General features: G+C 38.4%; 56 protein-coding genes and 1 other annotated feature (1 of these 57 running past the window's edge). Of the genes, 35 read left to right on the forward strand and 21 right to left on the reverse strand.

Annotated features, from left to right (window positions below; genetic code table 11):
* Positions 1-169: 169 nt before the first annotated feature.
* From SFC47_RS12290 to SFC47_RS12300, 3 genes are all read left to right on the forward strand, one after another.
* Positions 170-502, forward strand: a complete 333-nt coding sequence (locus SFC47_RS12290; protein WP_411254584.1) for a hypothetical protein — start codon at positions 170-172, stop codon at positions 500-502.
* 197 nt (positions 503-699) lie between these two features.
* A complete protein-coding gene (locus SFC47_RS12295; RefSeq protein ID WP_411254585.1) occupies positions 700-2,172 on the forward strand; it encodes a sensor domain-containing diguanylate cyclase in 1,473 nt (490 codons plus the stop codon).
* Between the two features lie 97 nt (positions 2,173-2,269).
* Positions 2,270-3,394, forward strand: coding sequence for an NADH-dependent flavin oxidoreductase (locus tag SFC47_RS12300; RefSeq protein ID WP_411254586.1), 1,125 nt, complete (start codon positions 2,270-2,272; stop codon positions 3,392-3,394).
* Between the two features lie 37 nt (positions 3,395-3,431).
* On the opposite strand, the gene SFC47_RS12305 is transcribed toward SFC47_RS12300, so the two are convergent.
* Positions 3,432-3,809, reverse strand: a complete 378-nt coding sequence (locus SFC47_RS12305; RefSeq protein WP_411254587.1) for a hypothetical protein — start codon at positions 3,807-3,809, stop codon at positions 3,432-3,434.
* A gap of 141 nt (positions 3,810-3,950) precedes the next feature.
* Between SFC47_RS12305 and SFC47_RS12310 the strand changes: the two genes are divergently transcribed.
* Complete coding sequence (locus SFC47_RS12310) at positions 3,951-5,279, forward strand: MDR family MFS transporter (RefSeq protein WP_411254588.1); 1,329 nt, start codon at positions 3,951-3,953, stop codon at positions 5,277-5,279.
* A gap of 452 nt (positions 5,280-5,731) precedes the next feature.
* Here the strand turns inward: SFC47_RS12310 and SFC47_RS12315 are convergent, their stop codons facing one another.
* Positions 5,732-6,244, reverse strand: a complete 513-nt coding sequence (locus SFC47_RS12315; protein WP_411254589.1) for a gamma carbonic anhydrase family protein — start codon at positions 6,242-6,244, stop codon at positions 5,732-5,734.
* A gap of 463 nt (positions 6,245-6,707) precedes the next feature.
* Between SFC47_RS12315 and SFC47_RS12320 the strand changes: the two genes are divergently transcribed.
* A complete protein-coding gene (locus SFC47_RS12320; protein WP_411254590.1) occupies positions 6,708-10,997 on the forward strand; it encodes a S8 family serine peptidase in 4,290 nt (1,429 codons plus the stop codon).
* A 155-nt stretch (positions 10,998-11,152) separates the two neighbouring features.
* Positions 11,153-11,405 (forward strand) — a binding site (T-box leader).
* 84 nt (positions 11,406-11,489) lie between these two features.
* Positions 11,490-12,761 carry a threonine ammonia-lyase IlvA gene (ilvA, locus tag SFC47_RS12325; protein WP_411254591.1) on the forward strand — a complete coding sequence of 424 codons (1,272 nt, stop codon included), beginning with the start codon at positions 11,490-11,492 and terminating at the stop codon, positions 12,759-12,761.
* A 30-nt stretch (positions 12,762-12,791) separates the two neighbouring features.
* On the opposite strand, the gene SFC47_RS12330 is transcribed toward ilvA, so the two are convergent.
* Positions 12,792-13,514 carry a toast rack family protein gene (locus tag SFC47_RS12330; protein ID WP_411254592.1) on the reverse strand — a complete coding sequence of 241 codons (723 nt, stop codon included), beginning with the start codon at positions 13,512-13,514 and terminating at the stop codon, positions 12,792-12,794.
* Positions 13,515-13,915: 401 nt separating this feature from the next.
* Between SFC47_RS12330 and SFC47_RS12335 the strand changes: the two genes are divergently transcribed.
* Positions 13,916-15,505 carry an amidohydrolase gene (locus tag SFC47_RS12335; protein ID WP_411254593.1) on the forward strand — a complete coding sequence of 530 codons (1,590 nt, stop codon included), beginning with the start codon at positions 13,916-13,918 and terminating at the stop codon, positions 15,503-15,505.
* A gap of 40 nt (positions 15,506-15,545) precedes the next feature.
* On the opposite strand, the gene yyaC is transcribed toward SFC47_RS12335, so the two are convergent.
* Together yyaC and SFC47_RS12345 are read right to left on the reverse strand one after the other, a co-directional pair.
* Positions 15,546-16,148 (reverse strand): spore protease YyaC, encoded by a 603-nt coding sequence (yyaC, locus tag SFC47_RS12340; protein WP_411254594.1) that lies wholly within the window; start codon positions 16,146-16,148, stop codon positions 15,546-15,548.
* Between the two features lie 75 nt (positions 16,149-16,223).
* Positions 16,224-17,876, reverse strand: a complete 1,653-nt coding sequence (locus tag SFC47_RS12345; RefSeq protein ID WP_411254595.1) for an FAD-binding dehydrogenase — start codon at positions 17,874-17,876, stop codon at positions 16,224-16,226.
* 141 nt (positions 17,877-18,017) lie between these two features.
* Here SFC47_RS12345 and SFC47_RS12350 point away from each other — a divergent pair, with 141 nt between their 5' ends.
* The 3 genes from SFC47_RS12350 to SFC47_RS12360 all read left to right on the forward strand — a co-directional run bounded on the left by SFC47_RS12350 (position 18,018) and on the right by SFC47_RS12360 (position 19,294).
* Positions 18,018-18,389: a DnaJ family domain-containing protein gene (locus tag SFC47_RS12350; protein ID WP_411254596.1), complete on the forward strand. Its 372-nt coding sequence runs from the start codon at positions 18,018-18,020 to the stop codon at positions 18,387-18,389.
* A gap of 126 nt (positions 18,390-18,515) precedes the next feature.
* Complete coding sequence (locus tag SFC47_RS12355) at positions 18,516-18,977, forward strand: flavin reductase family protein (RefSeq protein WP_411254597.1); 462 nt, start codon at positions 18,516-18,518, stop codon at positions 18,975-18,977.
* 86 nt (positions 18,978-19,063) lie between these two features.
* Positions 19,064-19,294, forward strand: a complete 231-nt coding sequence (locus tag SFC47_RS12360; protein WP_411254598.1) for a hypothetical protein — start codon at positions 19,064-19,066, stop codon at positions 19,292-19,294.
* 26 nt (positions 19,295-19,320) lie between these two features.
* On the opposite strand, the gene SFC47_RS12365 is transcribed toward SFC47_RS12360, so the two are convergent.
* A complete protein-coding gene (locus SFC47_RS12365; RefSeq protein WP_411254599.1) occupies positions 19,321-19,863 on the reverse strand; it encodes a GbsR/MarR family transcriptional regulator in 543 nt (180 codons plus the stop codon).
* A gap of 271 nt (positions 19,864-20,134) precedes the next feature.
* On the opposite strand from SFC47_RS12365, the gene SFC47_RS12370 reads away from it, so the two are divergent.
* From SFC47_RS12370 to SFC47_RS12385, 4 genes are all read left to right on the forward strand, one after another.
* Positions 20,135-21,424, forward strand: a complete 1,290-nt coding sequence (locus SFC47_RS12370; protein WP_411254600.1) for a quaternary amine ABC transporter ATP-binding protein — start codon at positions 20,135-20,137, stop codon at positions 21,422-21,424.
* A complete protein-coding gene (locus SFC47_RS12375; protein WP_411254601.1) occupies positions 21,394-22,245 on the forward strand; it encodes an ABC transporter permease in 852 nt (283 codons plus the stop codon). Before SFC47_RS12370 ends, SFC47_RS12375 begins: the two co-directional genes overlap by 31 nt.
* A gap of 1 nt (position 22,246) precedes the next feature.
* Positions 22,247-23,131, forward strand: coding sequence for a glycine betaine ABC transporter substrate-binding protein (locus SFC47_RS12380; protein WP_411254602.1), 885 nt, complete (start codon positions 22,247-22,249; stop codon positions 23,129-23,131).
* A 203-nt stretch (positions 23,132-23,334) separates the two neighbouring features.
* Entirely contained in the window at positions 23,335-24,603 is a 1,269-nt protein-coding gene (locus SFC47_RS12385) for a S8 family peptidase (RefSeq protein WP_411254603.1), read from the forward strand.
* Positions 24,604-24,700: 97 nt separating this feature from the next.
* Here SFC47_RS12385 and SFC47_RS12390 read toward each other — a convergent pair whose 3' ends face one another.
* On the reverse strand, positions 24,701-25,105 hold the full coding sequence (locus SFC47_RS12390) for a hypothetical protein (RefSeq protein ID WP_411254604.1): 405 nt from the start codon (positions 25,103-25,105) through the stop codon (positions 24,701-24,703).
* Positions 25,106-25,384: 279 nt separating this feature from the next.
* On the opposite strand from SFC47_RS12390, the gene SFC47_RS12395 reads away from it, so the two are divergent.
* The 3 genes from SFC47_RS12395 (at position 25,385) to SFC47_RS12405 (ending at position 26,740) form a co-directional block, all read left to right on the forward strand.
* Entirely contained in the window at positions 25,385-25,510 is a 126-nt protein-coding gene (locus SFC47_RS12395) for a hypothetical protein (protein WP_411254605.1), read from the forward strand.
* A gap of 149 nt (positions 25,511-25,659) precedes the next feature.
* Positions 25,660-26,061: a hypothetical protein gene (locus SFC47_RS12400; RefSeq protein ID WP_411254606.1), complete on the forward strand. Its 402-nt coding sequence runs from the start codon at positions 25,660-25,662 to the stop codon at positions 26,059-26,061.
* Positions 26,062-26,353: 292 nt separating this feature from the next.
* The gene (locus tag SFC47_RS12405) at positions 26,354-26,740 is read left to right on the forward strand and encodes a c-type cytochrome (RefSeq protein ID WP_411254607.1); all 387 of its coding nucleotides are present in this window, start codon (positions 26,354-26,356) and stop codon (positions 26,738-26,740) included.
* Between the two features lie 239 nt (positions 26,741-26,979).
* Here SFC47_RS12405 and SFC47_RS12410 read toward each other — a convergent pair whose 3' ends face one another.
* The 3 genes from SFC47_RS12410 to SFC47_RS12420 form a co-directional block, all read right to left on the reverse strand.
* On the reverse strand, positions 26,980-27,597 hold the full coding sequence (locus SFC47_RS12410) for an RraA family protein (protein ID WP_411254608.1): 618 nt from the start codon (positions 27,595-27,597) through the stop codon (positions 26,980-26,982).
* An 85-nt stretch (positions 27,598-27,682) separates the two neighbouring features.
* On the reverse strand, positions 27,683-28,954 hold the full coding sequence (locus SFC47_RS12415; protein WP_411254609.1) for an S-adenosylmethionine decarboxylase related protein: 1,272 nt from the start codon (positions 28,952-28,954) through the stop codon (positions 27,683-27,685).
* A gap of 115 nt (positions 28,955-29,069) precedes the next feature.
* Positions 29,070-29,255, reverse strand: coding sequence for an aspartyl-phosphate phosphatase Spo0E family protein (locus SFC47_RS12420; protein ID WP_411254610.1), 186 nt, complete (start codon positions 29,253-29,255; stop codon positions 29,070-29,072).
* 194 nt (positions 29,256-29,449) lie between these two features.
* Between SFC47_RS12420 and SFC47_RS12425 the strand changes: the two genes are divergently transcribed.
* Positions 29,450-30,043 carry a class I SAM-dependent methyltransferase gene (locus SFC47_RS12425; RefSeq protein WP_411254611.1) on the forward strand — a complete coding sequence of 198 codons (594 nt, stop codon included), beginning with the start codon at positions 29,450-29,452 and terminating at the stop codon, positions 30,041-30,043.
* 27 nt (positions 30,044-30,070) lie between these two features.
* On the opposite strand, the gene treR is transcribed toward SFC47_RS12425, so the two are convergent.
* The 3 genes from treR to treP all read right to left on the reverse strand — a co-directional run bounded on the left by treR (position 30,071) and on the right by treP (position 33,968).
* Positions 30,071-30,787 carry a trehalose operon repressor gene (gene treR / locus SFC47_RS12430; RefSeq protein ID WP_411254612.1) on the reverse strand — a complete coding sequence of 239 codons (717 nt, stop codon included), beginning with the start codon at positions 30,785-30,787 and terminating at the stop codon, positions 30,071-30,073.
* A 12-nt stretch (positions 30,788-30,799) separates the two neighbouring features.
* Positions 30,800-32,467, reverse strand: a complete 1,668-nt coding sequence (gene treC / locus SFC47_RS12435; protein ID WP_411254613.1) for an alpha,alpha-phosphotrehalase — start codon at positions 32,465-32,467, stop codon at positions 30,800-30,802.
* Between the two features lie 76 nt (positions 32,468-32,543).
* Complete coding sequence (treP, locus tag SFC47_RS12440) at positions 32,544-33,968, reverse strand: PTS system trehalose-specific EIIBC component (protein ID WP_411254614.1); 1,425 nt, start codon at positions 33,966-33,968, stop codon at positions 32,544-32,546.
* A gap of 477 nt (positions 33,969-34,445) precedes the next feature.
* Between treP and SFC47_RS12445 the strand changes: the two genes are divergently transcribed.
* Positions 34,446-34,856 carry a VOC family protein gene (locus SFC47_RS12445; protein ID WP_411254615.1) on the forward strand — a complete coding sequence of 137 codons (411 nt, stop codon included), beginning with the start codon at positions 34,446-34,448 and terminating at the stop codon, positions 34,854-34,856.
* Between the two features lie 161 nt (positions 34,857-35,017).
* Here the strand turns inward: SFC47_RS12445 and SFC47_RS12450 are convergent, their stop codons facing one another.
* From SFC47_RS12450 to SFC47_RS12480, 7 genes are all read right to left on the reverse strand, one after another.
* A complete protein-coding gene (locus SFC47_RS12450; protein ID WP_411254616.1) occupies positions 35,018-35,410 on the reverse strand; it encodes a thiol-disulfide oxidoreductase DCC family protein in 393 nt (130 codons plus the stop codon).
* A 236-nt stretch (positions 35,411-35,646) separates the two neighbouring features.
* Complete coding sequence (locus tag SFC47_RS12455) at positions 35,647-36,741, reverse strand: DUF4236 domain-containing protein (protein WP_411254617.1); 1,095 nt, start codon at positions 36,739-36,741, stop codon at positions 35,647-35,649.
* A 583-nt stretch (positions 36,742-37,324) separates the two neighbouring features.
* A complete protein-coding gene (locus SFC47_RS12460) occupies positions 37,325-38,515 on the reverse strand; it encodes a M14 family metallopeptidase (protein WP_411254618.1) in 1,191 nt (396 codons plus the stop codon).
* Between the two features lie 153 nt (positions 38,516-38,668).
* Positions 38,669-39,340: a DUF2642 domain-containing protein gene (locus SFC47_RS12465; protein WP_411254619.1), complete on the reverse strand. Its 672-nt coding sequence runs from the start codon at positions 39,338-39,340 to the stop codon at positions 38,669-38,671.
* A gap of 176 nt (positions 39,341-39,516) precedes the next feature.
* The gene (locus SFC47_RS12470; RefSeq protein ID WP_411254620.1) at positions 39,517-40,725 is read right to left on the reverse strand and encodes a hypothetical protein; all 1,209 of its coding nucleotides are present in this window, start codon (positions 40,723-40,725) and stop codon (positions 39,517-39,519) included.
* Positions 40,726-40,789: 64 nt separating this feature from the next.
* The gene (locus SFC47_RS12475) at positions 40,790-41,335 is read right to left on the reverse strand and encodes a hypothetical protein (RefSeq protein WP_411254621.1); all 546 of its coding nucleotides are present in this window, start codon (positions 41,333-41,335) and stop codon (positions 40,790-40,792) included.
* Positions 41,336-41,488: 153 nt separating this feature from the next.
* Positions 41,489-42,556: a CotH kinase family protein gene (locus tag SFC47_RS12480; protein WP_411254622.1), complete on the reverse strand. Its 1,068-nt coding sequence runs from the start codon at positions 42,554-42,556 to the stop codon at positions 41,489-41,491.
* A 218-nt stretch (positions 42,557-42,774) separates the two neighbouring features.
* On the opposite strand from SFC47_RS12480, the gene SFC47_RS12485 reads away from it, so the two are divergent.
* The 4 genes from SFC47_RS12485 (at position 42,775) to SFC47_RS12500 (ending at position 47,991) form a co-directional block, all read left to right on the forward strand.
* Positions 42,775-44,103, forward strand: coding sequence for a hypothetical protein (locus tag SFC47_RS12485; RefSeq protein WP_411254623.1), 1,329 nt, complete (start codon positions 42,775-42,777; stop codon positions 44,101-44,103).
* Positions 44,104-44,399: 296 nt separating this feature from the next.
* On the forward strand, positions 44,400-45,755 hold the full coding sequence (locus SFC47_RS12490; RefSeq protein ID WP_411254624.1) for an arsenic transporter: 1,356 nt from the start codon (positions 44,400-44,402) through the stop codon (positions 45,753-45,755).
* Positions 45,756-45,914: 159 nt separating this feature from the next.
* Positions 45,915-46,781, forward strand: coding sequence for an ABC transporter ATP-binding protein (locus SFC47_RS12495; RefSeq protein ID WP_411254625.1), 867 nt, complete (start codon positions 45,915-45,917; stop codon positions 46,779-46,781).
* Position 46,782: 1 nt separating this feature from the next.
* Complete coding sequence (locus SFC47_RS12500; RefSeq protein ID WP_411254626.1) at positions 46,783-47,991, forward strand: ABC transporter permease; 1,209 nt, start codon at positions 46,783-46,785, stop codon at positions 47,989-47,991.
* A gap of 46 nt (positions 47,992-48,037) precedes the next feature.
* Here SFC47_RS12500 and SFC47_RS12505 read toward each other — a convergent pair whose 3' ends face one another.
* The gene (locus SFC47_RS12505) at positions 48,038-48,628 is read right to left on the reverse strand and encodes a VanZ family protein (protein WP_411254627.1); all 591 of its coding nucleotides are present in this window, start codon (positions 48,626-48,628) and stop codon (positions 48,038-48,040) included.
* A gap of 115 nt (positions 48,629-48,743) precedes the next feature.
* Between SFC47_RS12505 and SFC47_RS12510 the strand changes: the two genes are divergently transcribed.
* From SFC47_RS12510 to SFC47_RS12565, 12 genes are all read left to right on the forward strand, one after another.
* Complete coding sequence (locus SFC47_RS12510) at positions 48,744-49,370, forward strand: DUF421 domain-containing protein (protein ID WP_411254628.1); 627 nt, start codon at positions 48,744-48,746, stop codon at positions 49,368-49,370.
* A 91-nt stretch (positions 49,371-49,461) separates the two neighbouring features.
* On the forward strand, positions 49,462-49,773 hold the full coding sequence (locus tag SFC47_RS12515; protein ID WP_411254629.1) for a cobalt transporter: 312 nt from the start codon (positions 49,462-49,464) through the stop codon (positions 49,771-49,773).
* 133 nt (positions 49,774-49,906) lie between these two features.
* Positions 49,907-50,593 (forward strand): helix-turn-helix transcriptional regulator, encoded by a 687-nt coding sequence (locus SFC47_RS12520; protein ID WP_411254630.1) that lies wholly within the window; start codon positions 49,907-49,909, stop codon positions 50,591-50,593.
* 18 nt (positions 50,594-50,611) lie between these two features.
* Positions 50,612-51,259 carry a GTP cyclohydrolase I FolE gene (folE, locus tag SFC47_RS12525; RefSeq protein WP_411254631.1) on the forward strand — a complete coding sequence of 216 codons (648 nt, stop codon included), beginning with the start codon at positions 50,612-50,614 and terminating at the stop codon, positions 51,257-51,259.
* 6 nt (positions 51,260-51,265) lie between these two features.
* The gene (locus SFC47_RS12530; protein WP_411254632.1) at positions 51,266-51,466 is read left to right on the forward strand and encodes a CDGSH iron-sulfur domain-containing protein; all 201 of its coding nucleotides are present in this window, start codon (positions 51,266-51,268) and stop codon (positions 51,464-51,466) included.
* 167 nt (positions 51,467-51,633) lie between these two features.
* Complete coding sequence (locus tag SFC47_RS12535; protein WP_411254633.1) at positions 51,634-52,434, forward strand: hypothetical protein; 801 nt, start codon at positions 51,634-51,636, stop codon at positions 52,432-52,434.
* Between the two features lie 191 nt (positions 52,435-52,625).
* Entirely contained in the window at positions 52,626-53,345 is a 720-nt protein-coding gene (locus SFC47_RS12540; RefSeq protein ID WP_411254634.1) for a YebC/PmpR family DNA-binding transcriptional regulator, read from the forward strand.
* Positions 53,346-53,413: 68 nt separating this feature from the next.
* On the forward strand, positions 53,414-54,049 hold the full coding sequence (locus tag SFC47_RS12545; protein WP_411254635.1) for a pentapeptide repeat-containing protein: 636 nt from the start codon (positions 53,414-53,416) through the stop codon (positions 54,047-54,049).
* Positions 54,050-54,179: 130 nt separating this feature from the next.
* On the forward strand, positions 54,180-54,935 hold the full coding sequence (locus SFC47_RS12550) for a GTP cyclohydrolase II (RefSeq protein WP_411254636.1): 756 nt from the start codon (positions 54,180-54,182) through the stop codon (positions 54,933-54,935).
* Positions 54,928-56,031, forward strand: a complete 1,104-nt coding sequence (gene ribD, locus SFC47_RS12555) for a bifunctional diaminohydroxyphosphoribosylaminopyrimidine deaminase/5-amino-6-(5-phosphoribosylamino)uracil reductase RibD (RefSeq protein ID WP_411254637.1) — start codon at positions 54,928-54,930, stop codon at positions 56,029-56,031. The genes SFC47_RS12550 and ribD overlap by 8 nt, the downstream gene beginning before the upstream one ends.
* Before the next feature lies 1 nt (position 56,032).
* Positions 56,033-56,602 (forward strand): 5' nucleotidase, NT5C type, encoded by a 570-nt coding sequence (locus SFC47_RS12560; RefSeq protein WP_411254638.1) that lies wholly within the window; start codon positions 56,033-56,035, stop codon positions 56,600-56,602.
* A gap of 223 nt (positions 56,603-56,825) precedes the next feature.
* Positions 56,826-57,671 carry the 5' portion of a SulP family inorganic anion transporter gene (locus SFC47_RS12565; RefSeq protein WP_411254639.1) on the forward strand. The gene runs 633 nt beyond the window's last position, so the window shows 846 of its 1,479 coding nt (coding positions 1-846); the start codon lies at positions 56,826-56,828; its stop codon lies beyond the right edge, outside the window.

Raw genomic sequence — 57,671 nt, forward strand, 5'->3', positions numbered from 1 at the left:
AACGAAAGTTCCTGTGAGAGTAGGACATTGCCAGGCAATACGAAGAACAACCTATTGCAGGTTGTTCTTTTTTGCCACTAGAACACATTTTAAAGCATAAATATTTTATGGCCGGAACGAATATAATTCATCGAATACTTATTTTACAATTGAAAGTAGGTATAGATAGATGAAAAGTAAAATACACCGGTGTAATTGCAGAAAAGTATGGTCTATCCAAAACCGAAAAACAAAAATAACGGCAAATTCAATTCTTTTGACAGGTGAATGGTTCACAGAATTAAAACCAGAAAGAAAATGTGACCCGAAGGGGTTTGTAACCACAAAGAAAAGCCAAGAGATCTTCTTCAATCCACCTCAACAGTATTTAGATAAATTTATTAAAGTAGAAAAACTTATTTATGATAAACATCATGTAAATTTCAACATAGATAAGGGTAAATATTTATTATTTGCAGAGGATGGATCTTGTTACATTCTTAAAAAAGCAACTTTATTATAAACGATTACTATCATCCTCACTACTTTTAAAAGAGTCAAAATAATTTCGAATTTACCGCATTTTATGACGCAGACATTATGATACATTATTAAAAAGAAACCAACTTATTACTAGTGTAAAAGTTATAAACTTAAACATAAATCATCAATCTTTATAGTTAATTGATTCTAGGGCAAATATTACGACTGAGGTGCACAATGAAATACACCGGTAGAATTACTTTGTTAATTATTTCTGCAATGGTTTCTTTTATTGAATCTTTTTCTGAAAAAACAAATTTATGGTCCATTCTAGAGGCATGTGCATTTGCAGCGATTGCCTTCCTGCTTGGATGGATTTATGATAAAGCCATTTACTACAAGAATAAGGCTGAATTAAGTGAAACTAAATTATGGGATTTCCTAGAGTATTCTCCAGAACCAATAATTGTCTATCAAGAAGAAAGGATTGTATTTGCAAATAAGAAGTTTGAAGATCTTGTACAAGCCTCATCTTCTGAAATTATAGGGAAATCCATCTTCCATTATGTCCTGCCCGAATTTCATCCTATTGTCAACAAACGATTACAGGAGTTAATACTAGGAAAAAGGAATCTTGGTCGAGTTGAATTAAAGATACACACCCCCGAAAATCATGTATTGGATGTTGAAATTGCTTCTTCATCTATTGTATATAACAATAAGCCAGCAGTTGAGGTGTTTATTAGAGATGTAACAAACAGGAATAGGCTGGAAGAAGAGCTCAGGAAAAATGAAGAATTATATAGATTTATTACAGAAAACACAACTGATCTTATCTCTTATCTAAATCCCGATGGTACTTACAAATATTTATCACCATCGAGTTTAGAATTATTAGGCTATCATCATGAGGATTTGGTTGGTCGCAATCTATACGAATATTTATATCCAGAAGAAATGGAAAAAGTCACTTCCTTAGTATTGAAAGCAGATTGTGATTTAGACTTTGCTTCATTTTCCCATCGGGTTAGAAAAAAGGACGGAAGCTTTATCTGGGTAGAAACGAATGCCAGAACGATTCGAAATACCACACGAAAACTGGAGGGAATTGTTGCCGTATCGAGAGATATTTCGGAGCGGATAGAAAAAGAAAAGAAACTTCAAGAAACCAATATGATGTTAAAGTTTATTTCAAATACGGATGGATTAACTGGTATTCCTAATCGAAGATATTTTGATGAGAGGCTGCAGGAAGAATGGAAGCGAACAAAACGTAACAAGATACCATTCTCTGTCATCATGATTGATATTGATTATTTCAAAAAATACAATGATTTTAACGGCCACCAGGCTGGTGACGATTGTTTAAGACGTGTTGCTGCAACATTAAAGGATACTCTAAAGAGACCAGGTGATTTTGCAGCAAGATATGGCGGGGAAGAGTTTGTGATCTTACTTCCAGATACCGACGAACCAGGGGCAGCACATGTGGCTGCAAGGCTTCAAGAAAATGTACGAATTCTTAACATGCCATATATACCCACAGAACAAGAACCAACTGTCAGCATCAGCATAGGATTTGCAACAATCATCCCAAATGAGAAGGTCAAGCCAGAAGATTTAATCAAGCTTGCTGACGATAAATTATATCATGCAAAGGAAAGCAGAATGAACCAATTTCCTTTCAATCAACTTTTTCACCTTGCCTAAGTGCAGGGTGATTTTTTTAAAAATGAATGGTTATTTTCGATCATGTAACTGAAAAATAAGAGTGGGGAAAATGGTAATCCAATGGGGGAATGAATAGGTGAACTCTAAATATACACCATTATTACAGTCATTTACCTTTAAAAATGGCGTTCAACTAAAAAATCGAATCGTAATGGCACCCATGACAAATTGGTCATCTAATCCTGATGGAAGTGTTACGGATGCAGAAGTCAGCTATTATGCTAGACGCTCTGGTGGTGCAGGCATGGTGATTACCGCATGTACATATGTTACTGCGAATGGTAAAGGATTCCATGGTGAATTTGGCGGAGACAAAGATGAATTAATTCCCAGCTTACATAAGCTGGCGAATGGGATTAAAGAGCAGGGAGCCAAGGCCATTTTGCAAATTTTTCATGGAGGCAGACAGGTACCTCCAGAATTAATCCCAAATGGTGATGTTGTCAGCGCCAGCAGCGTTCCCGCAGAAGGAATGGGAAAGCCTGTACCTAGAGAATTATCTGATCAAGAAATAGAGTCGATTATACATGATTTCGGTCATACAGCGCGAAGGGCAATCGAGGCTGGTTACGATGGAGTGGAAATTCATGGTGCAAATGGGTATTTAATTCAACAATTTTTCTCACCGCATTCTAATCGTCGAGAAGACCGCTGGGGAGGAAGTCTCAAGAAACGCTTAACCTTTCCATTAGCTGTTGTCGATGAAGTCAAGAAAGTGGCAGCTGAGCATGCGGATAGCTCGTTTATTGTTGGTTATCGCTTTTCACCAGAAGAGCCCGAAACGCCAGGAATAACAATGGCTGATACCCTTGTTTTAATTGAGGAACTCGCAAAAAAGGACCTTGATTACCTTCATGTTTCTTTACATGATTTCTGGTCAACACCAAAGAGAGGTGTTGATGATACCCGCTCGAGGATGGAAATCATACAAGAACGAGTAGGTGATCGAGTCCCAGTAATTGGGGTAGGGTCGATTTATACCCCGGATGATGCCTTGAAGGCTTCTCAAACCGGGGTACCACTAATTGCTCTCGGCCGTGAGCTTATTATGGACCCAGATTGGGTGCAAAAGATCGCTGAAGGAAAAGAGAACGAAATTCATACTGAAATCAACAAAGATAGCCAACAACAGTTAGTGATACCAGATCCACTGTGGCAAGCTATCATTCATACACCTGGCTGGTTTCCAGGAGTTAATTAGCAGAAAGAGTTCATCCCTATTTTTGGGGATGAACTCTTCACTGTTTATATTCGGCATTATAGGAATTTTTCCCGCAATGAACAGATAATAGTGTGTCAGCATAACCCACCAGCCGATTGACAACTTCGTCACCAAGGGCATAAACAAGTTGATGCTGATTGCTATTATGAAGGGCAGGATCATCAAAGATAATCGTGGTATTAATAAAAATTTCTTTTGTGTCATAAAGGTTATAATGAATTATCGTTTTTCCTGCAGCACCTCCGGTAACCGGATCAGAAAAACTTGGGAGAAAAATATACCATTCCTCTGCTGATGGGGATCGAAAATTTTTCGTAAATTTCAAGCCGTTAATTTCGGATTTAATTTGTTCTTTCAAATCCTCATCTAACAATTCAACTATGTTATCATCCATTCTGATATCCTTCTTTTGAACATGTTTTTTCTCCTCCTATCATACCCCTTTTAGAGGGAAAATTATCCTGCATTTGCTGGCATTTTGATAGAATATACATGAGAACGTAACCTTAGCTATTCTACATACCAGGAGGAACGAATGAAAAAAAATAACTATGTTTTTATGGGGCTCGTCATAACCACACTTATTTCAGCCCTTGACACAAATATTATGCAGACCGCAAGTCCAACCATTGTTAATCAGCTTGGCGGCCTAGAATTATTTTCTTGGATTTTTGTTGTCTATATGCTGGCCAGCACCATAACCGTTCCTCTTTATGGGAAATTATCAGATATGTATGGTCGAAAAAAGCTCTTAATTTTTGCTGTTACGTTGTTTACAGCAGGTTCAATTCTCTGTGGACTGGCGAATTCGATGGTGACCCTTATAATATATCGGGGTATTCAAGGATTAGGAGCGGGAGGAATGATTCCACTCTCAATGATTATTGTAGGGGATTTGTTCACCATTGAAAAACGAGGGAAGATCCAAGCGGTCTTTAGTGGTATTTGGGCAATATCTTCTATCATCGGACCTGTATTAGGATCTTTTTTTGTAGAAGCTTTGACTTGGAGATGGATATTCTTTATTAATATTCCTATTGGTATTGCAACAGTTATTTGTTTGTTACCCTACAAGGAAACAACTGAATTTAGAAAGACTTATATCGATTATAAAGGTTTCTTCTTATTTGGGATCTCAATCACTCTATTATTATTATCAACGAGCTTAAGTAAGCCATACTGGTCCATCACCGGTGCTGTACTCGGATTTATTCTATTTATTCTGGTGGAAAGAAAAGAGAAACATCCATTCCTTCCAGTTGCCTTATTTAAGAACAAAGGGTTACTATCAACGAATTCTTTCATGTTGATTTACTGTCTCTCTTTCTATGGTACATCGAACTTTATACCTTTATTTTTGCAGGAAAGCAGTAAAATGAACATATACAAAAGCGGCTTAATCCTATTAAGTATTGCGCTTGGGTGGATGTTTGGCAGTACACCGGCTGGTAAGTGGATTATTCGTTTTGGTTATAAGAAATTGTTTGTAATTGGCAGTATCATCACTACTGTTTCAGGCTTGCCACTCTATTTATTTATTAATGATTTATCTTATTTTGGATTATTTTTAATTTTGACGATACAGGGATTTTGCTTTGGTTTATTATTTGCACTTGGAACGATTGCCTCCCAAGAATTTGCTGAATCTACAATTAAGGGGATGTCAACGTCACTTCAGATGTTTTTGAGAAATATTGGGACCTCCGTTGGTGTAGCCATCATGGGATTGATTATAAACCATGCTGCCTCACTTGCAATCGGAATGAAGAATGTTTTTCTTTATGCTCTGGTCATAAGTTTTATAACCATTTTTCTTAGTTTCCGAATTCCAGAGAGAACCGAGGCAGCAGTGAGCCAAGGATAAATGTGTAAAGGAATCATGATGCCAGGATAACTGATATATGACGAATAAAATAGTACTGCAGGAAAACAATAGGATTAGTGTTACTCTAATAACACTAATCTTCAATGTGGAGGGATATACTTTGAATATACTCTTTAGCATACTTAGATCTTTCATGCTTATCGGTATTCGATTTACCTATTTGCTTAATTATGTTCAATCTAAGTTGAACTATATGTTAAGGAAGCCAGTCAAGCTGAGCACAGTGTATTCATAAAGTATGGACTGATTCGCATTGTCGAAAAGAAAGGTGAGCATAGCCCTATGCTTGCCTTTTTTATTTGAAAGGCTGTGTTAAACTAGGCTGTTGATTTACGCTCCAATCAACAGGTTCCAAAAGTAACAGTATTTTTTAACACAGCCAAATAAAAAGTCCATTTGGCCATGGACTTTGTCTGTTGGAGAATCTGGTCCTATTTTAGTATCTCTCTATACGCTTTCCCTTTTTGAACATAGTTTTCACTGGAGTATTGGAGCATTTGCAAATCTTTTTCATTTAACTCACGGACAACCTTGCCTGGAGAGCCGAGAACGAGAGACCGCGGGGGGATTTTGATTCCGCCGGCTAACAGCGTATTTGCGCCGATAATACATTCTTCACCCACTTCGACATTGTCTAATAATGTAGAACCCATTCCAATAATAGAACTTCTTCCAATCTTTGCGCCATGCAGGATAACATTATGACCGATTGTAACATCATCTCCAATGACAACAGGATAACCTTCATAAAGATGAATGGTCGAATTATCTTGGATACTGCATCTTTTCCCAACTATAATTGGGCCATCATCTCCACGCAGTACGGCATTAAACCAAACTGTTGATTCTTCACCAATCGTAACATCACCAATTAGATAGGCACCTGGAGCTACAAATACACTTTGATGGATCGCAGGGGATATACCATTATATGGAATATGCATGACTAAAAAACTCTCCTTTATATTCAGAATTGTTTTACAGTTTAGCTAGATTATACCATCATAAAGGTAGGAAAAGAAAAATCTTTACCTATGAAGATACAAATTAACAACTGCTATAGGAAACATGATACTGACTTAAGGTATCGATACTACTAGGAAAAAGGATTCATTTTTTAAAAATAGAGATAATTACCCCAATAAAAAGAATGACAAAATAGAATAAAAGGTATTATTCGCCACAGTAGCTAAGCTACGTCGACCTCAATTTGGACTAATTTTCCATATTTCCCAATGACTACTAAACTCTCAATTTCTGCCAGAGGCTATTTTTTAGACGAAATTCGACACAAACCCCACTCGCTAAAAGGTATTTTTAAATTAGCACCAATGTATTTTACATAAAGTGTGCGATAGGAAGGAGGGCAGGAGACCGGTCAATTTAAAATACTTAGGGGGTAATGCGATGAGGAAAAAGAAGCGTCGTTTTCTATCGGTGATGTGCACCGCAATGTTAGTTTTACCAATGCTCATACAGCCTCAAGTGAGTTCAGCTGCGACAAAAGGAGTCAGTGTTTCAGCAAAAGATAGTTTAACATCTCCCGCACAAAAGATTTCAAACCGACTAGATAAACAATTTGATGAGAAAGAAAAAGTGACCTTCTTGATTAAAATGAAAGAACAGGTCGATACGGCTAGTGTAGCAAAAGAGGCGGAGAAAAAAGCAAGCCTTAATAAAGCAACACCGGCTAAAAGTAAATCATTAAAACGTTCTTCTATTGTTTCCGAGTTAAAAGCCACAGCGCAGGAAACACAATTTGAACTATTAGAGTACCTGCAAAAGCAAGTAGAGGCAGGAGCTGCCGAAGATCTTCATTCTTACTATGTCGTGAACGGGATTGCCGTTACAGCTACAAAAGAGGTAATGGAAAAGGTTGCTTCATTCCAAGAAGTAGAGAAAATTCTGCCAAATGAAACAAGACAATTGTTCGTTCCTGAAAAATCTGCTGAAGCAGTACTAGAACCTACAGCCGAAACGAATGCCATTGAATGGAATATTGATCGTGTCGGTGCCCCTGCTGTTTGGGAAATGGGGATTGATGGAAGTGGAATTACAGTCGCATCCATTGATACTGGAGTTCAGTGGAATCACCCAGCATTAGAGTCAAAATACCGTGGATTTGATGCAGCTACAGGTCAAGCATCACATGCAGACAACTGGTTTGACGCCGTTGCAGGTCAATCTGTACCTTATGATGATCAAGGTCATGGGACGCATGTTACCGGGACAATGGTGGGATCTGAGCCAGATGGTTCTAATGCCATTGGTGTTGCACCTGGAGCAAAATGGATTGCTGTTAAGGCATTCACAGCAGCAGGTGGAACCGATGCTGATTTACTACAAGCAGGTGAATGGATATTAGCACCGAATGGTAATCCTGATTTGGCGCCAGATGTCGTCAATAACTCATGGGGTGGAGGAGCTGGTTTAGATGAGTGGTATCGCCCTATGGTTCAAGCATGGAGAGCAGCAGAAATCTTCCCAGAATTCTCAGCTGGTAATACAACTTTAACCAACCCTGGCGGTCCTGGTTCCGTTGCAAACCCTGCTAACTACCCTGAATCAGTCGCTACAGGTGCTACAGATATTAATAACTTACTAGGAAGTTTTTCACTATTAGGACCATCTCCATATGAAGAGATTAAGCCAGAGCTTTCAGCACCAGGAGTTAACATTCGTTCCTCTGTACCTGGAAGCAGCTATGAAGGTGGATGGAATGGAACATCAATGGCTGGTCCGCACGTAGCAGCAGCGATTGCCTTATTGCTTCAGGCAAATTCTAGTTTAACAGTAGATGAATTAGAAGAAATCCTATTAACAACAGCTGTACCTTTAACAGACAATACTTACCCAGAATCTCCAAATAATGGGTATGGAGCGGGTCTATTAAATGTATATGATGCTGTATCCTCTGTCATTTCGGGATTAGGTAAGTTGAAAGGACAGGTAACAAAAGAAGGAAACGACAGTGAAGCTCCAGTGTTAGAACATTCCCAACCTGCCACGGTTTTTGCAGGAATGCCGCTAACGTTACAAGCTTCAGCTGCCGACAATATCAGTGTAACAAATGTTGAAGTGGTATATCAATTAGAAGATGGCACTACAAATACAATTTCCGCAGATCGAATCAGCGGTGATTATAAGAATGGTATCTACCAAGCGGCTATCCCTGGAGAGGATATTGCAGGAGAATCATTTAACTATACTATTAAAGTAACAGATTTTGGTGGAAATGAAACAGCCTCTGAGTTTTCTGTAACAGTACTTCCAGGAATCACAGTAGGATATTCACAGGATTTTGAAAGCAATCCAGATGGATGGACTACTTATGGTGCAGCTAATACATGGGAATGGGGCACTCCGACAAGCGGGCCAGGTGCAGCATTCTCAGGTGAAAAGGTTTATGGAACAAACTTAGACGGTACGTATGATAGCAGGGCAAATATGTCGCTGCAAATGCCGCCAATCGATCTGCCAGAAGGCAGCAGTTACTTACAATTTAAACAATGGTACAATCTCGAAAGAAACTATGATTACGGTCACGTTTATGTCTCTACAGATAACGTAAACTGGGTTCAAAAGCTTCGGGTAAATAATCTATCCAATGGATGGGTAGATGGTGAAGTAGACCTCAGTGAATATGCTGGGCAGAGAATCTATGTTGCTTTTAATGTAACGACTGATGGCAGTGTGGTTCGAGATGGCTGGTATATTGATGATGTTTCTCTATCTGATACGGCCCTCACCGCAACACAACAACTTGGTGTCGTTAGTGAGAAAGAAGGTACTTCTGAGAAGGCTGAATTGAAAGAAAAAGTCGATCCAAATAAAATTACTCTAAAAATGCCTGAAGTTTCTAAAGAAGCTGCCACTAACAAGGCTGCACCGGCTGCCTTACCGATGCAGGCTCAAGTAACAGTCTTAGAATCAGGCAGATCAGTTAAAACAAATCCTGCAAACGGAAGCTTTGAAATGACACATGCTGCTGGTGAGTTTACGGTTGTAGCTGAAAGCTATGGCTACCATTCAGAAACACAAACCGTGAACATTGAGCAGGACGGTGAAGTGACTGCTAACTTTACATTAGAAGAACTTCCGCAAGGTACAGTAACAGGAACTGTCATCAATCAAGCAACTGGTGAACCTGTAGCAGGAGCAACACTCTACTTAATCGAAGATGCGAATATCGCACCTGTTGCAACAGATGGAAACGGAAACTATTCAGTAACTGGCTATGAAGGGGAATATACCTTAAAAATCATCGCACCTCATTTTTATAGTCAAGAAGTGTCTGTTTCTCTACAAGGAAATATTTCACAAAACTTTGAATTGAAGCCATTCATTGGATACCCAAGTGAAATTGGCTATGATGACGGCACTGCTGAAAATGCGAGAGCATTTTATGACGCAGGTAACGGCTGGGCTGTGAAAATGTCTTTAGCACCAGGAAATGAAAAGGCACTTGTTTCCGGAGGATTATTCCGATTCTGGGATACAGAATGGCCAGTTCCTGGCGGTACCGATTTCAAAGTGGCTGTTTATGATGCCAGCGGCCCAGATGGAGCACCAGGTAAGAAACTGGCAGGTCCAATTGATGCCACAGCATTAAGAAATGGTCAGTGGACACATGTAGACCTTAGCAGTCACGGTATTGTCGTTGAAGGAGATTTCTACCTTGTTTACATCCAAGCTGGAGTCAACACGGCATCACCTGGACTTGCAACAGATGAAGATGGTGAAAATGCATTAAGAAGCTGGCAATTAGTTGGCGGCGCTTGGTCACCATCACCTGAAGAAGAAGGAAACTATATGATTCGTGCAGTCGTGGATTATGAAGTAACAGCTCCGTCCATCACATCGCCTGTGGATGGTTCCTTCACGAACGTTGGCACAGTAACGGTCGAAGGGAAAGCTGCACCGACTACAACTGTTCACATCTACAATCATGGAGAAGAAATAGCAACTGGTGAAGCCACAGATGCTGGTACGTATTCCATTGAGGTATCACTTCAAGATGGAGAAAATAGTCTAACAGCAAAAGCTTCAACTGTACAAGGAATAACAGATGCGTCAGCACCTGTTGGGGTAGTCTATGACCAGCATGCTCCACAGTTAGCGATTACAAGCCCAACAGATGGCGGGAAAATCAATAAGGAAACTGTTACGGTTACGGGTACAGTTGTCGATGATTATCTGAAGTCTGTTAGTGTTAATGGTACAAAAGCGAAAGTGGATAATGGCACCTACTCAGCTAGAATTCTGTTAGATGAAGGAACCAATACGATTACAGTGACAGCAGATGACCAAGCTGGCAACCGTACAGAACAAACACTTCAAGTGAATGTAGATTTTACAGCACCAGAGATTTCAAATGTAAAACCTGCTGAGGATAAGACATTGAAAAAAGGTGAAAGTGTAAAAATAGAATTCACAAGTGAGCCTGGATTAAAATCCTCATTTGTCATTCATATGCCTTTAACAAATCTTATCTCAGTACAAAATGCAACAGAACTGCCAATGATGGAGATTTCACCAGGAAATTATGTAGGATACTACACTGCGACAAAGGACATGGTAGCCGATGGTGCGATGATTGAAGTCAAGGCATCAGATGCATTTGGTAACACCTCTAGAGAATTAGCAGCCGGAAAATTGTTTATCAATGTAAAGAATAAAGGTAAGGGAAAAAAATAAGCTAAGTGAGCGGAGAAAGCAGCCAATATGTTTGGCGCTTCCTCCTCTTTTTTATTCTAATACTATGAAAGCGCTTTAAAATAAACAAAATAATTAAAATAGTCAAATAATATTGACTCTGCCGCTTTACAGTGATAATCTTATAAATAATTTAAAACGAATTGATGACGAGAATAGTAAGATTTGCTCCTTGTCCCAAAGAGAGTCGACATTTGCTGGGAGTCGATGGCGGGGCTTATCCGAAGATCATCTCTGAGATGTGTAGCTGAAAACTGAAAGTAAGCTATACCGGTATAGTCCACCGTTACATGGAACACGTATGTCATAATACGTTGTATCGAGAGCCGCAGTTTGGATATTTTTCGCTGCGGAAGTAGGGTGGTATCGCGAGTTAAACTCGTCCCTATACTAGGGGCGGGTTTTTTGTTGTTTAAAAAAATATGAATGCCTATGAAACTGGCAAATTTTATAACGAAAGAGGAGGAAAGTGAAATGAGTCAACAAGTTGATCAAAAGGAAAAAGCCTTTCAAGTAGAGGATATTATTATTGCAAGCCACACCATTAAGGATGTGATTTCGCCAACTCCCTTGCAGTATAATCATCTATTATCAGAGCGATATGGCTGTCATATTTATCTAAAGCGAGAAGACATGCAGAGTGTCCGCTCATTTAAAATCCGCGGTGCTTATAACCGCATCAAAAAGTTAACAGACGAAGAGTTAGAAAATGGGATTATTTGTGCCAGTGCTGGAAACCACGCACAGGGTGTTGCCTATTCTTGCAATCATTTAAAAATTAACGGAAAAGTCTTTATGCCAAGTACCACTCCAAAACAAAAGGTTAATCAAGTAAAGTTTTGGGGTAAAGAACATGTAGAAATTGTTCTAGTAGGAGATACTTTCGATGATGCTTATGAAAAAGCAATGGAATGCAGTCAACTAGAAAATAGAACGTTTATCCACCCATTCGATGACCCAGACGTTATTGCCGGACAAGGGACTGTGGCGGTTGAATTGTTGAATGATTGTCATGAAAAGATTGATTACCTATTCGGAGCAATTGGTGGAGGCGGACTTCTCTCTGGGGTTGGTACGTATATGAAACACTTTTCACCAGAGACTCAGCTCATTGGAGTTGAACCCCAAGGTGCAGCAGGGATGAAGGAATCTATTTTTCATGGTGAGGTGACTTCCCTGAAAGAAATTGATCCATTTGTAGATGGCGCAGCTGTTAAGACCGTCGGTTCCATGACGTTTGAGATTTGTAAAGAAGTGGTTGATGATATTGTTGTCGTACCTGAGGGAAAGGTCTGCACTACACTGTTATCACTCTATAACGAAAATGCCATTGTGGTTGAACCTACTGGTGCACTATCTATTGCGGCATTAGATCAGTTTACTGAGGAAATTAAGGGGAAAACGGTTGTTTGTATTGTCAGCGGCGGGAATAATGATATTGGCAGGATGCAGGAAATTAAAGAGCGTTCTAAGCTTTACGAAGGACTGCAGCATTACTTTATCGTCCAATTCCCACAACGCCCAGGTGCTTTACGTGAGTTTTTAGATGATGTTTTAGGGCCTAATGATGATATCAGCCATTTTGAATACACCAAAAAGAATAATCGTGAAACCGGTCCAGCTTTAGTAGGAATTGAGTTGAAGTGTAAGAATGATTATTTCCCATTGATGGAGCGAATTAAGGCAAAAGGATTTGATTTTAGAGAGATCAATAAAGACAGCACCTTGTTCCAAATGCTGGTATAAAAAGAAAGAGCCCGTATCAGGGCTCTTTTCCTATTCTAGTTTAAAAACTACTTCTCCCACACCTAAATCTGTTTTAAGATCAATGATTACATCCGCATCTTCATATGCTTCGTTAACATAAATACCATTCCCTTTGGAAATAAAACCAACAAAGTCAGAAGTTCCAATTCCTTTTGATGATTCAATTTTCACACCTACATCTTCTGGCAGAATAATGGTAGATTGCCCAACACCTAATGCTAAGGCTGCTTCAAAGCTATTTTCCCACTCACCGCTTAGGTCAATGGTAATATCGCCAACACCAGCATTTACGTCTAAATCTTTTAGATTAAGACCCTTTAAATCTAAATTTGTATCGGAAGCTCCAGAATTCACCACTAAACTTAATGGAATCTCATCTGTTAGAGTTAAATTCCATTCGTTCTTCAGGTCGCCAATCTTAATCTTATCAAGGATACCTGTATTCTCTTGTTGTATTACTCCAATTCCTTTATCTCCTTTACGTTTATAGGAGACTTTAGGTTTTAGTTTTTCTTCATTGTATTCAATAGACCCGCTAACCCATTCATTTGCACCTTTTTCAACATTAAGCTCACCTGCTCCAAGGTTCAGTTCAAGCTGCAATTCTTTTGCCTTATCTTTTTCAATGGTGACATTTCCATGATCTGCGTTCCCATTTGAAAAAACTCCACAGCCTGTTACAGCTGTCATTAATGCTAAACTCAATACACCAGCATAAAATACTTTTTCCATTACTTTTTCCTCCCCGTCTTTAACTACCATTATTGTACGAAATCCAATTATGATGAGAAAACGGCTCTAGATGGAATCTTTTGTCAGACCTAAGGCTTAGCAGTATATAAGAATCGTTCATCTATTACTATTTTACTACTTTAATAGTCTGTATTCTATTTCTATCTGGGTAGAGAGAACCGATTTTACCCCAAATCGTTGTTACAATAGAAAATGGGTCACAATTCAATCCTAATTGTGACCGTAACTTGGTTGAGGCAGGATATTGGGTCAAAACAACAGTATAATTTAACCCGTAACTAGTCTGAGGTAAGGATTTGGGTAACATTCCTATCACTTTAATTGAATTTTCATTTATAATAATTTCAAGATTACAATAAAGTACAAGGTGGGGGCTATGTGTGTCGAAGACAATTTTTACAAATGGGCTAATCTATACACTTGATTCAAACCAGCCGGTCGTCGAGTCAATCGTAGTAGAAAATGGCCGGATTATAGATTTAGGATCACATCATGAAATGAGCTTACAATGGGGAAGACAAGGAGCAAGTATGGTCGATCTGCAGGGGAAAATGGTTACTCCAGGTCTGATAGACAGTCATTTACATATGTCAGGTGTGGCATTTAACTTTTTAGACTTAGATTTAACAGGTGTCAAATCAAAATCAGAAATGCTTGAAAAAATTAAGCAAAAAGCGGATACTGTTGCTCCTGGGAAATGGTTAATCGGTATGGGCTGGGATGAGAATCTTTTTACAGAAGGTTCGATTCCTACTATTGAAGAACTAGATTATGCGGCACCACATTGTCCAATTTATTTAAAAAGAATCTGCTATCATGCCTTTTTGGTAAATAGTAAAGCACTTGAAATGAGTCAGTATCATCCTTCTATTGATGTACCGAAGGGCGGACGTGTGGTAGTAGACCCACTTACAAAAAAGCCTACAGGAATGTTGTTGGAATCTGCTTCCCAGATTATTACCAAACATATCCCAGACAAAACCTACGATGAATTAAAGAACGGATTAGCTCTTGCGATGAAATTTGCCATCAAAAAAGGTCTGACCAGCGTACATACCAACGATCCGGCCTACTTAGGCGGTTTAGAGCAAACCTATCGCATGTATAATGAATTAATCAATCATGAACAAAAAGGGCTGCGCTGTAATCTCTTGATTGATTATCCTTATCTGCCAACACTAAAGGAAAATGGAATGGGTGCTGGGTATGGAAATGAAAAATTGCAAATTGGCGCAATTAAAATTTTTGCGGATGGGGCATTTGGGCGAAGAACTGCGCTGCTCTCTGTGCCTTATAGCGACGATCCAGGTCAATTTGGAGAAGCTATGCAAACTCAGGAAGTTCTTTATCATATTGTAAAAGAGGCAAGGCAGCAATCTATGCCAATTGCTGTTCATACGATTGGAGATCAAGCATTAGAAGATGTTCTCGATATACTAGATCAATTTCCAAAGGTGAATTATCGTGATCGAATTATCCATACGTCTTTAGTTAGAGAAGATTTGATTTCAAGGTTAGCGGACCCAAGTATCGTTGCAGATATTCAGCCGCGATTTGTCGTGGGAGATTATCCATGGGTAATAGAACGGATTGGGAAGGAGCGGGAGGCTTATTTATATGCATGGAAATCGCTGCTATCAAAAGGAGTAATCTGTGCTGGCGGATCTGATGCACCCGTTGAACCTGTTGATCCATTGCTTGGTATTCATGCTGCAGTTACCCGAAAAACACCTGGTAAGCCTCACATTTGGAATGAGGAACAGAAACTTTCAATGCTTGAAGCAATAAAGTTATTCACTATCGGCGGAGCTTATGCGACAAACGAAGAAGATATAAAAGGCACTCTCTCTAGAGGTAAGTTAGCAGATATGACGGTGTATTCTAAGAATCTCTTTACATTAGAAGACCCTGACGAACTTTTAAAAACAAATATTGAAATGACCATTATAGATGGGGAAGTTCATACATAAAAAGAGAAAGAGCATCGAATCAGATGCTCTTTTCATTATTTCACTTGAAAGTGAGAATCGGTTGGTCAGACGGATATTTGAAATATTGCCGAATTGTTAGTGATATTCCCTTTGCAATCGAAGTAGCCATGGTATAAATAACATTTAGGTCTGTACATAGAAGTGATTCTTTCAATGCAGGGTCATTCTCGAGGACAACGCCTGTTATGCTGGAATCTCCGATGGGAGGAATGCTATTACCTAATCCTATACCAGGAAGTATCGGGCCATTATTGACCACGATCGAGTTCACCATGCTTTCACTGCCAAAAACACTATCAATAGCAAGAACGAAACTATTTTTTCGAAATTGGCAGTTGGATATCTCTGGAACGAGTGTTGTTGCATCTAACGGGGACTGCAGGTTCCCTAAAACCGTTAAATGATCAGGATAGCTGTTCTTTAGCAGTGTTCCTGCAAAAGGACCTAAGCTGTCGCCGTTAATTCGATTAGAGCCAATCCCAATTACATAAATATGCTGTGTTCCCTCTGGTATAAGGTCATAAAGTGCTTGCCGGATGAAAAGAGGTGCTAACTTATGATTATATGGAATAACAAAATTGTCTCTAGAACGAATACTGTTACTAACACTGCTGCCACCCATATGTTAACACCTCACTAACGTTTATAGATTCAAATTCTTCATTAATATTAAATAATCCTTCTTTATTTTTTAAATCTATAATTCTTTCGCAATAGCACGCCCCGCCTGTCTTCCTGTAAAGAGGCATCCGCCAAGAAAGGTTCCTTCCAGCGCGCGATAACCGTGCAAACCGCCGCCTCCAAAGCCCGAAACCTCTCCAGCTGCATATAAGCCAGGAACAGGATTACCAGCAGTATCGAGGACGCGGCCGGATAAATCGGTTTGCAGTCCGCCAAGCGTTTTTCGGCTGACAATATTTAATCGAACCGCAATCAATGGTCCATTCTTAGAATCTAGGAATTTGTGAGGGGAGGCGACTCGTATCAGTTTATCACCAAGGTAGTTCCGTGCCCCGCGAATGGCAGTTACCTGCAGGTCCTTAGTAAACTTATTGTCCATTTCACGGTCCCTGGCAGCGATTTGCCGTTCAATTTCCGTATAGGTAATGAGATTATCACCAGTAAGTTTATTCATGCCCTCGACAAGTTTCTCCAGATTATCCGCAATCACAAAATCCTCGCCTTTATCCATGAATGCCTTTACTGGAGCTGTCGGACCAGGAAGAATGCGGGACAGAACTTTTTTTATACTTTTTCCCGTAAGGTCAGGATTCTGCTCAGAGCCGGATAAAGCAAACTCTTTTTCTATTATTTTCTGCGTTAAAATAAACCACGAATAATCATAGCCTGTCTTTTGGATAGCGTCGAGCGTCCCTAATGTATCAAACCCAGGGAAATTGGGTGCTTGAAATCGTTTACCCGTTGCATCGAGCCAGATAGAAGATGGTCCGGGTAAAATACGAATTCCGTGATTACTCCAAATCGGGTTCCAGTTTTTAATGCCTTCGGTATAGTGCCACATTCGATCACGGTTCACAATCCTGCCGCCAGCATTTTCCGTTATTTCGAGCATTCTGCCGTCAACATGATCCGGTACACCTGAGATCATATTTTTCGGTGCTGTCCCTAGTCGTTCTGGCCAATTTTTCCGAATTAATTCGTGGTTGCCGCCGATACCGCCGCTTGTTACAATGACAGCCTGAGCAGTAACCTCAAAATCTCCAATGACCTCCCGTGAACTTGCTTCTCCTCTCTGTGCAGAGCTCGGAACGAGTACAGATCCAGCCACTCCCATAACAGCACCATTTTTTGTTAGTAATTCATCTACGCGGTGTCGAGGACGATACTCCACAACTCCATCGTTGATGGCTTTACGGACTCTTTTCTCAAAGGGTTCTACAATGCCAGGACCAGTACCCCATACTATGTGGAATCGGGGTACAGAATTCCCATGTCCTTCAGCCAAATATCCTCCACGCTCAGCCCAGCCTACAACAGGAAAGAAGCGAACTCCCATCTGATACAGCCATTCACGTTTTTCACCTGAGGCAAAGTCGACATAAGCCTCAGCCCATTTTTTGCCCCAGAAATCTTCATCTTTCTCTCGATCAAAGCCTGCCGCACCTAACCAGTCTTGCCAAGCGAGTTCACGAGAATCTTTAATTCCCATTCTCCGTTGTTCGGGTGAATCAACAAGAAACAATCCGCCAAAGGACCACCAGGCTTGACCGCCAATGGAAGCCTCCGGTTCTTGATCTACTAGCAGTACTTTCTTACCAGCCTCTGCAAGCTCCGCGGTTGCGACTAAACCAGCAAGTCCCGCACCGACTACAATGACATCAAACTTCATATATTACCCCCTGATTATCTTATATTCCGATAGTATTTTAAATTTTCTAAAAAGTCAAACTGTGATTTTGCAAAAGGATTTTCTATGGGAGTAATAGAATAAAAGGGAGTAAGGACTTTCAGTAGGGAGGCTAATGTAGTCATGACGACCAATAATGGAAAATATGATCCTAATAAACTTAACCAAGAGTTAGAGGAAGCAAAAAAGCTGCCTGGTTTTGGTAAGCCTCTGCCAAAGAATTTGTCTTCTGGCGACATTTATGATAATTTTCTTAAAGCTGCTAAAGAAGCAGGTTACCTGCCGCCATTTGTCGCACTGCAAAAAGAAATTAGACAGCAGATGGATAAGCTCCTTAACATGATAGAAACAGAATCAAAAGAGGAGGATATCAATCGTTTAATTGATGAAATGAATAATAAGATTAAAAAGTATAATATGGAATGCCCAAAAAGTATGCAAAAGATGTTAATTAACCTTGAAGATATTGAATGGCATGCCAAAATATGGAAGTAGAAACAGATAAAAAATCATAATATTAGACACCAGATTCCAAAGATAATAAGATGAAGAAAGAATGTTGGTTTTCTAAGTTACCAGCTTAGTAGATGTACAATCAGAGATTCGAAGGGGTGTAGAGAAATGGATGATCGTTTTTTTCGTAATGCAATGGGGAAATTTGCAACGGGGATTACCGTTGTTTCAACTGAAGTGGATGGTACAGCACATGGGATGACAGCGAATGCTTTCGTATCTGTCTCGTTGACTCCGAAACTAATACTTGTATCCATCGATAAAAGAGCAAGAATACTTCCACTTATCCAACAATCCAAGAAATTTGGTGTTAGCTTCTTATCTGCTGAACAACAAACAGAATCTATGCGTTTTGCAGGACAAATAAAAGAGGAAACTCCTTATCCTTTTGAACAATTTGGAGGTTTGCCTGTTATTCAAGGGGCACTTGCGAATATGACTTGTAACCTTTATAACGAAGTTGAGGCTGGCGATCACGTTCTATTTATTGGTGAGGTTACGGATCTGAAGGTCAATGAAGGAGATCCGTTGTTATATTTCGGTGGCCAATATCGCAAATTATCAGAATAACAACGAGGTAAGAGCTGTCACATGGCAGCTTTTTCTTATTGTGCTTCTAGTACAGTATTGTACAATAAGAATAGGAGGGATAGACCTTGTATAAAAAGTTAAGACTTGTTTTAGGGATTGTTGTTTTATTATTAGCTGGATTTGGATTATTGACAAAAAACTTCGTGGCACAGCCTCTCATGATGCTGGGATTAAGTGCCTTTATTTTGGTCGGCGGGTTAGACGAGCTGAAAAATGGACAAAAACGACGCGGCTATATAAGCATTTTTCTATCTGTATTTGTTCTAGCCATCTTAGTTCAATCATTCACATCATAAAATGATAGTAAAAAAACGGGGGAATCTTAAGATTTCTCCGTTTTTTTGGGTATATATTCAAAAATCTCCTTGGATTCAAAACTATCCACTAACCTGTTTAGCCAATCATAATATTCAATTGCGGAATTTAGTTTTTCTATATCTATATTTGCTTGTTTTTTTACATCTATGTCTACAGAATCATCATCTACGAGGGATTGAATTTCACTTAGCGACTTCTGCATAGCGCTTATATTCAGGGAAATCCCTGCACGCCATTTAATGGTAAAGAAATCAATAAAGGTTTGATACCAATCCGGCTCGGCCTGATAAAGATCTTTCCTAACCCCTTTTTTCCAAACCTTTCCCACCATCTTTAACTCCAATAAGCTCCGGACAGACGTGCTCATACTCGTCTTACTCATTCCCAGCTCTTCCTTCATTTCATCAAGTGTCAACGGACCTTCTTGAAAATACAAAGCCCCATATAAGCGGCCGATCGATTCCGTAACTCCATATAAATTCATATTTTTAGAAATCGCATCAATTACCCGTTCACGGGCAAGTTCTAGTTCTTTTTCACCGTTCATCCTGTCATCACACCTATCTTTATACGTGTCCTTTTATTAGCCTATCATGTTTCGATAAAAAGTAAAGAACTCACATCAGGAGGATATGGAAGCATTTTAGAGGAATATTAAGGAATTCATGTGTGCAGTACGTACAGTTTTTTCTGTACGTACTTTACGAGCAAATATGGCTAATTAACAACTTTGTTTTAAATATGGAATTGGCACTATAATAGATAGGTAAGACCAAAAGTGGCGGTCAATAGCTAAATAGATAGATAGGGGTGAACAAATGACTAGTAATCCAATAAAAATTAGGGTTCAAAATGTCACAAAAGTTTTTGGAAAGTCAAAAAAAGCGATTCAACTCTTAAATGAAGGTGAATCAAAAGCATCAATTCTAAAGAAAACCGGATCAACGGTTGGAGTGAGTAAGGCAAGCTTTCAGGTGGAAGAAGGCGAAATTTTCGTCATTATGGGTTTATCCGGAAGTGGTAAATCAACGCTTGTCAGGATGCTTAATCGACTCATTGATCCCACCATCGGGGAAGTATATATTGACGGTGAGGATATTGTAAAAATGAACAAAGAACAATTAAGAGAGGTTCGCCGAAAGAAAATTAGTATGGTATTTCAAAAGTTTGCACTCCTTCCTCATCGAACAATACTTGAAAATGTAGAGTATGGTTTAGAGGTACAGGGAATACAGAAAGAAATGTGCACAAAACAAGCGATAAATGCATTGAAACTGGTTGGGCTTGAAGGGTATGAAAATCAATTTCCTAAACAATTAAGCGGGGGAATGCAGCAAAGGGTTGGATTAGCGAGAGCCTTAGCAAATGACTCGGACATTTTATTAATGGATGAGGCATTTAGTGCACTTGATCCATTAATCCGGAAAGATATGCAGGATGAACTTCTTGACCTTCAGTCAACGATGAAAAAAACCATTGTATTCATCACGCACGATCTAGATGAAGCACTTAGAATTGGTGACCGTATTGCTTTGATGAAGGATGGTGTCATTGTCCAAATTGGAACACCTGAAGAGATTTTAATGAACCCATCAAACGACTATGTTGAGAGATTCGTAGAAGATGTCGACTTGTCTAAAGTCTTGACTGCTGGTCATGTCATGAAGCGGGCTGAAACGGTTTCGATTGAAAAAGGGCCGCGGGTTGCGCTGCAAATTATGAAAGACCTAGGGATTTCAAGTATTTATGTCGTTGATAAGAAAAAAACATTACTTGGAGCGATAACTGCCTCCGAAGCGAATAAAGCAATCGAACAGAGACAGGATTTAACCACAATTATAAAAGAAGACGTAACAACTGTTTCACCGGATACATTACTAACTGATTTATTCGATAAGGTCTCTACAGCCTCCATACCTGTTGCAGTCGTAGATGAAAATAACAGACTAAAAGGAATACTTGTAAGAGGAGCCGTCATTGGTGCCCTGGCTGGGAACAATGATGACCTAAACCTTATACATACAGCAAAATCTGAAGCTGCCGCCGCTGTTAAGGAAGTTAAGGAGGTGAAAATAACATGGAACAATGGTTCCCGAAACTCCCAATAGCTGTTTGGGTCGATAATTTCGTTAATTGGCTGACAACCAACTTAGAAGTTGCCTTTGATGGAGTCACCGCCATTTTAGAGTCGGTTGTAGAAGGAATGGTAACTGGGTTTGAATTTATACCATCCTATATATTTATCATTCTGCTAACCCTCATTGCCTGGAAGGTGGCGAATAAAGGGATTGGGCTATTTACATTGATTGGTTTATTTTTAGTAGATAACCTTGGTTACTGGGAGCCAATGCTTGAGACACTGGCACTTGTGCTAACAGCTGTAATTATCTCTATATTATTAGGAATCCCTATGGGAATATGGGCTTCACAAAAACAAATGGTACGAAACATTGTAGTACCCGTTCTTGACTTTATGCAGACTATGCCTGCTTTTGTATACTTAATTCCTGCTATTTTCTTTTTTAATATCGGTGTCGTTCCAGGAGTCGTAGCATCCGTCATTTTCGCAATGCCGCCAACGATTCGTTTAACTATATTAGGTATCAAGCAAGTACCTGCAGATATTATTGAAGCTACAGAAGCTTTTGGTTCAACTGCCAGCCAAAGATTAATAAAGGTTCAATTACCGCTTGCTATGCCGACGATTATGGCGGGAATTAATCAAAGCATTATGCTTGCGTTATCAATGGTGGTGATCGCTTCCATGGTCGGGGCACCAGGTCTAGGTGCCGATGTATACCGTGCAGTAACACAAATTCAGATTGGCCGAGGGTTTGAGGCGGGCCTTTCCATAGTGGTCATTGCAATTATTCTCGACCGAATTACTCAAAATATTGGAAAAAGTAAAAAACAAGGGGGAAGTGTTTAATATGAAGAAAAAATGGATGGTAACAGTATCGGCAGCATTATTAACATTGGGTCTAGCAGCTTGCGGCTCAGATAAAACAGGTAAAGAGGCAGGCTCCATAGGTGAACAGCTAGATTATGAGATTATTGGAATTGATCCAGGTGCAGGACTCATGAAGGCGTCTGCAAAAGTTCTGGAGGAATATGACTTAAAGGATTGGACTCTTGTAGAAGGATCTAGTGCCGCCATGACAGCAGCATTAAAAAAGGCATATGAAAAAGAAGAGCCAATCATTGTCACTGGCTGGACACCACATTGGAAATTTGCTTCATACGATTTAAAATACTTAGAAGATCCAAAAGGTGTTTTTGGCGAAGATGAAAACATTCATAGTATTGCTAGAAATGGATTAAAGGACGATCTCCCTGGAGCCTATCAAGTTCTGGATCAATTTACTTGGACACCTGATGATATGAATATTGTTATGAATAATATCACTAATGGTGAAGACCCTGAGGCGGCAGCAGCGAAGTGGGTAGAGGAAAATGCTGATAAAGTTTCAGCATGGACTGAAGGTGTAGAGAAGGTCTCTGGAGAAAAAATCAAGCTTGGATACGTAGCCTGGGATAGTGAAATTGCAAGTACAAATGTCATTGGTAAAGTCCTATCAGATTTAGGTTATGATGTTACACTTACTCAAGTAGAAGCAGGACCGATGTGGACAGGAGTCGCAGATGGAAGCTTAGACGCCCACGTTGCAGGCTGGCTGCCATCAACACATGCAGATTACTATGATAAGTATGACGGGAAATTTGAGGATTTAGGGGAAAACCTTAAAGGTACAAAACTAGGTTTAGTCGTTCCAGCATATATGGATATTGATTCCATTGAGGACCTAAAGGAATAGAAACTATAAATGAGAAAAGACCTTCAATACATTGGAGGTCTTTTTTTCAGCCCTTAAAGGGACTAAAGTATGACCGCTTACCCCAAATTATTTCCCAACTCTCCACAAGCAACAAAATATTGATTAATACAAAGATTCTAAATAAACTCAATATTACAGCCATATGAAAGCTGTACATAAAAAAATGGAAAAGGGGAAATAAAATGCGAAAGAAAAAGAAGATTGTCTCAGCCTTACTAGCATTAACAATGGGAGCTTCACTGTTTGCCTCAGCGGCATATGGTGAAGTAACAGACTCGAAGGAGACATACCGGGTTATCATTAAAGGACCAAGTTCTGAGAAGGCAAAAGCAAAAGCAAATACAGGGGTACGCTGGGATTTTGGTGATGAAGGATATTCCACAAGTGTGAATGCTAAGCAGTACCAAGCACTATTAAAGAATAAGAATTTAACCATTGAAAGGGTGCCAGAGGTTCAATTAGATCGAATTGAAAGCGCTTCAAAAGAAAAAATCGGGACAACTGCAATTACATCCCTGCCAAGTGACCGGACACCATGGGGGATGCAGGCCATTTACAATGATCCAAATATAACAAGTACATCTGGCGGTGCGGGCATAAAGATAGCAGTGTTAGATACGGGTGTATATATTAATCATTATGATTTAGCAGGAAGTGGTGAACAATGTAAAGACTTTACCCAATCCTCGTCAGCGCTCGTCAATGGAACGTGTACGGATCGAAACGGACACGGTACGCATGTAGCAGGAACTGCACTTGCACACGGAGCCTCTGACGGATTAGGGATATATGGGGTTGCACCACAAGCAAAGCTATGGGCCTATAAGGTATTAACAGACAGTGGTTCTGGATATTCGGATGATATTGCCGGGGCCATTCGTCATGCTGCTGATGAAGCTGTTCGAACAGGCTCTAAAGTGATAATTTCCATGTCCTTAGGTTCTGCAGGTAAAGACACGATGATTGCTAGTGCAGTAGATTATGCTTATAGTAAGGGGACACTTGTTGTTGCAGCCGCAGGTAACGATGGATATGCGGCCAATACCATAGGATATCCGGGTGCATTAAAGAATGCCGTAGCTGTAGCTGCATTAGAGAATGTCCAACAAAATGGAACTTATCGCGTCGCTAATTTCTCATCTCGAGGCAATCCATCCACTGATGGTGACTTTGTTATTCACGAAAGAGATGTAGAAATTTCTGCACCTGGTAAAGACATTCAATCAACTTGGTACGATGGAAACTATAATACTATCAGCGGTACTTCCATGGCCACTCCTCATGTATCAGGATTAGCTGCTAAAATTTGGTCATCTAATTTATCATGGACACATACACAGCTTCGTGCTGAGTTACAAAGAAGAGCAAAATTATACGACATCAAGGGTGGATACGGAGCTGCAACTGGGGATGACTATGCTTCAGGATTTGGATTTGCAAGAGTAAGATAATCATAGAGAGGGAAAGCCATCTTACTAGAAGATGGCTTTTCATCTTTTATATAAGGTTTATTGGGAAAATCATTGCATGGCAGCAGAACTCATCCCATTACCTAGGAGCTAAGGTTTTTACGGATATGGCAGGGGAATAGGTTGTGACAAGACAGTCCTCTAAATTCCTTTCATCTAATAATCCTAATTGAATGGCTGACTTTATTTTGGTTTCATCTGGCTTTTTTACAACTTGAAGGAGATCATTCATTTGCAGCTCTTCTAATCTTTTCACTGTTTCTTCTTCCTTATATTTTTCAACCTTCCTCATCTGCCGCTGTAATTTATAACCATTTATCGTGATTTCGGCTTTATTATTAGGACCGACTAATTTATTAAAGTAATCATGGAAGGTATCCTTTAACTCGTTCATTTGCAACTCTATTTCTTTTTTCTTCTTATTAAGTTCATAATATTTAACCAACATCTCATCTGTAATGAAGGAATCATTCTGTTTACTCAAAGTTCCTCTCCTCCTCATCGAACGTATATTCTATTTTATTAGCTCTGCTCCTGAATTAGTCCAAATTTCCATCTACATTATTTTTATAAATTAGATTGCTTTTGACATTAGAATGAAACTCCATACAAAATCTATTACTGAAACTATTGAATTTGTAAAAAATAGGCTAGTTTTTTTTATATTAATAGACATTTGTACAAGCTAGTTCTCTATATTGGAATAATATGTTCTTGTAAGGGATCCCTTTTAGATGTCACATTCGAAAGGGGGGGATTAAATATGAATCTTGGTGAATTTATTGCTGTAGTAGTACTAGCATTACTATTGGTATTAGGTCCAATTCTTGGTTTTCCAACAACATCTATCCAAGCAGCTCTTTGTCAAGTAGCTGGTTGTACTGCGTAATTTAAGTAGTATATACCAAAGGTTGTAATTCCCTTGCAAAGATGAAGGTGCCTAGAAGATTATTGAGTGATTAATAATCTTCTAGGTTATTTAGTAAAAAGAATAATGAAAAAGAGTATTACTATTACTTATAAAGGTGTGGTATATAAATGACGGAAAGTGAAAATAAAAAGGAAGAATTCATTCAACCTCAAGCAGCAGAACAAAAAGAATTATCCAAAGAGAATATAATGAACCTCGTAAACAAACTCAGTTCCAATCCAGGGACAATTGATTTGGCTTCCGTAATGGGTATGGCTAATACACTTTTAAAAAATGATAGCATATTTAGTACATTACAAGGACTGGGTAATAAATTGGAACCTAATTTAACGGCCAAGGAAGAACCAAAGCAGGAGAACATGGAATTAGAATCCATTCGTGAACATTTAGAAACATTAATAAATGAAGTACAAGCACTTAAACTTGAAATGATGGAAGCAAAAAGTATGCTGAAAGGGTTAAGGAAGAAAACTAACACCAGTAAAAGAAGAATAAAAAGAAAGAAATAGTTCAGAAGCTATAGAGACTTGCCTAAAAGGTAAGTTTTTTTATTGAAAAGATGAATTATGTATAACATGAGAAATATTACATTACTTCAGACGAACCTTTCAAAAAATATAGTCCTTTACACCTGAACATATAGTGAATATTCATAGGACCTTGGAAATATGATGTTTCTAGGTATTTGAAGTAATTAAGTCGAAGGTAGGATTTACCCATATTATGAATGTTCACTACATATATGCTCTCGTCCGATATTATGGGTAATGCTATAAAACAAGAGAGAATAGAGGTGTTAGTATGAAGAAGTTTTTTGGTATTGTATTTTTCATGTTACTGGCAGCATTATTGGGAGCTTGTGGGAATGAAGAGAAGACTGCAAGTGAGGAGCCAAAAACGGAAGAAACTGATGGCAGTGAAGATTCAAGCGGAAATGAGGACGCCGAACCTGCATCAACCTCTTTAGCGGGGAACGAGGTATTCGAAAAAAGCTGCATGATGTGCCACAGCTCAGGTGATATCGCTGGCGGGCAAGCTAAGATTGATGGTGCCAAAATCCATGCAGACTTTAAGACAAAAGAGGACATGCTAGCCTTTGTCGGGAAAAATATGCCGCAAAATGCACCTGGTTCTTTATCACAGGATGAGTATCAAGCAGTTGTAGACTATTTATGGGACCAAAAGTAAGTAAAACACATAAAAAGGTATTGGTTCTTATTTGAACCAATACCTTTTTATGTGAAATAAATTAATTAAAATTGTACAAAATAGAATTTAAGATTATTTACAGGATGGAATCCCGCATGCATATATTATTTGACTTAATTATCACTTTTATAATAGAGGTACTTTTCCATGGTGTCATCCGCTGGGTGGGGAAATTTCTCTTCTCGGCGGGAAAGCTAATCAGGGTAATGAAAAAACTTTTATTTAGATAGAATTTGAGCTAAGTGTTTCCGTATAGCTTCAGGATTTCCGGAAATACTATTTTCTCTCGTCTCATCTTTTTTCATTTTCTCTATGGAATTAACCAAAATATCTTGTTCGGCCGTTTGAGGTATTACGACCACTCCGTCTGCATCTCCAACAATGATATCTCCAGGATGAACAGAAACACCGCCGCATGAAATTGGCACATTCACTTCACCTTTTTTTGTTTTCCCGCTCGCTGCAACTGTTGTCCCCCTCGAGAAGACAGGGAAATTCAGCGCCTTAATACCTATAATGTCTCGTATAACACCATCAACGACTAAACCGCCAATGCCTAAAGTTTGTGCCATACCTACAACAAAATCTCCCGCGATTGCACTATATTGGTCACTTTTTGCATCCACAACTAAAATATCACCTGGTTTTGCCTTTGAAATGGCTTCCAGGACAGAGAGATTTTCACCAACAGGAATCTTTACTGTGTAAGCCCTGCCGGCAGCCTTATACTCTTCCTTAAGCGGTTTAATACCAGGATGTAAATTATTTAACCCATCCATAGCATCTGATATACAAGTGGTTGGAATACTAAAAAACTCTTTAATAATGCTTTCCAATATTAATTCTCCTCCCATTTATGCACTTCACTATTTATTATAATTGGTAAACTAAGGAAAAGCTTGGAGATTTTTCTCCAAGCTTTTAGACATCGCGAAATTCTCTCATTCTACTTAAAAGAAGGCCATCACTTTTATTATTTTCACCGATTACAAAATCTGTCATATAAGAGGTCAAATACTGCCCATAATGATTGGTTGTGTTTAGTAACAGCTCGTCCACATAGAAAACGCCTTTAGGAATTTGATCGAGTAAGAGAACCGAAAAAGCAGCATATATACCGCAAGCAACCTGGAAGTAGGTGGCGTTTGTTTTATACTGAGCAAAGATTTTCTCATTCTCCAAAACGTTATAAATATAACGCTCTTTGTCTTGATAAACCAATAATACACCAACGAGATCTTCACCAGTAAGCGGAGCTTCATGGGGGTCAAGAACCTTCATGTCAAAATCCCATAAAACATCTGTGTCGTCTATATGATTACGAATAATATTGGTAGTATGGTCATTCACTCTATACAAAAAGCCACTTTCCATATCATATATTTTCCCAAGTGTATAAACCTCTTCATGAGGCATTAAACACCCATAGAACTGCTTTTTCCCTAAGGTCACTTTAAATTCAATGTTATAGACATCTTCATATAGAAAAAGCGGTGTTTTATTTTTCATGAACATCGGATAACATAAAATAGCTTCATCAAGGAAACATTCTGGAGACCAAGTCGTATAAATAACATCTTTTTTTGCCTGTGACTTTTGCTTAAAGAAGGAGGTGTCATGCTCAACGATATAGCATCCAAGCGGCATTTCACTTGTGTGCTGCTTCATAAGTTCAATCGCCATCCATTGCACGACACCAGGATTCATTCCAGAGCAAACAATAGCGGATGTATTCTTAAAGGTGTCTTTATATTTTTCGAAATAATGTAATCTTTCGATGAGTGGGAAGCCGTCAAATTCTTCTTCATGATCATCAATATAGGTATTTTCCAACGCAGAATTAACATATTTGATACCAAGCTCATCACAGCATTGCAGCATCTCAACTGTATCAGCCCATGAGACATCAATAACAATGGTCGTACGAGAATTGGTTAAATGGTTCATCAACTGATTCTTATCCTTTAAATCAAACTGGTGGCAGACAACCTTAGATGTTAAATGTGGATATAAAGTTTGATAATACGAAGCATCCTTTTGTTTATAATCTATTAAATGAATAATACTATTGGATATGATTTGATGAATAGGATCTTTATCATTTAGTACTGATTGATTTAGAATGGAAAGAACAGATTTTGCCACGCCTCCAGCACTTCCGAAAATGGATATAACAGGTTGGAGATCTTTCATTTCAACACCTCGTCCATATTTTTTATTAGAATATGTTAGAAGGGTGGAAATGGCTTGGATTATTATCTTACAATAACAATAATATAAGTGGTTTTTAGGCTGTTTTCCATAATGGTCAAGTCATTTCATTCAAATCATGATTCATGGAGATGTAAATGGCTATATAACGATCCAGCTCTTGGCTGACTTTTATCGTCTGTTCACTGTCTAGTCCTTCACTTAAACCAATCATGACCATTTCTTCTCTTAGGATTTCAATTTGATTTTTTATTTCAAATGGACATAATTTTATCGATGTCACAGAATCACTTCCATTTTTAACATCATTACACATATAATTGTAATGATGTTAATTATATACAATATACAAATAGTATAAGTATTTAGTCAGGTGTCATCAGTGAAACTTCTCACATTAATAGGAATTTGATCGTATCATTACTAGGTCTTAAGATAGGATGACTCTACTGATATCTAGATTAGGAGTTGAAGGTTTTGAGTGGAACTTTTGCAAAATGCTATGATTTTTTTATGAGTCCTTTAGAAAATAGAAAGTTTAAGAGAATTCGGAGTGAGCTGCTTAAAGACGCGAGGGGAAAGGTACTTGAACTAGGTTCAGGTACCGGGGTTAACTTTCCTTTGTATTCGAACTGTGATTCAGTTATTGCGATCGAACCGAGTCAACATATGATAAACACTTCCCTCACTAAACGGAAATTATCATCGGTTCCGATTGAAATTATTCAAGCGAGCGCAGAGAATCTCCCGTTTGAAAACCATACATTTGATACCGTGGTGGCAACTTTGGTTTTCTGCACAATCCCCAATGTTGACAAGGCTATTAACGAACTAAAGAGAGTGTGCAAACCAGACGGGAAAATCCTGCTGTTTGAACACGTAAAGATGGAAAACCCTGTGCTTAGCAAAATGCAGGAAAACTTAACTCCATTTTGGAAAAAAATATGTGATGGCTGCTGTCTGGATCGAGAGACATTAAGAAAACTTACCAGTTATGACCTGAAAATAGAGAAAGTCGAATATATTTATAAGGATCTCTTTGTTGTGGCTGTATTAAAAAATAGTCAATAAAAAACCTCAAATTGCTTTGAGGTTTTTTTACTGTGATCTCCGTGCGAAGTCAACAAATCGAAATTTGTCCGGCCGATGCCTGGATTCAGTATATTGAAATAGGGATGCGTCCTCCAGATAAACATAGTTTTTAATCACTACGATATTGTGGAAACCATCTAAGTCTAAAAATGAACGATCTTCTGCACTTGGTTCCTTGACGATAATTTCCTTTTTCGCAAAACTTATCTTCAAGCTTAGTTCATTTTCCAAGTAGGCATAAATAGAATCAGCACAAATTTCTTCTGTAATGGAGGGAACATATTTTGCTGCTAGAAAATCCTTATCGAGGATAATTTTCTGGCCGCCAATTTCCCGGGTACGAACGATTTTCCATACCTGCTCCTTGCCTGTAAGCTGAAGCTGCTGCTTGATATAAGCATCCGGTTTAAGGATGAGAGATAACTCATTTACAATCGTTCGTGGTTTATTTTCCATTTTTTCTGCTAATTCTTTAAAGCTAACCAAGCCTGAAACTGGAAAATCAAACTTATTAATATCAATGACAATAGAACCTTTTCCCCTTACTTTTTGGATAAAGCCATTTTGTGCAAGCAGATTTAACGCTTTTCTAATCGTTTCTCTAGATGTTTGATACTGTTCCTTCAGTTCATTTTCAGAGGGGAGAAGAGAGTGCGGAGGGATTTCTCCACTTTTTATTTGATCCACAATCTGATTAAAGATAATTTGAAACTTGTTTGTCATAAAAATCTCCCATTATTTTTTCAAATGATAAACAATGGACTCGTAAGGACGTAACTGTATATCCTTTGCAAGTAGTGCTGAGTCCTCATAATTTGAGAGTAACACACCATATGCCAAGCTTTCAATTTCTAGCTCCTCTGGGAGAGTATAGGTCAGATTGTTCCCATAAAAATTATTAATAACCAAAAGTATGTCATGTTCTGTTTTCCTGACAAAAGCAAAGATCGATTCATGGTCTTTAGAAATCCATTCAAAATCCCCGTCGGTAATCACATCATATTCTTTCCGTAATCGTATGAGTTCCTGATAATGATAAAACACTGAGTCTGAATCCTTCATAGCATTTTCTGCATTAATTTCCTTGTAGTTATTAGCTGTATGGATCCAAGGAGTACCCTTTGTAAATCCAGCATGAGCGTTTGCATTCCATTGGACTGGAGTTCTTGAATTATCACGAGATTTTTGTTTTAATATCTCAATAATTTCTTGTTCTGCCATACCATCGTTTTTCTTAATTTCAAAGATATTAAGAGACTCGACATCACGATAATCCTCAATTTTATCAAAATTCGGATTCGTCATTCCGAATTCTTCACCTTGGTAGATATAAGGGGTTCCCTGCATCATATGAATAGTTGTCGCAAGCATTTTGGCTGATTCTTTGTGATACTTCTGATCATCACCAAATCTAGAGACTACGCGCGGCTGATCATGATTGCACCAGAAGAGGGCATTCCAGCCGCCGCCTTTATTCATTTCTACCTGCCATTTTGATAAAATATTCTTTAATGCTTGAAAGTCAAAATCAGCTTTCGTCCATTTGTCTCCATTTGGATAATCCACTTTTAAATGATGGAAGCTAAATGTCATGTCAAGCTCTTCTTCACAAGGATTTGTGTAGCGAATACAGTTATCAATAGAAGTAGAGGACATTTCACCAACCGTCATGATGTCATACTTTGAAAATACCTCTTGGTTCATCTCATGAAGGTACTCATGGATTCTAGGTCCATCTGTATAAAACTTCCGTCCGTCACTTTCATCCTGAGGAAACCTCTGATCCTTCGAGATTAAATTAATAACATCTAGTCTAAAACCATCAACACCTTTTTTCAGCCAAAAATGCATCATTTCATATAAAGCTTCACGGACTTTTGGGTTTTCCCAGTTTAAATCTGCCTGGGTAACATCAAATAAATGGAGGTAGTACTGGCCAGTGCTTTCATCCCATTGCCATGCGGAGCCGCCAAATTTTGATTCCCAGTTGGTAGGAGGGAGGCCGTCTTTCCCATCTTTCCAAATATAAAAATCACGGTATGGATTGTCTTTTGAGGATTTTGCTTGTTTGAACCACTCATGTTCAGTGGATGTATGGTTGATGACTATATCCATAATGATCCTGATTCCGCGCTTGTGTGCTTCTGTAAGAAGCTCATCGAAGTCATTCATCGTACCGTATTCTTCTTGAATATTGTAATAGTCGCTTATATCATAACCATTATCACGCTGGGGAGATTTATAAATTGGAGTGAGCCAAAGAACATCGACACCAAGCCCTTTTAAGTAGTCGAGCTTCTCGATAATTCCCTGAATATCGCCGGTACCATTACCGGTCGTATCATTAAAACTTTTTGGGTAAATTTGATATACTACTGCTTTTTTCCACCATGATGCTGTCATGCTCTACACCTGCCTATTTTTTTTGAGACACTAATAATGAAAAGGAGGGAGATGGTCTCCCTCCTAAATTGGAGTTTTATTTTTTAAAAGAAAATTTGTTCATGCCTGTTTTTGCAAAGACGATTGTTAAAATGAATGGAATTACTATTGCAACCAACATCGCTATTGCGAACATTGACATGTGCTGTGACTGGATGGAAAGGAATCCAGGAAGACCACCAACACCAATGGAATAAGCCATTACATCACTACCTACAGAAATTACTGCGGCTGTAAGAGAGCCGATCATGGCTGCAAGGAATGGGAAGCCGTATTTCAAGTTAATCCCGAACATCGCTGGCTCTGTTACACCAAGGTAACAAGAGATTGCTGCCGGAATGGATACTTGTTTTTCTTCCTCATTTTTACGATTGATAAAGATCATCGCAAGAACAGCAGAACCTTGCGCAATATTTGATAAAGCAATCATTGGCCAAAGGTTAGTTCCGCCAAGCTCTGACATTAATTGAAGGTCAATGGCATTTGTCATATGGTGTAAGCCAGTGATAACAAGTGGTGCATAAGCAAAACCAAAGATAGCAGCAAACAACCAGCCAAATGCAGAAGTTAAACTTGTATATACAACATCTGATACCCAAGTACCAATGGTCCAACCGATAGGACCTAAAACAGTATGTGCAATCAATACTGTAGGAATTAATGCTAAGAAAGGTACAACAATCATAGAGATAGCATTTGGAACAATTTTTCTAAGTCTTAATTCTAAGAAAGAAAGAACAAATCCGGCTAAAATAGCAGGGATTACTTGAGCTTGGTAACCTATCATTTCAATTTGAGCAAAGCCAAAATCCCAAGTTGGAATTTCTTCTGCTCCTGCAACGCCATAGGCATTTAATAATTGTGGAGATACTAAAGTAATACCAAGGACAATACCAAGGATTGGTGTTGCACCCATTTTTCTAGCAATAGACCAAGTAATACCGACTGGGAGGAAGTGGAACACTGCTTCACCAATTAACCAAAGGAAAGCGTGAACACCCGCCCAGAATTGTGAAACTTCAACAATTGTTTTCGTTCCATCTTCCAGCAATTTAATATCACCAATAACATTTCTAAATCCTAGGATTAAACCACCCACTACAAGGGCAGGAATTAATGGTGTAAATATATCTGCAAGATGAGCCATCATTCGTTGCAGCCAGTTCATGTTTTGTTTTGCAGCCACTTTTGCTTCATCTTTAGTTGCTTCACTAACACCTGCAACTTTAACAAAATCATTATAGAAGGTAGATACATCATTTCCGATGATTACCTGGAATTGTCCTGCTTGGGTAAAAGTTCCTTTTACAGGTTTAATAGCTTCAATTTTTGATACATCCGCTTTGCTTGGATCGTTTAATACAAAACGCATTCTTGTCACACAATGGGTAACGGCAGCAATATTTTCTTTACCCCCAACGTGTTCGAGCAGTTCTTTAGCTGACTCATTGAACTTCGACATGATATTTCCCCCTGTTTAAATTGGATTATCCAATTCTATATAAAATTATTATTACCTTGTATTTACAGATGGATGTATAGGAACAATTAGAACCTTTGACATGTATATACAAGTTATGTGATTACGTTTACATTCTAACTTGTATATACAGGAGTGTCAACATATTAATTTTATTAAATAACTTTAAGGTTAAATAAGGATTTACTTATTATAGGAGGTAATATTACAAACTGGTAACTTTTTAACTTTAACGCTTTAAACTGTTGAAAGAATTTTCGGAAAATGTTAAGATAAAGGTGTTTAAATTCTTCTGAGTTTAGACCTCCTAAAACTGGGGCTTAGCCTTGACCACTAAGCTCATCTTTTGCCTTTGACATTTGCTCAAAGGTATTTTTTTGTCTTTTGAATAAAGTCTCTATTTTCGTGAGAGACTAATCTATTGTTGCTGATTTAATTATTTTAGGAGTGAGTGTACTTATGAAAGGTCAAATTACGCCATATTTATCATTTGAAGGAAATGCGAGGCAGGCTTTGGAGTTTTATAAGGAAGCATTAGGAGGAGAAATTACAGCAGTTCAAACATTTGGGGAAGCAGACTACCCAACTCCGCCTGAAGCAGCAGAAAGGATTATGCATGCCCAGCTAAAAAAAGGGGACATCTCTATTATGTTCTCGGATACCTTTCCAGGTCAGTCCGTTGTGGTTGGATCAAATATTTCACTAACTCTAGAACCAGAAAGTGAAGAGGAAATTCAAAATTTATACGATGCGCTAAGTAAAGGCGGTAAGCGGCTTAACGAGCTTGAGGATACTTTTTGGGGTGCGAAATATGGAAGAGTTCAGGATTCATTCGGGATAATTTGGGAATTAAATTACCAAAAATCATAATAACATTAGCAAAAAGCACTTTTTGAGTGCTTTTTTATTTGCAAAAAAAAAGAAAGTGGTGGGGCCACTTTCTAAAGGAGGTATTGTATCATGGGTTAATAATAATATATGTACATCGTTGTACAGGCATGTAGTGAACATGTCCATTTTTACAATTTTTTTTACTCTAAAAATCTATTTTTCATTTCCAAGGACGGAAGCATACAGGAATCCTTTTTACCAAACCATTTGTATCGATTTTTCGCCACTGAGTCATATAGGAAATCTCTAATAAGAGGAGGGATGACCTTCAAGATGATTAGGTACCTCCAATAACCATCTAAGGATCTAGAAATGCGCAGGGCCGCACTTGATTTTATATAAACTTTCTCATTTTCTATAAGTATGATACTGTCAATTTTCTTGCTAACACCATATTTGTTTAAAAGCATCTGCCCCGTTTCACTTTGAAGGGAAGCGAATTTAAAATAACCTTTGGTATCTCGTTTGATAATAAATTGGACTCCACTATGACAAAGGTTACACACACCGTCAAATAATATGATACTTTCCATATGCCACCTATTTCCTTGTTATTCGTCTCTTCATCCATTATATTAAAAATTTCACAATAAGGCTTAAAAAAACACAATTTTTTTGAGACTCTGAAATTCTATCGTTATAGTAAGCTTATGGAGATCATGTAATAGCTGTTTAAAGGACGAGGTACAAGAAACTATTGTTTTACACGTAATGTACAAGTGAATTAGGATGCAAAAGAGCACGTGTACACACGTGCCTTTTTTTAATATTAGGATAGTACCAGTGGCACTTCATCAAATCCTTGTGTTTTTTTAAATTTCATTTGGTGTTTAAAATTGGTTAATGCATCTGATGGATCAAGGTTGGTAAGATTTAATGAATTGAACGTCACTTTATCATATTTCACTGAGAGAATGACCACTTTTTCTTGATATCCCGTCGCCGTATTTAGTCTGTCTTCATATGCATGAACAAACACAAGAGATACTGGTAATAAGGCAAACATGTCTCTTGCTATTCTTAAAGCGCAGCTGCTGACATAATCCTGATAAAGATCATAATAGGTTGTTTTAGAGAGATTCTTTTCTGATAATTTTCCGGTTTTTGTCTGCGATAATGACTTTTGTGGGACTACATTATGTGCATTAACATCAAATGAAACATGTATAACATTTGGATCCTCACTGCCAAACTCGAAACCACTGCCAAATTCGACTAAATCGTCAAGCGGATTAAATTCTTGGATTACCTCAAAATAAGCATCTATGTCTCGATTTAGTATCCTGCCAGCAATATTATGCATATAATTCCAATCGTCCAACAATTCTTGATCCATTAATTTAGATTTTTCAATTTCCTGATACAGCTGCTGCATTTTTGCTTCATCTTTATTGAATAAACGGTCTAAAAAGCCCGGACGGTAGGATTGTTGTTTTTGTCTCGCACTACTTGTGTTCGGTCCTTCTTGACCTGGCTGGAAGGGAGGGGAACGATGGAAGACCTCCTGCCAATCAACGGGATCATCAGATTCATGATGTATGGAGCGTATTTGATCAAGCTTATTTTCATAAAGATCGACCTGAAAACGTGCATACTCTAACTCCTGCATCTTTTTCTGTTCTCTTTGAATACGTGCTAACTCATTTCTCCTTTGATAGGCAGGGGTTTTATAGGACTTAGAGCTGGATGAACTTGAATAATATAACCCAGAACCAGGTATCCCAACAGTTGTTGTCCGCCGTCCGCTGCTATTTACAGAATATCTTAGGCCTTTCCCGCCGACACTAAGTCCAACACCCTTTTTTCCAACATTCACTCTAACACCCGGCGCTATTTTAAAACTCTTACGAAAATTTAATCCCATCACAATTCCCCCCACAAGTGACTTGTCTACTAAAAGTATGTCACTTTGTGTGGATATTTAACATTGTTGGGGAGAAATCATATTTGATTCGTGGGGGAATGAAATACTGGCGGATGGGTGGATTTCCTCGCGGATGGCCAGATTTTACTGCGGATAGCCAGATTTACTCGCGGATAGACAGACTTTACTCGCGGATGGCCAGATTTTACTGCGGATAGCCAGATTTACTCGCGGATAGACAGACTTTACTCGCGGATGGCCAGATTTACTCGCGGATAGACAGACTTTACTCGCGGATAGACAGACTTTACTCGCGGATGGCCAGATTTACTCGCGGATAGACAGACTTTACTCGCGGATGGCCAGATTTACTCGCGGATAGACAGACTTTACTCGCGGATAGCCAGATTTACTCGCGGATAGCCAGATATACTGGCGGTTAAGCCCGGCTTACTAGCGGATAAGCCGACTTACTGGCGCATAGCCAGATTTACTAGCGGATAAGCGCAAATACTCCCACATACCCAGCCAAGTATACCACCTAAAAAAGACCCATCTCAATTAAGAAACAGGTCCTAAAAGATTACATATACAATCCAGCCAAAAAGATCCCAAGCGTATCTTCATAGATTTCGTCAAATTGGGAGAGTGGGAGTGGGTTGGTTCCTTTGCCGAGCTCGACCGTAAATCCAGGCCTTCGCCAATCTTGAATGAACCAATCTTTATACCCCGCATAACTCTCAATCGATTTCACAGGCTGGTACCCACTGACTCTGGCAAACTCGTTAACAAGAATTTCAGATTCTGGTGGTTCAAGGTTTTCGAATCCCCAGTAAATGACTTGACCCTGGGTGTGAAAGGCCAATACTCGTGAAAAATCTCTCCTTCTTGTAAGATCCGCCATTGCGATGGCTTCAGGCTCAGATAATGGCCGTTCACCTACATAATCCCGCGGACCAGGCTGGCCAGGATTCCTTGCTTTCTCTAATTCCCAGCGTGCAGGAAATTGGTCATTCAAATCGACACCTCTAATATTTGCTTTCCAGCCTGAGAAATCAGTACTGCCCCGATTAAGTTCAATCACTCTATTTCTCCATGTTTCATTATCAGGGGGGCCATTTAACACTAGACTAACACCATCAGGATTAACCATTGGCACAAGAGAGAGCAGCGTTTGTTGGTATAAAGGGGAGGGAGATAACCCACGAATGGAGCTTCCATTTGTAAGCGATAAACAATAGTCATTTAAAAACGTCATTAAGATAGGGGTCGTAATCCATTCATTTGCATGAAAAGAAGCATTATAATGAACCCTTTTTCCGCCATTGCCAATTAGCACTTCGGGAATCCTATTGCCTAATACTGAATTCCCAGCGTTAGTTAAGCGAAGGAAAGGGTAAACATTTTGCAACCGAGCAAGATCATTCATCATTCTGCTGAAATCATAATGCTGCCTTCCTTCTACAAGTCTCCAGGTTATCCTTAGCGGAACCCAGATATTTTGCCCGATACTCAATCGATTTGGATTTACATTGGGGTTAGCTAAAAGGAGTGCATCAAGTGAAAGATTACGACTTTGGGCAATCCCCCAAAAAGAATCGCCACGTCTAATCTGATAATTCTGAGCAACAAAGCCAGGAATTCGAATCCGTTGTCCTGCTGCGAGCTGGCTGGGTTGAATATCGCGATTAGAATCGACAATCAGCTGAAGGTTTATTCCATACAGCTGGCTGAAATACCATAAAGAATCTCCTTGTCTCACATAGATGTCCATGTAATCCTCCTGATAGTCATAATGGTTTTACTAAAAATGTATGCATCCATGGTGAGCCTTTATGTAAGTTATCATGCATTTTAGGATTATACGAACAAATAAAGAGTGTCTTAGACACTCTGTGGGTATTTATTTGGAACACAAAATTAATGTTTACGTCATGTGGACGGTTTTGATATGGTGTAGGTTTAAAAAGACCGGATTTCCTTTGGCTGTGACTAGTTCAATGAAGTTATTTTTTATTCCCATAATCTTCCCCATAACATTCTCATTTTCTCCTATATTAAATACAATTAATGTCCCGATTAATTTTTCAATCTGGACTTCAAAAGAACGTGCGAAGGTTATGTTAGATGGATTTACTGGCAGGTTCGCGTTGCTTAAACCATAAGGACGCTGGTTGTTGGTATACGGAATTAACCATTTTAAGTGATTGAGGGAGATAAACATCGTTTTATAAATAGGGGAGTAAAATACAAAATAATTATTCATGATGCTAATAATGTAACCGTGAATGGCCTGTTTACTGGTCACATATATTTCTGTGAAAATACCCTTTGCTGCCGTAAGGGTTTTTCGTAATGAAATTTCTTCATTCGGGCTAAATATAGGAGATTGATCTTCTGATAGAGTAATGATTTCATCGATTTCTTCCTCTTTTGGAAACTTCCAATTTTGAATATGAACGGTAGGGATATATAAATAATCATAACCATTGTACACAACCCACAAATCACTGCCGATGTCTATTAAGATTCCGTTGATAGGCTTATTTCCTGATATTTCTAGTTTTATATAAGTGCCAATATGGTCTTTTATTTTCATTTCATCACATCCTTTCTAGTAAAATGATTCTACAATAAGAGCGGGCTGCATAAGTGAATCTACTAAGATAGATGCCCAGCTCTTTATTGTAAAATATCTGATGGGTATTATTCGGCACAGGAATAAAGATTTTTGGTTTACGGATTATCATTTGCTGTCATAAGGTTGAGGAGTGATTAGATACGTTTTTGTGATTGATTCCGATTTGGCCAGCCAGAGAAGATGGACCTGCGGTCAAAATCACGCATTGCTGGTTCACCAGAAAAACGTGATGCCCCAACTTCTTGTGCCCTAGGTTTTTTATTTTCTTTTTTACTTTCAACTTGGTTTCTGTTATTCTTTTCTACTTTTATTAAAGGATTGGTCTCAACCGTTTCTTTTACTTGTTTCACTTTATTCATTAATTCTTGTGAAGCTTTTACTTCTTTCGGTGCAGCTTCAGATTTCTTTGTCTCCCGTACAGGCTGTTTTACTTGGGCTCTTTTATCCATTGTGGCACCGGTTGGTTTTTGTGAATTTTGTTTATCCTGCTTAACAATATTTTGAATGACAACTTCTGATTTTTTGTTTTTCAGGTCTTCTTTTGGCATTTCCGTTTTTGACCATTTGCTTTCCATTTGGCTGTTTTGTCTTACCTGTTGAGGAATGCTCTCAATGTTTGCATGTTGCTTTTTATCATCTTTTCCCATTTTAAAATCGTCGTTAATCCTTGCAATTGGCATCGAAGTTTTAATAGGTTCTGCCCAGACTCTTTGTTCCGTTTCAGGCTGATTAACACTTACTTTTGGAGAGACAACTGCATCATTTTCAATTATATTTACTGCTACAGGCTGCTCTGGAATGGATTCCTGTTTATTTGATTTCGCAAAAACTTGGTTTTCCTCATATTCTTCTTTTGTATCCTCTATTTTACTATCAGAAACAGCTGATTCCGTTTCATTGTTGTTTTCTTCTTGTTTTTCTTCTTTTCGATAGCCTTTTAATATATTAGAAATGTGAGAGATTTTGATTAAAATTCGATTTTCTCCATTAATCAACGTTACAAAGTCAGTATCGACAATACTCAGAACACCATCAAATGATTGCTTATTCAAGCACAAAATAGATACCCATGAATTCTTTAATGAGCTTAATAAGTCCGCCAAACTTTGAGTTTGCATAAATTCAGTGGTGATTTCCTCACCTTTGTATTGTTTTGTATTTTTGGTTATTGCCTGAATTTTGTCAATGCTATAGTAGTAGACGTATTTATTTTCATCTTCAATGATGATGTGATCTGTCTCTACGCCCATTAATTTCCCTTTTATAATTTCTTCACCAACATATAGATTTACATTAAAGCCTTTTAGTAAATCGACAGTTGATGAAAAATTATCTGATCCCATTCAAACTTCCTCCTTAGGGTAAATTTGTCGCTTCTCCATGGAGAAGCGACAAGAGTTCTAATTGTCATTGTCTTACTTGAGAATTTTCTGCACGGACAACCCGTTGTCTAACAACCTGTTTTTCCGTTTGAGACATAGTGTTTTCTTCAGAGCCTTGATCTTTATTTTCTTCTTTGCTTTCACTTTCGATTTTTAATCCATAACTAATATTTCGGATATGCCACATGGATACGCGGACAACTTCTTCTTTACTGATTAGCGATACAAAATCTTTGTTTATTTCGCTAATAACCCCTTCTAATTTTTCCGGACCTCCACGGTTAATTCTTACCCACTGGAATTTTAGGTTTTCTAAAAGACCTTGGAAGCTATCGGCTTTTTTAAACTCGAAATTCTCCGGAACCTCAATTCCGATATCCATTGTGTCCTTTGAATTTTCAGTTACACTTTTGACATGGTGTGTATTGTAATAAAGCACACCATCATCTTTAGTCAAGAGTACAAGATGGTCATCAAGAACGGCCATTAATTTTCCAATTCTTGATTCTGGGCCTCCTCTGTCAACCTTGATCGTCTTCCCCACTAAAGACTTCCACATGTCGTTATTCACAATATTTATCCTCCTTTAAATAAATAAACTTTTACACTGCATTTATATGTGTCATGGTGTGATGTTGTACTAAACGACGAGCCTTTTTTCTTATCTTTTTGAAAAAATAGGCAAAAAAAAAGTATATGAAATTCATATACAGTATAAAAAAGGTCATAAAAATGCCAGTTCTTTTTTCAAATATCCATTTCTTTTCATAATAAACCTGAGAATTACATCTATTTCCTTATCAAAATATTCCTCGTCCATACCTATATAGGGATCCGTCCTAATAAACGGCTTCAATGTTTGAAATTGTTCCTCAATAATTGGTTTTAAAACATCCACATTAAAGTGATTTTCTAATACGGAAGACATGATTTCTTTGTATCGGGTTCTATATGGGTGAATATGGAGAAGCCTTCCTGTCAGGGTATTGTACCCGCTAATGGGAACAAAATCATGTTCCAGCTTCCTTCCATGAAGATCTCTTCCCCAGGTCCCATCATAGTCCCAAGGGGTAATTTCAAGCAGGTTGTTTTGTGTATTTAGGTAGAGAGCATAGTTATGGATAAAGCCATCAAAGTTCTGTGTGCATACCACACCAGCAAGCCACTTTAGGTATTGCTCAATATTTAGGATCTTTGTGACTTCTTTTTCAAACTCCTCATTTGGAAAGGTGTTAATCATTTCAATGAAGTCTTCTAGCAGAGATAGATCTTTTGGTTCTCCATATTTTAACGTATAACCTTCATCTAAACTGGTTTTTAGTTCGTTCTCAGGAGAGAGTAAAGAAAAATTCGCAAAATAATTGGTAGCATAGATAATGGGTCCGTTTGGAAGATTTCTCTTTTTCAAAAGGTGTTGATCAAAAGATTCCAGTTCCAAATAAATTCCTTTACAAAAACCATTTATATAGAGAAGTACGTGTTTAGAATGCGGAGAAATTACACCAATAGTGTCAAAAAAGTCAAGAGAGAGCTTATTCCGGCTCAGTGAAATATCATCGTATTCTGCATTAAGATGAATCTCATGAGCACCATCGACGAGATAAGGATTTTGAAAAATAATATTATAGGACTTTTTCTTCTTTTTCCTAATGACATTTCCCCGATAGGTGATTCCGATCTTGTATCGATTATCACCAATTTTTAAGACTGCAGGGAAATGCTCATCCTCCCAAATATCATCTTCCAATTTCTGAAGCCATTTTGGATTAATGAAGATTTCGTATTTTAACACGTAAATACTCCTATACATACATTTTTTCTAGATAGTATGCAGCATTTGTATTGATTGTGCAGTACAAACATCCAGTATTTTGGCTGTGGACAACTGTGGACACGTAAATAATTGTGAAATCAATTTTAAAAAATAAATGTTTGTCTATATCAAGTACCACTTTCTTGCCATAAATTAGAAGTGAAAATATTTTTTATGGAAAGTGGTGGAAAACCCAGATGATGAAGGACATGAATCAGATGCTGTCAAAGGCAAAGGATAATGGCGTCGTTTTATTTCTAAATAATAATCCAGATGAGAAACAGGATAAGAAATGTTTCTGCGATGGTTCAGATTCTAGCGGAAGTAAAGGCAGCAGCGGGTCAGAGGGAAGTCGGGGAACTAAAGGAAGTAAAGGGTCACGCGGCAGTCATGGGTCTTGCGGAAGCAGTGGAAGTAAAGGGTCTGGCGGAAGCAAAGGAAGTAAAGGGTCTGGCGGAAGCAAAGGATCAGGCGGCTCTGGAGGAAGTAGAGGATCTAAAGGTCCTAAAGGTCCTAAAGGCCCTAAAGGTAAAAAAGGTCCTAAAGGCCCTAAAGGACATAAAGGCAAACACCGTTCTGGCGGCAGCAGGGGATCCAAAGGTTCAAATGGGTCAGGCGGAAGCAAAGGATCTAAAGGCGGACACGGCTCTGGCGGCAGTAAAGGATCTAAAGGCGGACACGGCTCTGGCGGTAATAAAGGATCTAAAGGCGGACATGGCTCTGGCGGTGGTAAAGGATCTAAAGGCGGACACGGCTCTGGCGGCGGTAAAGGATCTAAAGGCGGACACGGCTCTGGCGGTAATAAAGGATCTAAAGGCGGACATGGCTCTGGCGGTGGTAAAGGATCTAAAGGCGGACATGGCTCTGGCGGTGGTAAAGGATCTAAAGGCGGACACGGCTCTGGCGGTGGTAAAGGTTCCAAAGGCGGACACGGCTCTGGCGGTGGTAAAGGATCTAAAGGCGGACATGGCTCTGGCGGAGGATATGGTTACGGCGGTAAAGGATCTAAAGGCGGACACAGCTCAGGTGGAAGCAAGGGATCCAAAGGCGGTAAAGGTTCTGGTGGTAGTAAGGGGTCCAAAGGAAAACACGGGTCTGACGGCAGCAAAGGATCCAAAGGCAGCAAGGGCTCTGACGGCAGCAAAGGGTCTAAAGGCAGTAAAGGATCACACGGCAGCAAAGGGTCCAAAGGCGGTAAAGGCTCACACGGCTCCAAAGGTTCTAAAGGCAGCAAGGGCTCTGGCGGAAGCAAAGGGTCTAAAGGCAATAAAGGCTCACATGGTTCCAAAGGGTCCAAAGGTGGTAAAGGCTCGCACGGCTCCAAAGGTTCTAAAGGCAGTAAGGGCTCTGGCGGAAGCAAAGGGTCCAAAGGCAGCAAGGGCTCTGGCGGAAGCAAAGGGTCCAAAGGCAGTAAAGGCTCTGGCGGAAGCAAAGGGTCCAAAGGCAGTAAAGGCTCTGGCGGAAGCAAAGGGTCCAAAGGCAATAAGGGCTCGCACGGCAGCAAAGGATCAAAGCACAAAGACTAAATATCCCAAACCGGTACTTGTGCAGTACCGGTTTTTTGTGTCAGAAACCAGATATAGAAGACAACTGTCTATAGAGGAAGACACTAGGCATTCGCTTAGTAGCAAAAAGATAGGCATTAATCCAGCCAATATTCTAAAAAAATTTCTAGATACCTGCTGATTTACATAAATTCAAGATATTCGTTTAGTTCAAGCCCCTATGATACTACGTATGATAAAGCAAAGGACAAGAGAAGACAGTAAAGGAGAATTTTTAGAATGAAGCGATTATAATTGAAAGGAGAGAAATAACCTATATGTATCATCCAACGACGGTGATCATTACCATATTTGCTTTTTTTCTGACAATGGTTATGATATTTATCCGTCCGAAAAATATGAATGAAGCAATTCCAGCAACGATCGGAGCAATCATTGTCATGCTAAGCGGCAGCGTTTCGCTAACTGATTTGCTGGACATAAGCTCGAAAGTAACAGGTGCAGCGGTAACGATAATCGCAACCATCGTTATGGCCATTGTACTGGAAAGTTTCGGCTTCTTTAGATGGACGGCAGCACTAATGTTAAAAGTATCAAAAGGATCAGGAATCCGGTTATTCTGGTATACATTATTATTATGTTTTTTAATGACCATGTTTTTTAACAATGATGGCAGTATTCTCATTACCACACCCATTCTCATCCTAATCTTTAAAAACATCGGTTTAAAGAACCGGCAAAAGATTCCCTATTTATTAAGCGGTGCCTTAATCGCAACTGCATCTAGCGCTCCCATAGGTGTAAGTAACATTGTAAATTTAATTGCTTTAAAAATTATTGGAATGGACCTGTATTTACAAACAGCGATGATGTTTGTTCCCGCCACCATTGGACTAATTTTCCTGGCCTTTCTGCTCCTCCTCGTTTTCAAGAGGGACATCCCTAAAGAAATCCGACTTCATTCCTATACCTTGCCATTGTTAAATAACAACCGTTTTCATCCACTGCAAAGAAAAAACGAGGATATGTTTGAAAAACAAAAGAAACTCATGATGCAAATGCTTATCTTTGTATTTCTCGTCAGAATCAGTCTCTTCGTTGCATCATTTTTAAACATTTCTGTTTCATTGGTAGCTGTTCTCGGTTCTATCATTTTATTAATCTGGCGATGGATCCATTTAAAGAAAAATCCAAAAGACGTGTTAACCAAAATACCATGGCATATCTTAATTTTCGCTTTTAGCATGTATGTTCTAATATATGGTTTGCATAATATTGGATTAACCACCATGATGGTAGATCATCTAAGCTCCATCGTAAACGGCAGTTTACTCCATGCGAGCGTAACCATGGGAATTATAACAGCGTTTCTATCCAATATTTTCAATAACCACCCTGCCTTAATGGTTTCAACACTGGCATTAACAGAAATGGGGTTACAGCCGTTATTAACCCAGACCGTCTACTTAGCAAATATTATCGGCAGTGATATCGGTTCCTTAATTTTGCCCATCGGTACTTTAGCAACACTATTATGGATGGATATCTTAAAGAAGAATAATATAAAAATAACCTGGCTGGAATATATCAAGGTGACCATCATCGTCATTCCCCCAACATTAGTCTTTACCCTCATAAGTTTATATCTATGGTTACTGCTCGTCTTTGTTTAAAAATCAACGAAAAGGATTCACCTAAAGGGGAATCCTTATTTTTCTTGTCAAGATATGGTAAATATTTCTTTTAAAAGAACATTATGTAAGTTAAAATAGTGGTTGTATCTTTGTAAAAATTGATGTAAAGGGGAAATTGTTTTGCTTGACGTTAAATGTTTGTCAAAAAAATATGGAGATAAAACAGTGGTTGATCAATTATCATTCTCAGTTTCTTCAGGGGAAGTGTTTGGACTGCTCGGAAGGAATGGAGCAGGAAAGACAACTACCATCAAAATGATGCTTGGACTGGTTACGCCAGATGAAGGCAGCGTTATGTGGAGACGTGAAAATGGGCTCAAGGGGGCTTCATTTGGTTATTTACCAGAGGAAAGGGGCTTATATCCGAAAGCAAAGGTTGCTGATCAACTTTCGTATTTTGCTAGATTAGAAGGGATGAACAAGCAGACTATTAAGAAAAGTGTCGATTATTGGTTAGATCGCTTTGAGATTGCTATGTATAGAAATAAGATGGCAGGAGACCTCTCGAAGGGAAACCAGCAAAAAGTTCAATTGGCAGCGACATTAATACATAACCCAGACCTTATTATACTTGATGAACCCTTCAGCGGGCTTGATCCGGTTAACACCAATCTCCTTACTGATGTAATTTTAGAAGAAAAGCAAAAGGGAAAAGTGATCATCATGTCCAGTCATCAAATGGAACAGGTAGAGAAGTTCTGTAAAGAAGTTGTTATCATGAAAGATGGCCACGCATTGCTAACTGGTGACTTAGATGAGATTAAGAACTCATATGGTTTAATGTATTTGTCTTTATATGGTGATATTGATAGAATCATATCTTTTTGTCATGTTCATGGGTACGGATTTGAACAAGAGGAGAAAAGAATTATCATCCCATTAAAGAAAGAAGAAGAACCTCTCACGGTTTTGAGTCATTTAAGAAATGAAGAAATTTCAATAACTGAGGTCACTTACCTGCAGCCGACTCTTCATCAAATTTTTGTTGAAAAGGTGGGTTCGTAAGATGAATGCACTATGGACTGCTTATCAATTTCATATCCGAGAACAAATCCGTACAAAAGGATTTCGAATTACATCAATTGTTATTTCCCTATTAATCCTTGGCTATTTTGCCTATAACCATTTTTCCTCAAATGAAGAAGAAGTTTTGGTTACAGTTATCAATACCAGCTCTTATAGTATTGATGAAAAAGGATTAAAGGAAAACATTGAGGGGTTAAAACTTACAACCAAAGAATTAAAGGATTCAGAGAAAGAAAAAGAAAAAATTAAAGAACAGGACCTTGATGATTTAATTATTATTGAAGAAAAGGGTTCCGTCCCAGTAGTAAACTATTTTTATCATCGCAGACCTGATCCGACTGTTTTATTTTCCTTCACCACTCAGCTGCAGCAGCAATATTTGGTGAAAGTTTCAACAGAACAAGCCTTATCACCTGAAGTGATGAATCAATTATTTCAAAGCATACCTGTAGAAGAAAAAATGTTAGCAGAGAACAATGGCAGCCTCGGACTTGTGTATGTATTTATTTTCTTAATGTACACCTTTATCCTCATGTTTGGGCAAGGTGTTGCGATGAGTATTACGGGTGAGAAATCCACTCGGGTGATGGAAGTAATGATTACGAAGATTAAGCCAATTTACATGTTATTTGCAAAAATCCTCTCAAGCTTAACAGCCGGTTTAATCCAAGTTTCAGTATTCTTCCTTTCAGGCTATCTCGCCTACCTCATTGGATGGATCAACAAAGAGCAATTTGACATCGTTGGATTTACGTTAGATCTATCTCAAATAAATGCGGGATTAATTATTGCCTTTATCTTCTTTTTTGCATGTGGCTACTTGATTTACGCCCTTTGTTTTGCGGCACTTGGTTCAGTCATTTCTAGAACTGAGGACTTAGGAAGTGTAATGGGACCGGTTATGGTTCTTGTGGTTGGGGCGTTAATGGTAGGGATCAAAACCATGATGGATCCTACGGGAGGACTTGTAACCTTTTCAACGTATTTCCCATTCTTTTCACCGATTGTGGCCTATTCCAAATTTGTAATGGGCGAAATAAGCACACTTGAGTTAATAATTAGCGGCGGAGTTTTAGTTATTTCAATTGGGTTGATTTCTTATGCTGCTGCCCGAATTTATGTTAAAGGTGTAATGGTTTACGGAGAAAAATTCAAGTGGTCTCATCTGAGCGCCATGTTAAAAAAATAGCAAAACCAAACAGAGCTAACAGGACTTATCAATGTCCCGTTAGCTCTTATTTTTGCATATTTACTTTAAAAACCATGGTGAAAAATGGAGTCAGAAGATAACCAATGAAAAATCCAAGTACATTTAAGATGAGATCATCAATATCGAGGCTGCCTCTCTCCGTAATATATTGAAGTAATTCTATCAAGGATATGGAAAGGAGAGGGATAAAGATTTGTTGTATTTGCGTATGCTCTTTAAGCTTCAGGAAAATTCCAAATGGTATGAACAAGGCTATATTTGCACCCAAGTTATAAAAAGAAATCAAGCCGTTCACTGTTCCGGATAAATATAAGCTAATCGTTGAAAAGGGAATCAGATTAATCGAATGATAGTTTTGGTCGCTGGGCCGAAAGAATAGCAATATGATTAATGCGATGGAATAAAGTAAAATTATCATCCGAATTTTTGAAAAGGCAAGATGAATGGTTTGTTTACGCAATAATAAGATTAGGAAAAACAACGCCAAAACCATACAGAAGAAAATAACCCCCAGCACAACAGTGTGAAGGTAGACTACTAATTGAATAAGGATAGGATAAAGTACTATAGATAATGCAATAGCTGTTATCAAGGAAATTAAAATTGATTTTTTCATGCAAAGGTCCTCATTATTGATTTCTTCCATTATAACACCGATTCTATTATTGTTTTCCCTATTTTTTGGGAAAAGTAAGAGTAGATTTCACTTTTAACGTAAATGGGGGATTCAAATGGAGTTAGATTGGATATGGAAGGCAGTTGTAATTATTTTTGGAGGAACTTTACTTTTGCGAATTGCTGGAAGAAAATCAATATCACAGATGACATTAGCACAAACGGTAATTATGATAGGTATTGGGTCACTGCTCATACAGCCGGTTGCCGGTGAGGATTTATGGACAACGCTTGGAGTCGGTGGAGTTCTTGTTTTAACATTGGTTTTAATGGAGTACGCTCAAATAAAATCAGATATTATTGAGCAATTTATCACTGGTAAAGCAAAGATTATCATTGAACAAGGAAAAATAAATGAAGCAAACTTGAGGAAAGTAAGGCTCACCGTGGACCAACTTGAGATGAACCTAAGACAACAAAATGTTGGGAAAATTAGTGATGTTGAATGGGCAACACTTGAGCCTAATGGTACAGTTGGGTTTATTTTAAAAGATGAATCACAGCCAGTAACAAAACGACAATTTCAACAGCTGCATCAAGAAATACTTACAATAAAAAAATTGTTACAACCAATGATATCAGGACAACTGTCAGAAAAATCCCCAAAAAACATCCAACAGGATCTGTTTACCGAAATAGAAAATCATGCCCACGAATCTGAACCACCTAAACATTTACAGTAATGAATAGAAGTCTATTTACCTGCGCCCATTCCTGGGACATCTATCCTGCATAAAGTAAAAGGAAAGATTTTATGTAAGGAGGATGAATAATATGATGAATGGAAACAGATTTGGTGGACATCACAGCGGGCACCACGGCGGGCACCACGGCGGGCACCATGGCGGGCACCATGGCGGACATCATGGCGGGCATCACAGCGGGCACCATGGGCACTATCATGGATATGGTTATGGAGGATTTGGCGGAGCTCCGTTTGTGGGAGGTTTACTTGGCGGCTTGGCAGCAGGAGCATTGAGTTCCCCTGGCTACGGCGGCTACCCCTACCCGTACCCAGCACCATATCCAGTACCAACACCATATCCAACAAGCTACTACCCATACGGCGGCTACCCTGCCTATTAATAAATAAAACCAGTCCTTTCAGCCGAAGGGACTTTTTTTGTTTTAAAAAACAAATTTTCCAATTAAAAACTTGAACTATTGAATTCCTCTTTGAATATATTTAATCAAAGGTAAAAAAGGGTGGGTTGTTGTTATGAGTATCCTCGTTAACCATTTGTCAGAACCACGCAAGAGAATCATTGAACGGTTAAAAAATAAAGGATCTCAGGCAATAAGCGAGCTGGCTGGAAGCTTGGATATTAGCGGTGAAGCCGTACGTCAACACCTCGTACAACTAGAAAAGGAAGGGTGGGTTACTCGCTTTTCAGAAAACAAAGGTGTAGGTCGTCCTTTATGGCAATACCGCTTAACCACAGCAGGTGAACATCTATTCAAAAAAAATTATGATCAATTAATGATTGAGGTCTTCGATACACTATCACTCTTAGGGGAAGATTTACTAAAAAACTTGCTTGCAGCCATGATTGAAGAAAGAATTCGCCAGTGGGAGCCCAAGTTAACTGGATTAACGACGAGCGAACGTTTAGATGTATTAAAAGACTTTTATAAGAAAGATGATTCATTTATGGAATTAGAAAATAACCAAAATTCTTATGCTCTTATAGAGCGGAACTGTCCATTCCATAATGTTGCTATAGAACGGCCTATACTTTGCAGTGTAAGCGTTTCAGTATTAACTCATTTATTAGGATGTTCTGTAAAGAGAGAGAAACGACTGCAGAATGGTGATGGATGTTGTGCTTTTCGGATTTTATTGAATGAACCTATTACCGAAGACACTTCCCGTATCATCATGGAGGATATTAATCCTACAAATTAAAAGAGGGATGATGTGGTCATGAAGAGTGAGCAGATGCTTATTTTATGTGAAAAATTCCCACATTTATTTAACAAACAAACTATTGAGGAAAATGGGACCATAGCCAATGTCTCATCTTTTACTGAAGCCATCAAACAATTAATTACACTTTGCGGTGATGACCCAGAGCGCGATGGCTTACAAGAAACTCCCTATAGACTACTAAAGGCCTTTCTCGAGTACACACAAGGGTATCATGAAGACCCAAAGCTTCACTTGGAAAAAACGTTTGATATTCACCATAAAGGACTTATTTTGGTAAAAGATATTGAGTTTTACTCCTTATGTGAACATCATTTTTCTCCATTCTTTGGTGTCGCACATATCGGCTATATCCCAAAGGAGAAAATAACCGGTCTCTCGAAAATGGGGCGCCTGGTGGAAGGATACGCCAAAAGATTCCAGGTTCAAGAGCGGCTTACCACACAGATAGCAGAGGCCATTGAAGAAGTTTTAAATCCAGAAGGTACGATTGTGGTAGTAGAAGCGAAACATATGTGTATGTGCTCAAGAGGTATAAAGAAGGCGAACACCGTTACCACAACATCAAGTCTTCTTGGCATTTATGAAAATCGGCCAGATCTTCGGGCTGAATTTTATTCACTTATCAAAAATAAAAGGGAGTAAAGAAATATGGAAAATAAGATAAAAATATCTGATAATGGCCCATTGGAAGTAAGCGGAGATTTTCAAATAGTTGATTCAGATGGAAATGAATATATAAAAAAGACAAAAGTTTATCTGTGCAGGTGCGGACTATCTAATAAGAAACCATTTTGTGATGGTTCTCATAAAAGAGGCGGATTTACTAGCAGCCCAAGAGCAGCAGAATAGTATTATTTAGACAAAGCCTAAAGATGACATCATCATGATGTCATTATTTTTTTGTATATAACCAATCATGCAGAGCCTTTTTTTATAAAAACTGGTTAAGACAGAGTTTGTCTTTAACCTTTATCTCCTTCTTTAAATACTATAGTAGTAAAAGGCAGGTGAGAAACATGTACTTGGTCGGTTTTTATTCTCCAAAGGCAAAATCAGGTGTTACGGAATTATCATTATCTGTTTATCATTGGCTCAAATTAAATACTGATTTATCGGCTGCGTTTATCTCGTATGGGCCCTTAGAAAAAGAAAGGCTTTCTGATGAAGTCATACATGATTTTTCTAAATTGACCATAACAGAACAAAAACGAATCGTAAAGAAAATGAAGAAAGAATTCGATATTATTATCTATGATGCCTCGAGTCAGCTTTCTGAAGGAGTATTAAAACTTTTGCCTATTGTGGATCGATTATTTGTGATCGGTGAAGAAAATACTGATTTTGCTGTCAAACTCCATCAAATCATCCAATTTAACAAGATTTTTGATAAAAGTGTCAAGAATTTCATACAACATTTAAAAGGTAATAAAACCTTTATAATACGTGAAAATAAAGAAGGCCGTGTCATTGGCTTCAATTACACAAAAAAAGAAACAAATGATATTGGGCAAATGGTATATAGAGATTATGTAACACGATATTTAGAAGAAAAATTTATTGAAAAAAACGAAAAAATCTTTAGAAAGATTAAACAAATTCCAAAAGAGACTTTGTTTCGCGGCTTATATGAACTTGGAATTGATTTTGAGAAAGCACTGCTCTTTCACGAGTATGTTCTCTTACGGGAAGCATTAGGTCAAAATTATCATGAAGCACTCGAGTATCTATTCCCTCTATTAATAAATTCATCATTCGAAGAGATACTAGAAAAATTTCAGAATGAAATCAAGTTTATCGCAAAACTTAAACTAACCTAAAAGCCAGGAGGCATCATTCCTGACTTTTTTTCCATTACAGCTATAAAATATGGTAATTACTACTTAACAAATTGTCCAACTACGGTATAATATTATTTGCTATAACCTATCATTTTAGATAATGGTTGAAGATGCAATCTATTTCTATTACTATTCTTATGTAGAGTCAATATTGAAAGTGAGTGGACAGTATGGGCCGTAAATGGAACAATATTAAAGAAAAGAAAGCCTCAAAGGATGCAAATACAAGCCGGATTTATGCAAAATTTGGAGTTGAAATTTATGTAGCAGCAAGAAGGGGTGAACCAAACCCTGAATCCAATCAGGCTTTAAAATTTGTATTAGAACGTGCAAAAACGTACAATGTACCAAAACACATTATTGACCGTGCCATTGACAAAGCTAAAGGTGGTTCAGAAGAAAGCTACTCTGAGCTTCGATACGAAGGTTTTGGTCCAAACGGATCAATGGTGATTGTTGATGCATTAACCAACAACGTAAACCGTACAGCATCCGACGTTCGAGCTGCATTTGGTAAGAATGGCGGAAACATGGGAGTCAGCGGATCTGTTGCTTATATGTTTGACGCCACAGCGGTTATCGGGCTAGAAGGCAAAACAGCTGATGAAATTCTTGAAATCCTAATGGAAGCAGATGTAGACGTACGTGACATCATCGAGGAAGATGAAGCGGTTATCGTTTATGCTGAACCTGAACAGTTCCATGCGGTGCAAGAAGCATTTAAGAACGCAGGAATTACAGAATTCACTGTTGCAGAATTAACGATGCTGCCACAAAACGAAGTAACTCTTCCAGAGGATGCACAAGCCAAATTCGAAAAAATGATTGACGTTTTGGAAGATCTTGAAGATGTTCAACGAATTTATCACAATGTCGATTTAGGTGAATAGTACTTATTGAGGACCTTTGTTTTAACAAAGGTCTTTTCTATTAGATTATTGGTAAGGATGGTTTGACTATGGCAAATACGTTTAAAATTCAACAGCCCAAAATTCCGGAAGGTTTAACACAGGAACGATTTCAACCAATGGAAGAGCCTTATTATGAGATGTGTATTATCAGTGATTGTTCCATTATGAGTGAAGAAATACATAGAATACGCTTTGAACAAGTCATATTCAAAAATGTAACTTTTATCGATGTTTCATTTAAAAATATTGACCTAACAGATGTGATATTTGAGCACTGTGATTTATCCAATATAGATTTTAGCGATGGAAGTATTCATCGCGTTGAATTTAAAGACTCTAAAATTCTTGGCCTAAATCTTTCCGGTGCCTCACTTGGTAATGTGTTATTTAAAAATTGCAATTCAAATATGATATCGTTTGGAAATGCCAAACTTAAACAGGTACTCTTTGATACCTGTTTACTTCGCCATGCTGACTTTTATGAATCCAATTTTAATAAAACAGCCTTTAAAGAATGTGATTTAAATGAAGCAAATTTTGAACAAACACCATTAAAGGGAATTGATTTAACTACCTGCAGCTTTGAGCAAATAAATGTTTCGATACGAGACATAGCTGGCTGTGAGGTTACAGAACATCAAGCCTTAGGATTTGCACGATTATTAGGATTGATAATAAAATAGAAGTTATTATGGAGCACTCGTTACGATTGCTCCCTTTTTAAGGGTTTCGAAGAAATTAAACACATCCCGCTCGAGAATAGCATGAAACAAAAATGAATATGACAAACTAATAAAAAAAGGGGATATATATATGAAACAAGGTCTGGATTCTAAGGTACTTTCAGTATTAGAAGATAAAATCCAATTAATTAGAAGTGATAAAGGAGCCATTTATTTAGTCGGACCGATCAAGCTTCCTGTTAATTTATATGGTGAAACCGTGGAGTTCAAATGGTACTGCTGGTTAAATTGTACAGAGGTAACCGAGGACTTCGAAAGGATCATCGATAAATTATCATCTTCCAACCTAGCTGAATTTCAACAGTCAAGTGTCTTAGTTTATGGCGACTTTGAATATGGGGATGATGCCATTATCCGCATGCATTCCATTTGTCATACGGGTGATATCTTCGGCAGTAAACGCTGCGATTGCGGCTACCAGCTTAAGCAATCGATGAAAATGATTCAGGAGCATGGAACAGGTGCTTTATTCTATTTAGCTAACCATGAAGGAAGAGGAATCGGCTTATTTAGCAAAGCAATGGCCTATGTACTGCAAGAGAACGGTTATGACACAGTAGAGGCGAATGAAGGTTTAGGGTTTGTTGATGACTCAAGGAACTATTCCGACGCCATTCAAGTTTTAAAGGCTATTCGCCAAAAACCGGTAACATTAATGACCAACAATCCCAAAAAATTAAATGCATTAAAAGAAGCTGGTTTAGAGGTTTCGGGACGCAAGCCACTATGGGGAGATGTTTCCGAATATAATGAGAAATACCTACAAACAAAAATAAAGAAATCAGGTCATCTAGGAGACGCTGAGAGGACATATTCCAATGACTAATCATGAATTTTATATGGACTTGGCATTAAAGAATGCACAGGCGATGAAGGGCCAAACAGATCCAAATCCATTGGTCGGTTCTGTAATTGTGAATGATAACCGAATAGTAGGAATAGGCACTCACTTAAAGGCAGGAGAACCCCACGCTGAAATTCACGCAATTCGAATGGCGGGTGACAAGGCTAAAGGCGGTACTATTTATGTGACACTTGAGCCCTGTTCACATCATGGAAGGACAGGACCTTGTGCTGTAGCAATTGTAGAAGCAGGGATTAAAAAAGTTGTGATTGCAACATTAGATCCAAACCCAGTTGTTTCTGGAAATGGTGTGAAGATATTAGAAGATGCCGGAATTGAAGTGGTCATTGGGATTCGGCAGGAAGAATCACAAAGGATGAATGAAGTTTTCAATAAGTTCATTGTGGAGAAAACACCATTTGTGACACTGAAAGCTGGAATCACTCTAGATGGAAAAATTGCCACACATTCTTTTGATAGTAAATGGATTACATCTGAGGAAGCAAGAAGAGATGTTCATCATCTAAGAAATGAAAATATGGGGATTCTTGTTGGGGTAAACACGGTAATAAAAGATAATCCCGAGCTTACCACACGAATACCAAATGGCCGTAATCCGATTCGGATCGTTTTAGATTCTAATTTAAGAACTTCTTTAGAGTCTAAGGTTGTTACAGATAAGCTGGCTGAGACATGGATCTTTACCAGCGAAATTTTCGACAAGGAAAAGCGAATAGTGCTAGAGGATTCTGGAGTTTCCGTATTTCAAACTACCGGAGGAAAGCATGTGAATCCTGCTGAAGTCCTTAAAATATTAGGAGAAAGGCTGGTGTCTTCTGTTTTAATTGAAGGAGGAGGCACAATCAATTGGTCTTTTCTAGAGAAGAAATTAATTGATAAGGTTGTTCTCTATGTTGCTCCAAAAATCATCGGAGGTCACAATTCTCCGTCATTCCTAGCTGGGGCAGGTTTTGATAAAGTGAAAGACGCAGTGCATTTAGAGGATTTATCTTTGCAGCAAGTTGGCAATGATTATAAATTTACAGGCTATCCGATTTACACACATAAGGGGCAGTGAAATGAAATTTGGTTTTGATATCGATGATACATTGATCAACCTGCGAGAACATGCATTTACCATATACAATAAAAGGTTAAATAAAAATGTACCAACTAAAATTTTTAATGAGTTAAAAAGAGTTGAAATTCACGAGCCCTTTGGCTTAACCGATGAAGAAGGCAGTGAAATGTGGAAATCTTCTTTGGAGGAAATTTATTATACAGACTGCCCGCCTTTTCCAAATGCGGTCGAAACCTTACAGAAGTTGGATGAAAATGGACACGAAATCTACTACATAACCGCAAGACCAAAAGAACATGGAGAACGGACAAAAAATTGGATGATGAAACAAGGCTTCCCTGTTCGGAAAGGTCGCTTTTTCTATGGGATGCAGGATCATGAGAAAGTTGAAATTATCAAAGAGCTAAAGCTGGATTATTACTTTGATGATAAGGCGGAGGTATTAGATACACTTTCAACTGATTCGTTAAAAGTGTTTGTCAGAGACCAATCATATAATCGTCATTTAGACTATCCCCGGATCCTTGACTGGTCAGAATTAAATGAAGTCTTAAAGAATGAGCTTTAATAGAGAAGACAGATGGAATTAAAAAGCCCATCTGTTTTTTTGTTTTATATAAATAGATGGTAACTAGAGAAAACTTGCGTAAAACTGCAAAAAGGATAAATGTTTGCGTTTACATTACATTTCACAAATTTGTCACAATCAGATATACTATCTTCTGTTCACAACGGCCCTGACTTTCATGAGAGTTGAAAGTCACAAAAAAAGAAATGAAATGAGGTATTACATGAAAAGTTACACAATAAAAGAACAATGGTTCGGGAACATCAAAGGTGATGTATTATCAGGAATTGTTGTTGCAATGGCATTAATTCCAGAGGCAATTGCCTTTTCACTTATTGCCGGAGTAGACCCAATGGTTGGTTTGTATGCATCCTTTTGTATTGCTGTCATAATCGCCTTTGTAGGTGGAAGACCTGGAATGATTTCGGCTGCAACCGGTGCAACTGCTTTGGTTATGGTAACGTTAGTTGCTGACTATGGGTTACAATATCTACTCGCTGCAACCATTCTTACTGGTGTGATACAAATAGTAATGGGTGTACTTAAATTAGGACGTTTAATGAAATTTGTTCCCCGGTCTGTTATGATTGGATTCGTAAATGCACTAGCCATCTTAATCTTTTCAGCGCAGCTTACACACTTTACAGGTGAATCCTGGGCAATGTATGCAATGGTGGCAGGAGCTCTAGCGATTATATATATTTTCCCGCGTTTTACGAAGGTAGTTCCCTCTCCATTAGTTGCGATTATCACCATTACTGTTATTGCCGTCATGACTGGAAGTGGCGTACGTACAATTGGTGATATGGGAGAATTGACTCAAGAATTGCCATTTTTCTTAATACCTGATATTCCCTTCAATTTTGAAACATTAAAGATTATTTTCCCTTATTCACTATCGATTGCCATCGTTGGTTTGGTAGAATCTCTATTAACAGCATCGATTGTCGATGATATGACGGATACGACAAGTGATAAGAATAAAGAAGCAAGAGGGCAAGGTATTGCGAATATTGTTTCAGGATTTTTCGGTGGGATGGCAGGCTGTGCCATGATTGGACAATCTGTT

The sequence above is a fragment of the Neobacillus niacini genome (assembly GCF_046591715.1).
GTDB classification, from domain to species: Bacteria; Bacillota; Bacilli; order Bacillales; family Cytobacillaceae; genus Neobacillus; species Neobacillus niacini_L.

What these genes read in the sequence shown, in the direction of transcription:
- SFC47_RS12290 (WP_411254584.1), top strand. Translation starts at nt 170, where the DNA reads ATGAAAAGTAAAATACACCGGTGTAATTGCAGAAAAGTATGGTCTATC.
- SFC47_RS12295 (WP_411254585.1), top strand. Translation starts at nt 700, where the DNA reads ATGAAATACACCGGTAGAATTACTTTGTTAATTATTTCTGCAATGGTT.
- SFC47_RS12305 (WP_411254587.1), bottom strand. Translation starts at nt 3,809, where the DNA reads ATGGATGATAACATAGTTGAATTGTTAGATGAGGATTTGAAAGAACAA.
- SFC47_RS12310 (WP_411254588.1), top strand. Translation starts at nt 3,951, where the DNA reads ATGAAAAAAAATAACTATGTTTTTATGGGGCTCGTCATAACCACACTT.
- SFC47_RS12315 (WP_411254589.1), bottom strand. Translation starts at nt 6,244, where the DNA reads ATGCATATTCCATATAATGGTATATCCCCTGCGATCCATCAAAGTGTA.
- SFC47_RS12320 (WP_411254590.1), top strand. Translation starts at nt 6,708, where the DNA reads ATGAGGAAAAAGAAGCGTCGTTTTCTATCGGTGATGTGCACCGCAATG.
- ilvA (WP_411254591.1), top strand. Translation starts at nt 11,490, where the DNA reads ATGAGTCAACAAGTTGATCAAAAGGAAAAAGCCTTTCAAGTAGAGGAT.
- SFC47_RS12330 (WP_411254592.1), bottom strand. Translation starts at nt 13,514, where the DNA reads ATGGAAAAAGTATTTTATGCTGGTGTATTGAGTTTAGCATTAATGACA.
- yyaC (WP_411254594.1), bottom strand. Translation starts at nt 16,148, where the DNA reads ATGGGTGGCAGCAGTGTTAGTAACAGTATTCGTTCTAGAGACAATTTT.
- SFC47_RS12345 (WP_411254595.1), bottom strand. Translation starts at nt 17,876, where the DNA reads ATGAAGTTTGATGTCATTGTAGTCGGTGCGGGACTTGCTGGTTTAGTC.
- SFC47_RS12350 (WP_411254596.1), top strand. Translation starts at nt 18,018, where the DNA reads ATGACGACCAATAATGGAAAATATGATCCTAATAAACTTAACCAAGAG.
- SFC47_RS12355 (WP_411254597.1), top strand. Translation starts at nt 18,516, where the DNA reads ATGGATGATCGTTTTTTTCGTAATGCAATGGGGAAATTTGCAACGGGG.
- SFC47_RS12365 (WP_411254599.1), bottom strand. Translation starts at nt 19,863, where the DNA reads ATGAACGGTGAAAAAGAACTAGAACTTGCCCGTGAACGGGTAATTGAT.
- SFC47_RS12370 (WP_411254600.1), top strand. Translation starts at nt 20,135, where the DNA reads ATGACTAGTAATCCAATAAAAATTAGGGTTCAAAATGTCACAAAAGTT.
- SFC47_RS12375 (WP_411254601.1), top strand. Translation starts at nt 21,394, where the DNA reads ATGGAACAATGGTTCCCGAAACTCCCAATAGCTGTTTGGGTCGATAAT.
- SFC47_RS12380 (WP_411254602.1), top strand. Translation starts at nt 22,247, where the DNA reads ATGAAGAAAAAATGGATGGTAACAGTATCGGCAGCATTATTAACATTG.
- SFC47_RS12385 (WP_411254603.1), top strand. Translation starts at nt 23,335, where the DNA reads ATGCGAAAGAAAAAGAAGATTGTCTCAGCCTTACTAGCATTAACAATG.
- SFC47_RS12395 (WP_411254605.1), top strand. Translation starts at nt 25,385, where the DNA reads ATGAATCTTGGTGAATTTATTGCTGTAGTAGTACTAGCATTACTATTG.
- SFC47_RS12400 (WP_411254606.1), top strand. Translation starts at nt 25,660, where the DNA reads ATGACGGAAAGTGAAAATAAAAAGGAAGAATTCATTCAACCTCAAGCA.
- SFC47_RS12405 (WP_411254607.1), top strand. Translation starts at nt 26,354, where the DNA reads ATGAAGAAGTTTTTTGGTATTGTATTTTTCATGTTACTGGCAGCATTA.
- SFC47_RS12415 (WP_411254609.1), bottom strand. Translation starts at nt 28,954, where the DNA reads ATGAAAGATCTCCAACCTGTTATATCCATTTTCGGAAGTGCTGGAGGC.
- treR (WP_411254612.1), bottom strand. Translation starts at nt 30,787, where the DNA reads ATGACAAACAAGTTTCAAATTATCTTTAATCAGATTGTGGATCAAATA.
- treC (WP_411254613.1), bottom strand. Translation starts at nt 32,467, where the DNA reads ATGACAGCATCATGGTGGAAAAAAGCAGTAGTATATCAAATTTACCCA.
- treP (WP_411254614.1), bottom strand. Translation starts at nt 33,968, where the DNA reads ATGTCGAAGTTCAATGAGTCAGCTAAAGAACTGCTCGAACACGTTGGG.
- SFC47_RS12445 (WP_411254615.1), top strand. Translation starts at nt 34,446, where the DNA reads ATGAAAGGTCAAATTACGCCATATTTATCATTTGAAGGAAATGCGAGG.
- SFC47_RS12450 (WP_411254616.1), bottom strand. Translation starts at nt 35,410, where the DNA reads ATGGAAAGTATCATATTATTTGACGGTGTGTGTAACCTTTGTCATAGT.
- SFC47_RS12455 (WP_411254617.1), bottom strand. Translation starts at nt 36,741, where the DNA reads ATGGGATTAAATTTTCGTAAGAGTTTTAAAATAGCGCCGGGTGTTAGA.
- SFC47_RS12460 (WP_411254618.1), bottom strand. Translation starts at nt 38,515, where the DNA reads ATGGACATCTATGTGAGACAAGGAGATTCTTTATGGTATTTCAGCCAG.
- SFC47_RS12465 (WP_411254619.1), bottom strand. Translation starts at nt 39,340, where the DNA reads ATGAAAATAAAAGACCATATTGGCACTTATATAAAACTAGAAATATCA.
- SFC47_RS12470 (WP_411254620.1), bottom strand. Translation starts at nt 40,725, where the DNA reads ATGGGATCAGATAATTTTTCATCAACTGTCGATTTACTAAAAGGCTTT.
- SFC47_RS12485 (WP_411254623.1), top strand. Translation starts at nt 42,775, where the DNA reads ATGATGAAGGACATGAATCAGATGCTGTCAAAGGCAAAGGATAATGGC.
- SFC47_RS12490 (WP_411254624.1), top strand. Translation starts at nt 44,400, where the DNA reads ATGTATCATCCAACGACGGTGATCATTACCATATTTGCTTTTTTTCTG.
- SFC47_RS12500 (WP_411254626.1), top strand. Translation starts at nt 46,783, where the DNA reads ATGAATGCACTATGGACTGCTTATCAATTTCATATCCGAGAACAAATC.
- SFC47_RS12505 (WP_411254627.1), bottom strand. Translation starts at nt 48,628, where the DNA reads ATGAAAAAATCAATTTTAATTTCCTTGATAACAGCTATTGCATTATCT.
- SFC47_RS12510 (WP_411254628.1), top strand. Translation starts at nt 48,744, where the DNA reads ATGGAGTTAGATTGGATATGGAAGGCAGTTGTAATTATTTTTGGAGGA.
- SFC47_RS12515 (WP_411254629.1), top strand. Translation starts at nt 49,462, where the DNA reads ATGATGAATGGAAACAGATTTGGTGGACATCACAGCGGGCACCACGGC.
- SFC47_RS12520 (WP_411254630.1), top strand. Translation starts at nt 49,907, where the DNA reads ATGAGTATCCTCGTTAACCATTTGTCAGAACCACGCAAGAGAATCATT.
- folE (WP_411254631.1), top strand. Translation starts at nt 50,612, where the DNA reads ATGAAGAGTGAGCAGATGCTTATTTTATGTGAAAAATTCCCACATTTA.
- SFC47_RS12530 (WP_411254632.1), top strand. Translation starts at nt 51,266, where the DNA reads ATGGAAAATAAGATAAAAATATCTGATAATGGCCCATTGGAAGTAAGC.
- SFC47_RS12535 (WP_411254633.1), top strand. Translation starts at nt 51,634, where the DNA reads ATGTACTTGGTCGGTTTTTATTCTCCAAAGGCAAAATCAGGTGTTACG.
- SFC47_RS12540 (WP_411254634.1), top strand. Translation starts at nt 52,626, where the DNA reads ATGGGCCGTAAATGGAACAATATTAAAGAAAAGAAAGCCTCAAAGGAT.
- SFC47_RS12545 (WP_411254635.1), top strand. Translation starts at nt 53,414, where the DNA reads ATGGCAAATACGTTTAAAATTCAACAGCCCAAAATTCCGGAAGGTTTA.
- SFC47_RS12550 (WP_411254636.1), top strand. Translation starts at nt 54,180, where the DNA reads ATGAAACAAGGTCTGGATTCTAAGGTACTTTCAGTATTAGAAGATAAA.
- ribD (WP_411254637.1), top strand. Translation starts at nt 54,928, where the DNA reads ATGACTAATCATGAATTTTATATGGACTTGGCATTAAAGAATGCACAG.
- SFC47_RS12560 (WP_411254638.1), top strand. Translation starts at nt 56,033, where the DNA reads ATGAAATTTGGTTTTGATATCGATGATACATTGATCAACCTGCGAGAA.